This window comes from Microseira sp. BLCC-F43, from assembly GCF_041929235.1.
GTDB lineage: Bacteria > Cyanobacteriota > Cyanobacteriia > Cyanobacteriales > Aerosakkonemataceae > Microseira.
In genome coordinates this window covers 1-57671 of sequence record NZ_JBHFNP010000040.1, presented here as the reverse complement: position 1 = coordinate 57671, position 57671 = coordinate 1, and the positions used below count along the sequence as shown (strand labels likewise).

Below are 57671 nucleotides of genomic sequence, written 5' to 3'. Positions count from 1 at the left end.
CATTTAATACGCCCTGGGATAAAATGGACGCGATCTATAACGGCATTCGTCCGGAAAAAAAACCCCGCTGGCACGATTTTGATGCGTGGAAGTTCCGCCGCCGCTATGCCAAAGATGGGGAAAAAATTGTTTATTACGTCGGACGCATGACTTATGAAAAAGGCGTTTCCGTGCTGTTAAATGCCGCCCCGAAAGTAATATGGGAAATGGGAGGTTTGGTTAAATTCGTCCTGATAGGCGGCGGCAATACCGACCACTTGAAGCGTCAAGCTTGGAACTTGGGTATTTGGGATAAATGTTATTTCACTGGCTTTATGTCCGATGAAGATTTAAATAAATTCCAAGCTATTGCTAATTGTGCTGTTTTCCCCAGTTTATACGAACCGTTTGGTATTGTAGCTCTAGAAAGTTTTGCCGCGCGCGTACCCGTGGTTGTATCGGATACGGGGGGTTTACCAGAAGTAGTGAAACACACCAAGAACGGTATCACAACTCGTGTCAACGACCCCGATTCCCTCGCTTGGGGTATTCTGGAAGTGTTGAAAAATCCCGGTTACTGCCAGTGGTTGGTTGACAATGCTTATGATGATTTAGAACGGCGCTTTAGTTGGTCTAAAATAGCAAGGCAAACCGAGGCAGTTTATCAACAAGTGGCTCTAGAGCGATCGCGTGTTGATTGGTAATCCTACTCCTCAGTAGAGACGGGATGTCTCCCGTCTCTGGGATCGTAGAAGGTAAATTAGCCAGTTACCCATCCATTGAAGAGGACGCGGGGACACGGGGACATTCTGACGCGGGGAAACCCCATACCTAAAGTCAGGGGATTCCAACTTTGAAGAATTTTATCCGCTATTTCGGATAAATTCGGGAGGTTCAAAACCAGGTGCTTCGATCTTGGGAAGGGGTGCTTAGAGTGTCTCCCCAACTCCTTTGTCAGAGCATCTTCAAAGGTCAATCTGCGACACTGAAAGCGGGTATTCCTGGAACGCCCTAGCTGTTTATGCAACAGTTTCAGGACTTACGCAAGTGTCACAATAAAAATATCAATAGATGTTTGTAGTAGGCACTTTAGTGCCGATTGCAAGCGAGTGAGGTACAACCTTTTGGCTTTGAATGCAATAGCGGCAGCAAAAATGGCAGCCGCTATTGCATTCGAAGGTGTACCTCATCTACCTGCAATCCGCTATAGTGCCGATCTTGAAGCGCTGTTCGCGTAGCGTGGCGTCAGCTATAGCACTTACTACGAACAAACTGATGTGCCAGTTGCGTAAGTCCCGAGTTTATTTGGTATATAATACATTTGTACCTTTTAAAATTTTAGGGAGCAGATATGGTAAATACTTTGGCAGAAGGCGACAACGGTCTAGTGCGGCTGGATTACAGCGATTTGTTGACTAAAATTTTAAAATTCCTGCAAAATAACGATACCAAAAATCCCTTTAGTAGATCCAAAGATGGCAACCGATTGCTGATTGATATTGACGAAATAGCTTTTCAGGTAGCGTCTTCAACGATTCAGAATCCCTTGGGAATATCTGCTAGCAGCGCTAAGTCCGCCAGCGTGAATTTAAGTCGGGGGGTAAAACCTTTTTTTATTAATCAAGTTCAGCAGATTAGAGATTGTTTAAAAAAGCATTTAGCATCTCTACTTACACAAGAAGGTCAAGATATATCCCTTGAGGACTATGTTAACAGCTTAGCTACAGAATTAAAACAATTAACAGGTGAAAGTAAAACTTTGGGATTTACTTATCCTTTTGGAAACCCTAATGAAGGCTTGCAAAAGCAGCGATTAAGCGTGCAACAAAATGCTAATAACAATTGCTTGCTAAAGTTTCATAAGCTAACAATTACAGTAGAGAACACGAGTAAGTTTGACGAAGCACTAAAAGCGAGTCTGAGAAATTTTATCAATCTCAAGTTTTCTTCAAATCAGCAAGAAGACTTCAATGATATTCTTGATGATTTAGTAAAAGATCTCAAGTCTGATTTTTATATAATCAAGCACCTGATGGATACAGAAGCGCTGGGGAAACTCCAAAGAGAAGGCAGGGTTAAGTATTTAGAGTTTTTGTTAGAACAACTGGATAAGTCTAGAGATGCTATCTATCTTAAAGACTTGATCCGAAGACTCAAATTAATCGAAGAGTACATCAGCGATGTTGAAAAAGAGGACGGACATTATGAAGTCAATTATGCGGGAATATCAGTAAATTACAAAGAAATATTTTCCCGTGCTGATGCGTTTGATATGTTACCTATTATTCCTTTAATAGTGGGGTATTTAGGAGAAACGACTGATGAAGATTCGGGTAAGCTACAGTTCATATTTGGACTAAAGCTCAAGTTAGGCGGTAAGGTTCAATCCCAAGGCGGAGAAACTGTTTTTGACTATTACCTAAATCTACTTGATTCTAACAGTACCGAACATAAAGAGAGCATTTCTGATTCGTCGTTCAAAAAATTTTTGGATAAAAAGTATTAAAAATAACTTTGTTATATTACTTTGTCTTTGCTGGTAGCGATCCGGCAGGGGAGGGTTACACACCAGAATCAGATCTAGAATACGATCCTAGATTGGTTTTTGAACAAAAAGTATTGCCGATATTAAAAGGTTCTGATGAAAATAAAAAACAAAGCATTTTGAGAGGAATTAAAAAAGGATTAGAACAGTACAAGGTTAATGAGAAGGTAGAAAAGCTTAAGAAATTGCTGCTGAGTTTGCTTCAGAAAGATACTTCTTTACAACCCCGAAATTATCCCCTGCATATCAGTCTTAAGAGAGGGATTTTGGAGCAAGATGCTAGCACTATTTCTAAAAATAGTACCTTGTTTAAAAGCGAATTAAGAGAAAATCCTAAAGCGGCTTTAAAATATATATCAGTTGGCAATGCCAGCGTCGATACAACTTCACTTTGTAATCTTACAGCGAACATCCAGATTAGCGAGATTCACTATTTCTCTACTGAGGATAGTCAAAGCTTCAGTATGGAGTACGATCTCAGAAATATTTACACGATTCCTGTTCTTTTGGTTCCTCAAGAAGATGATTGTAGAAAGATTGCTGAAAACATCTGTCAAAACAATTTAAAACAGAAAAAGTTATTAGAATTTACCTATAACTATCAACGCCTGAGAGAACAAGTCTTTAACAAAGAAGACTCACCAAAGGCATTTGTTTATCGAGTGACTTTCTCTTTACTTGCTTATACGACGCTAAAAGTTTTACTTGATTCGGCAAAACGCCGGTTATTTATTCCCATCTTGCGACTGCATTTGAGTGACAAGCAAAACCCGGCACCAGAAGAAGAGTTTATGCGCTCTCTCTTTGCAGTATTATCCCATCTCTTGAACGAAAAACATCGAGCGAATTCTCAAGGGTTCTGCATTAGAACTATCAATCAGTATAAAGTTCGTAATGGTCTGAGTTCGCTGTACTCAATTTTACCTAAGAAATTTAAGTTCAATACACCTCCTACGCAACACCAGCTAGACAAGTTAGCAATTATTGTAGTGTCTAGTCGAGAAAGCGATCGCAGCAGATCGAGCGATTATAAAATTGCCAACTTGATGGGAGAAGTTGTCGGAGTACAGCGTCAGTCTGATGGCACGATTCGATTATATATGAGCGGCAGTTTCTCTGATAACTATGGTAGCCAGGAAATCCACAATCATCCTGATGTTCTGATTGATGAAGTCAATAAGCTTTATCAAGACGGATACAGACACTTTTTGTACATTGCCAAGTCTCCCTATGCCAATACTTTAAACATGACCAAAACAGAAGAATATGAAGAGTTATTCTTTATGTCAAAAGCTGTAATCCGCTCTTTAAAGGGAGAGCGCGAAGGCATCAAGATATACCCCATATTTTTTGACAAATACTATGCGTTAAACACCGGAAATATTAAAGCGAGTTCCTTGTACATACAAGATATATTAGAGTTAGAAACTTTGGTGAAGGACCCCAGCAAACAAGCAGTTGTATTTTTCAACCTCTTTAATGGAATTAAAGTCGGTAACGAGAAATACTATAACGGGGTTATTTCCTACGCTACCCTATTAAACATCTATGAAGGAATCTTAGATGACCAAGATATTCGTATGGGTTTGATGTATGAGAATCCCCTCAAAAACGATCTGCTACAGTTTCTGACTCTATTCCATTTTTCTCGGTATGAGGCGGCTCCGACAAAATCGCGTAATATTGGTTTTAAGCTCGATCCATACGAGAACCTTATTGGCGTTGATAGCGTTGGAGCATTGTCTGTATTTAAACACATGACAGGCAGAGTTAAGTTTAATTCGTTAGCCTTTTTAACAGAAGTGAGAAAAGCTTTAAACGTGCAGGCAGATAGTGAGGAAACATGAGGGGATACGATATAGGACAAGAATTGGGTCGTTTGTTTGAAGTAGGGTTCAATATTGGGATGCTTGCCTATATTGAACAAAATCAGTTATCTCATAAATTTGGGGAATTATATCGTCAATATTTACAGCAGCTAAGTTTCCCAAAAATGCTGAAGCAACTAGCAATTAAAGCGGAAGTTATTAGCGAACAAAATAGAGAGATTATTGGCAAGTGGGGGACTTTCTTCTTACAAAAAAGCTTTCTGGCTGGGTTAAATTTTTTCAGCGAGTATATTAAATCTACAGGGTGGAGCAAACATCAGCTAAAGCGCCTAGAAATTTTGTACTACCAGTGCTGTTTTTGCGGTGACAACAGTCTAGGAACTATTAATAAAAGTGAGGACGAAATATTTAAAGAAGTTTTATCGCAGTTTGGCGAGATTGAAGTTGATATTAGTAAATATTCCCAGAAAGGAGAATTTTTACGTGCAGATACTTTGATTCTGATCCGGTGTGGAAAGCAGTTGAGGGTTTTGTGTCTAGATTATTCAATATTTTCGATTAAATCAATCCAGGATTTGGTGGATGTAGATAGCGTAGAAGTAATCCGGAGAATTTTGCTTAGTGAAATTAGATATTTAAAGTCCAAAAGTGTTTTTTGTAATTTAGGGTTAGATAGTAAAACTTCCGAACTGAATCTATCGGAAAATCTGGCAAGGTACTTTACTGCTTTCAAGCGAGGGGATAAAGAAACTGCGAAGTTAATTCAGGCGGCGAGTTATGCTCATAGTTTTTCTGAATTCTTGCGCTTGCATAATTTTATGACAGCAGAAACCGAGGTGATTTTTAATGTCGTGGGGTATAGCGATCGCGGAATTAGTGCGATGTCCTTGAATCGGGATAATTTAGATATTTTAGCAACCTGCTCTCACATTTATAAGTGCGATTCAAGCGATTTAGAAATTAAAGATGCTCGCCAGCAAGTTTTAAAATTAATTCAGCGAAACGCCGCTAAAAGTTTTCAGGATGGTAGGAATTTTATCAATAAACTTTTAGATGTTCCCAAAGATGGGATAACTTCTATTGTCCATCAAGAGCGTGTAGAGAATTTTCTCAACTCAATCGATGCGATTCCGCCAGATTTAGCGACACAACTTCAAGTTACCCCAAACTTGGATTTGAGATCGGCCCACGCCGAACTGATTACCAAAGCATTAGATTCTGATGTTACCTATATATTTTTAACAGGCAATCCAGGGATAGGTAAAACGACTGCGATCGCTAATTTTATTAAAAATGAAAAATGTCTAGATGAAGGTTTTTTATTCTTTTATGTCAGTCCCCGAACGCAAGTCAATCTAGACATCATCGAAAAATTTAAACAAACACCAACAAACTTATATGACGACCGCATATTTACCATCACCACTTCCGCAGATTTAATCAAAAATAATGGTGGACAATGTACGGTCAACTACCTTTCAAATCAGCGTGACGATAATTTTGTAGAGCAAACTGTACATTTTGTCAATCAAAATACACAATTAGTTTCTCAGGGATTATCTAAAGGTCTTAAAAGACTAACAGAAGACCAAATTCAAGATGTAGGTCAGCAAAACCGAGGGGTTTTAGATAGCATCTGCGAAGCCATCTACACCACGATCAACCGTAACCTTTCTCATAATATAGTAGCGACAGTTTCGATTCAATCTTTGAAGAAAACCCAAAGCGGAAGAGACACTTTATATCATTTTGAAAAAATCTTTAAATCTGCCTATAATTCTACAGAAGGTATGGTAATTCCTTCTCAGATGAAACAAATATCAAGTCAAATAAAGCATTTATTCATAATGATTGATGAAATCACAGGAGACGATAGCGGAGTAGAGTTCCTCAATGGAATTAGTAGGATTTTAAAAAATTATGGTTTAATCGATAGTCAATATGGTTTTAACACCAAAATTATTGTGGCTGATGCGTCAATTGTTGACCCAGATGTAATTAAGCAGCATCTAGAGGAAACAAAGGCAGAACCCAACAAAATATTTTTTAGGAAAGCTGCTGCTAAGGCTTCACCTTTATCAGTACAGCCATTCCAGTTTAAAGACTTAAAGGCTACGGTTATTAATGCCAACTCTTATCCAGCCCAAAGTTTAGAAATTAGCTACAAAATTTTTATCGAGTCTATTAAGTTCAACGACCAGGTAAATCTTAAGAGAAAGTACGAGCAAGAGAATTGCGTTCAAAACCAGATTGTAGAAGACATAAATACCTTTTTAAACGAGCCAAATTCCGAGCAATTGATTGTCTATATTCAAGATAAACAGAGATTGGCTGACCTAATTGAAAAGATTAGAGAAGATCGAGGATAATTTATACAGCATCAAGACTACTTGGAGATTCATGCTAGCCTCTCTGAGTACGAAAAGCAACGAGTTCACGAGGACAAAAATAATGTCAAAGTTATCTTTATGACTGCCTCAGCGAGTCGAGGTCTATCATTTCCTAAAGCTAAACATATTCTGGTTGATATTCCCCGTTTTGAAATTGAAAAAAACCTGATGGAAGTGATTCAGGTCATTTACAGAGGTCGTGGCGATAAAACTTTAGATAGTGAAGACAAGAAGCTAATTTTTTACCTGTCCGAACAAGCTGTTTATTATCCCCAAAACCTTCAGTCATCCTCCCAGGATTATCGCGAAGATCAGCATTTATGTTTACAAGAAAGCGTGCTGAGTCTTTTGAACGTTCTGCTAATTTTAAAGACTTCCATTATGACGCGAATTTTTGGTTCTGGGTGCATCGGTCAAAATGATTTCATCACGATACCAATCGGTGGAAAATCAGTATTTGCTGCGGGGCAAACTTTTAGTAGCAAGATGGCTACGCTGATTAAGCAACTCAAAAAAGAACACAAAAAGCGTCGTAACGATGAGTTGTTACAAGAGGTCTATACTACCTTAGAAGGTTTGCTAAGTTCAGCCGAAATAGTTTTGCGAGATTCGACTAATTCTAACGCTCAAGGACTTTCTTATCTGGAATTGCGCGAGTCATTTTATACTAACTTCTTGCAGGGAGTAAATAATAGTTTAGATAGTTTACTAAGTTTTGTTCCAATTCAAACAGGTTATATCAGCGGCAGTTTGTTAGTTGTTCCTCTGGCAGGCAGAGCGGTAGAAGAAAAGTATAAAATGCGACTGGGACAGGAAATTGTGACTTTTAGTGACGGTAAATTACTCAATCAAATGTGCGAAATTAAAAATAGTCCAACCTATCCAGATAGTCTACGTTCTGCTATTAAGGAGGCGATGGATTTAGTGAACCTGCTGGAGGAAGAACCCCATAAGACACAAAAATTTGCACAGAACAGCCAGTATTCTGACCAGTATTATGCTTTACCCTTATTTATGTTTGTTAGCGGTGAGGCGATGAGTCAATATTTTGCCAGCAATGATGAAGAACCGGAAGATCAAAGGTTTCGAGATATTTTAGCTACGTATCTTAATTCTCTGTATCCTGTCAGTAATATTCTGCCGATTGGTCACAAATATAAAGATTTCCCGTTTCTGGTTTTTAGAAGCTACAGTTTAAATGAGATTAGAAGCAAACTTTTTACAGATAAGTATTTTCTAACTTCTAATGAATTGAATGTCCTAAACTTGATTCTTTCTCAAGACTCCCAATAGCTAAATTAACGTCACCTTTTTTCCCGCAGGCGGGGTCAAAAACCGGGTTTCTGCGTCAATCTCGCTCGGATCGCCTTTGTTTTTTTTTCTCGGTATATTAGTAATAATTATCACCAGTAGAGAGGGGATGAATTACCTCTCTACTTAAGCGAAATTTTAATCAATGCCGTAGCAAATGGGCGAGACAGAAACAATGTGGGCAATATAACTCTGGATACCTGGGTGAATACCACGCCAGATTTTGCTAGCGCCATTGTTATTGAACCCCATGAACCTACCTACTGCTAAACCTACCAAATCCTTATCCCTCCAGTGGTTGCTCATCGTTCCCTTTGTGCTGCAAATATTCGGTGCTGTGGGATTGGTGGGTTACCTGTCTTTTAGAAACGGACAACATACCGTCAACGATTTGGCGAACCAGTTGATGCAGAAAACCACCGATGTTGTGGATGAACACTTAGACCACTATCTGAAGATTCCTCATCAGGTGAACCAGATTAATGCGGATGCGGTGCGGTTGGGTTTGCTTGATTTGCGCGAGCGCAAAAAGGCAGGACACTACTATTGGAAACAGATGCAGGTGTACGACTTCACCTACATAGGTCACACCTCTCATGATGGGTCGGGTGCGGGTGCTGCGCGCTACGACGACAAAACTGTCACCATTAATGAACAGGTTTCGCAACCGCTTAAAAATTCATACACTTACACCACGGATGCGGATGGAAATCGCCAGCAACTTCTCTACAACGTTGATTTTGATGCCCTCAATCAGGCGTACCATACCAATGTTGTCAAAGCAGGCAAACCCATTTGGTCGCGCATCTATACCTGGTATGACTCCAGCGGGTTCATCCCTCCCTACATTTCGGCTTCGGCGGGCTACCCCCTGTACGATAAAGATAAAAAGCTAATAGCAGTGCTATTGTGCGATTTTCACCTGCTGAAGTTGAGTGAATTTTTACGCAATTCCAATCCCAGTCACACGGGACAGATTTTTATCATAGAACGGAATGGCGCACTGATTGCCAACTCCGGGACGGAGAAACCCTACCGCATTCGCCACCACAAAATTGAACGCATCAACGCGATTGATAGTCCTAACCCTTTGATACAAAGTGCAGCTAAACAACTTCAGCAACAGTTTAAAAACTTCCAGAGTATTGGTGAAATTCGCAATCTGCAATTTGACCTTGAGGGAGAACGGCACTATGTCCAGGTTATGCCCTGGAAAGATGCTTACGGGTTAGATTGGTTAGTAATAGTTGCGGTTCCAGCACGGGAATTTACTGGCGAAATTGATGCCAACACCCGCGATACCATCCTGCTTTGTTTGGCATCTCTGCTGATCGCCACTCTCATAGGATATTTGACCGCAGCCTGGATTACGCGCCCTATTTTAAAGCTCAGCCAAGCTTCAGAAGCCATTGCCAACGGACAACTCTATCAACAAGTTGAAATCTCCTACTTCAAAGAGTTAGGTATTTTGGCAAACGCATTCAACCAAATGGCACAACAATTGCGCGAATCTTTCACTGCATTAGAGGAAACAAATGTAGAACTCGAAGACCGAGTTGAGGAACGCACGGCTGAACTTAAAAACACCCTAACAGAACTGCAACGCACCCAAGCACAAATGCTCCAAAGCGAGAAGATGTCGGCATTGGGGCAAATGGTGGCGGGTATTGCCCACGAAATTAATAACCCGGTCAATTTCATTCACGGCAACCTCTCCCACCTGCAAGAATATGCCGAAAATTTGCTGAAATTTTTGCAACTATACCAACAACACTACCCGAATCCAGTCGCGGAAATTCAAGCCGAAGCTGAAGAATTGGATCTGGAGTTTTTACAGGAAGATTTGGTGAAAATCTTGGGGTCGATGCAACTCGGCACCGAGCGCATTCGTCAAATTGTGCTGTCGTTGCGGAACTTTTCGCGCATGGATGAAGCAGAATTTAAGGATGTCGATCTTCACGAAGGAATTGAGAGTACTTTGCTGATTTTGCAACATCGCCTAAAAGCTAGACTGGAACGTCCTGAAATTGAAGTGATTCGAGACTATGGCAACTTGCCCAAAGTTGAATGTTACGCCGGACCCCTGAATCAGGTGTTTATGAATATTCTGGTAAATGCGATCGATGCTATCGAAGAAGTTAATGCCAAGCGAACTGATCGGGAAATCAAAGATAATCCCGGTCGGATTACCATTCGCACATCTGTGGTAGATTCGCAATGGGTAGAAGTTGCGATCGCAGACAATGGTCCCGGCATTCCCGAATCCGTTAAACAACGAATTTTCGATCCTTTCTTTACTACCAAACCTGTGGGTAAAGGTACGGGGATGGGGATGTCGATCAGCTATCAAATTATTACAGAAAAACACAATGGTAAATTGGAGTGTTTCTCCACACCGGGAAAGGGAACTGAGTTTGCAATTGTGATTCCCATCCAGCAACAACAGGACTTACACAAAGAAACCGGGTTTCTGTGAAAAATCCTTGGGAAAGGAAACGAGAGATAGCAGCAAGAAACAAACGTGATAGGTTTGTCGTGCGTAAGTCCTGAACAAGTTTGTAGCGATGCCCCGTTGGCGAGCTAAACTTTAGACTTGGAAAGCGATGCAACTCGTAGGGATTTGATGGTTGCGTAAGCATGTTGCGCCACTGTATCTATCTCTGCTTCTGTATTAAACCGCCCAATACCAAACCGAATCGAAGCATAAGCAAGCGCCTCCTTTTGTCCCAGCGCCATCAGAACGTGGGAGGGAGCGGTTTTAGTCGAGGTACAAGCAGCGCCGGAAGACACCGCCACAACGGGTTGCAACCCTAGTAACAACGCCGCACCGTCCACCCCCTCGACGCTGATATTCAGGTTACCCGGTAACCGCTCTTTAGGATGACCGTTGAGAAAAATGTCCCCAATTGGGGATAAATTTTCCCACAAACGCTGGCGCAAGTTGGTCAAACGTTCCATTTCGGAAGGCATTTCCTCTAAAGCGAGTTCTACCGCACGAGCAAACCCGACTATTTGAGGCGGGTACAGGGTACCAGATCGCATTCCCCGTTCGTGTCCTCCCCCGTGTAACTGGGGTGCGAGTTTAACTCTGGGGTTGCGGCGACGAACGTAAATAGCTCCAATACCTTTAGGACCGTATATTTTATGAGCGGTCATCGATAAAAGGTCGATATTCATCGCCTCCACATCGAGGGGAATTTTACCCAATGCTTGGGCAGCATCGGTGTGAAATAATACCTGATGTTCGCGACAAATTGCGCCAATTTCTGCCAAGGGTTGCAACACGCCAATTTCGTTATTAGCTGCCATGACTGACACTAAAATAGTATCGGGACGAATTGCTGTTTCGAGTTCGGTTAAATCGATCAGTCCGTCTGGTTGTACGGGGAGGAAGGTGATATCGAATCCGAGGGAGTGCAAATACTCACAAGGGTCGAGAACCGCGTTATGCTCGGTGACGACGGTAATAACGTGACGCCCTTTTTGGAAATAAGCTTCCGCCACTCCTTTTATGGCTAAATTATTTGCTTCCGTCGCCCCACTCGTAAAGATAATTTCTTCTGGTGTTGCGCCAATTGCTGCTGCTAAAATTGCCCTGGATTGTTTCACCGCTGCTTCTGCTTCCCAACCATAAACGTGGTTAATGCTAGCGGGATTGCCAAAGTGTTCTTTAAAGTAAGGTAGCATTGCCGCTAACACCCGTTCATCGACGGGGGTGGTTGCGTGGTTATCGAGGTAGATGGGACGGTGAGACATCTGGGGAATTTTAGATTTTAGATTTTAGATTTTAGATTTTATTTGGGGATGGGCAACTGGAAAATGGCATAAGTTTTTCAGGTTAATCTTAGATTATTTTAGCAAATTTTTATAAAATTATACAAAATTGCCTCGATAGCCATCTGGCTCTAAAATAAAAAGCGATCGCAACCACGAGTGGCAGATCTCGCTTAACGGTTGCGATCGCAACGGGTGGAAATAAGCACAATGGCAGCAGATCGCATCTGCTTTCTGAACAAAATTAAAGCGAATTCCAGGATTGCTTGCAGTCGCAAATAATACCGAAAATAGAGCGGGAGGCAGATAGCCCCGTATTTTTAAATCGGGGTGGAATGGCGACACGGGCAGATTTATCTGCCGTGCAGTCACCTTAGTTGTTACATAACTTATTATACCTAGCGCTTGTTTGTAAGGTATAGTAATCTCCATCGGAGGTAACAACAAGTGTTTTGCTTAACTTATGAGTTTCGACTAAACCCTTGCAAGCAACAGATAAGTGTTTTTGAAGACTGGTTAGAGATTAAGCGAAAAGTCTACAATTATGCTTTGGCCCAACGCAAGCACTGGTATAAGTCTCGTTCTTGTCAAGTAAACTCTTGTTCGTTACATTCTGAGTACATTATTCCGGCAGATACTCCCCGTCCTACTTTTGTTAGTCAATGCAAGTCTTTGACAATAGCAATCATAGCAGCACCCAGATTTAAAGCGGGTAGCAGCGCAAGTTTTACAGCAAACGTTAAAGAGAGAGACTTGAAAATGCTTTTACCTCAATGTGGGAAAACAATTTTGGTTTTCCTCGCTTTAAGAAAGTAGGTCAACTACGCTGCTTTGTATTCTCTCAGCCAGGGAGAAACCCACTCAGGAAGGGAGCAGTTAAATTGCCCGTAATTGGCTGGGTAAAATTTCGCTCCTCCCGCGACATTCCAGAAGATGCTGTTGTTAAACTTTCCTCGCGTTGTGAAAAGAGCATCGGGCTGGTATGTCATGATTACTTTGCAGTGGGATGTATCTGTGCCACAACCTACAAAGCTTTGGGTGTAGACGTAGGATTAATAAGTTTTATTGCTACTTCTAATGGCCTTTGTATCAGTCGCCCTAGATTCTTTGTAGACGTCCAACGCCAGCTTAGATTGCTGCAACAAAGAGTTAGTCGCAAAGTCAAAGGCTCGCATAATTGGCGCAAAGCTCAGAAGAAGGTAGCAAAACTGCACGAACACATTACTAACACTAGAAAAAACTTTCATTGGCAAGTCGCGCACCAACTTTGTAACCTTGCCTCAACAATATTTGTAGAAAACCTGAATTTAGTCGGCTTATCTAGAGGAATGTTGGGCAAACATTGTTTAGATGCTGGCTTTTGTCAATTTTTCCAGATACTAGAACAGTGTTGCTTTAAACGCGGTGTGTACTTCCAGAAAGTAGATAGCAGAAAGACAAGCCAGATTTGCCCTCACTGTGGAACAGAAACAGGCAAAAAAGATTTGTCAGAGCGCGTTCATGTATGTGAAAATTGCGGCTACATAACAGATAGAGACGTTGCCGCCGCTCAAGTAGTTCTTCAAAGAGGACTTGCAGCCGCCCTTGCAAACGGTCAAGATGCTTAATGAGGGTAAAGCGGTTGCGCTCCCTATGAGTTAAGAATTTGCGTATCTTTAGATAGCGGAGTGTCAAAAATGCCATCTTTGAGGGAGATGAGGGAGATGAGGGAGATGATGCAGACAAGCAAAATTAGAAGAAAAATTAATATGTTGTAGCGAGAGCGGCTGATAACGATATCCTCAGAAAGTAGTTTCAAGTTGTTATTCCTCTGAATCGATATGCAGCCTGAAAATCCCCCAACAGCCACAAATAAGGCTGAAACGGAATTGCCGACCGTAGAGGTCAAAGTCCAAGCAGCAGAAACGGCGACGCCATCGGTGTCGTCAGAGGAACCCCCGAAGGAACAATGGCGACAGGCGGTAGACCAAGTCTTGAAATTTGTAGATACACCGCCAGATTACGTCAGCAACTTTTTTACGACATACCAGCGACCCCTGATTACCGTTGGTTTAATTCTGGCAGGCTTTGTCAGCGTTAAAATCTTATTTGGTTTGCTCGATGCGATTAATGACATTCCATTAGTAGCACCAACCTTTGAGCTAATTGGGATAGCATACACGGTTTGGTTTATTTACCGCTACTTGCTGGGTGCTAGCAACCGCAAAGAATTACTCGACCAACTTCAATCCCTGAAAAACTACATTGTTGGGAGTTAATGGGTAATGGGTAATCGGTAATCGGTAATGGGTAATCGGTAATAGTAAGGGAAAGGGTTTCTCTCCCTTCTTACTCTCCCAATTACCTATTACCAATTACCTATTACCAATTACCTATTACCAAATTATTGCGATCGCCAAATTCTAATCGTCTCATCTCTAGACCCGCTACCGGCACTGACAATAATTTTCCCATCGCGGCTAAAAGCAAGGCTACGCACTTGATCTGAATGTCCGGAAAGGGTTTGCAGCAATTGTCCCGTATTCATATCCCAGCGTTTAATATTACTACTTTCATCGCCGCTGGCAATTGTTTTACCATCGGGGTTAATCGCTACGGTAAAAACCGGACTTTCATCTTGCAGCGTGCGAATAACTTCTCCATTATCCAGATTCCAAATTTTAATTGTCTTGTCGTGGGAACCGCTGACCAACATTTTACCATCGGGACTAAACGCCACCGACCAAACGGCATAAAAACTATGTCCCTTCAAACTGCGAACCAATCTACCAGTACTCAAATTCCAAAGTTTTACCGATAAATCTTGATTGCCACTTGCCAAACTTTCCCCATCCGGACTAATAGCAACCGATAAAATCATACCGGAACGAGGCGAAAGGGTACGCTGCAATCCTCCAGTACTTAAATTCCAAATTTTAATCCTGCCGTCTCCACTTCCACTCACTAATGTTCGACCATCCGGACTAATGGCAACTGAATAAATTGCACCAGAATGTCCGGATAAAGTCCGTCGCAATCTACCCGTTTCTAAATTCCAAATTTTGATAGTTTTATCGCTACTGCCGCTCACTAAATTTTTACCATCCGGACTAATGGCAACCGCTAAAACCGGGTTGGTATGTCCTGTTAAAGTCCGCCGCAGTTCACCTGTTTCCAAATCCCAAATTTTAATACTTTTGTCGCTACTGCCGCTGACTAAAATTTTACCATCCGGACTAATGGCAACCGTCCCAACTCCGCCTGCATGTTCTGTGAGGGTTTTAGTTAGAGTAAAATTGCTTGCGTCAGTATTTTGGGATGGGGCAGTCCCTGGCGGCGTGGATGAGGCTGCTTGCGCCACCGTGCGTCCATAAATTTGGGTTCCGGTTAATACCAACAAAAGCAGCCCCATACTGACGAGGATTTGATTTTTAGGCAAGAAGCGGATGAGGGTTGAAAATTTTGGCATCAGCGGCATTTGATCGCTCCATTTTGACTTAGTATAAGTATTTTGTGCCAAAGGTCAACTACCCTGGTAAGGATTGCGCTAACCGACGAATAGTTTACATTACCGTAAGGGGCAGTGCGAGCGCAAGTTTTGCTCGAAGCAAATCCGCGCAACACTTCCCCCTTTTTAAACGAACCGCCAAGACGCCAAGAACGCCAAGAATAAGAGATAGAATAAAGAGGGTTTGCCAGAGCGGATTGAGGATAAGGCTATGATTTATTTAAGAGCTATTTGTCAAAAAAACGTTAAATATACTAGCAATTTATTTCCTTTCAATCTGAGGTTAATAAAAAGTTTAAAATCAATTGATTTGCATCAACCTGTAACTTTCTTTGTGGGGGAAAATGGGTCGGGAAAGTCAACGTTGTTGGAAGCGATAGCAGCAGGTGTAGGAGCAATAACCGTGGGTGGAGAAGACATCCAAACAGACAAAAGTTTAGACGCCGCTAGACGCTTATCCAACCAGTTAAAATTTGTTTGGAATAAAAGAACGACGCGGGGATTTTTCCTGAGAGCAGAAGACTTCTTCAACTTTGCCCGAAGGCTCAATAATATAACAAAAGAACTAGAAGAACAAGCTTCAGAATACGAAGGAAAATTTAGTGGATATGGCCTTCAATTAGCCAAGGCAGCAGTTTTGGGACAAAAAGCCGCTTTAGTGAGTAAATACGGGGATAATTTAGATGCTAATTCCCACGGCGAAAGTTTTTTAAAGCTGTTTCAATCGCGCTTTGTTCCTGGTGGATTATATCTGTTGGACGAACCTGAAGCACCCCTCTCGCCGCTGCGACAATTGGCATTTTTATCAATGCTAAAAGATATGGTAAGCCAAGATAGTCAATTTATTATTGCGACTCACTCTCCCATTCTCATGGCCTTCCCCCAAGCATCTATTTTGAGTTTCGATAGCTATCGGGTTAAAGAAGTAGCCTACGATCAACTCGAACACGTTACTTTAACAAAAGCTTTTTTGAATAACCCAGAATCATACTTGCGGCACTTGTAAAGAAACCAGAAACCCGGTTTCTTTGCGTAGGGTTTCTAGGACATCTGCAAACAAAACGGCTCGAATATTCGCTACCCTATAAAGAGGGGTATTCACAGGTTAAACAATGACCGAAGACATGCAACGGGAATTTGCCAGTCGCGAACAGATGGTAGCCTATCTGCGCGAACAATTTCCAGCAGCAGCGACGCGGGATGACCATATTAGCGAGACTCTAGGTGGACGTAAAGCTGCTCTTAAAGTACTTGAAAAAGTAGATGCGGCACGCTATGGAAAATCTCGTAATTTCCTTACTGGTGCTGTAACGCGCTTATCTCCTTACCTGCGTTATGGCGTGCTGAGTTTAGCAGAAGTTCGCGATGCCATACTCAAGAAAGTTGATCGTAAAGATGAAGCGAATAAATTAGTCAACGAACTAGCTTGGCGCGACTACTGGCAACGATTGTATGCTGAATTAGGGAATGATATTTGGAAAGACCGGGAAGAGTATAAAACGGGTTACGATGCTAAAGCTTATCCCGACACTTTACCGGAAGATATCGCCAAGGGCAATACGGGTTTAGTTTGCATTGATAGTTTTAGCCGCGAGTTGCGGGAAACTGGTTACCTGCATAACCACGCGCGTATGTGGATGGCTGCTTATATCGTGCATTGGCGGCGCATCCGTTGGCAAGCGGGTGCAAAGTGGTTTTTGTCACATTTGTTAGATGGCGATCCTGCTAGTAATAATTTATCTTGGCAGTGGGTTGCTAGTACTTTTAGCCATAAGGCGTATTTTTTTAATCGCGAGAATTTGGAAAAATATACAGAGGGGGTTTATTGTCAAAAATGTCCTTTCTACGGACATTGCGATTTTGAGGGAAGTTATGAGGAAATAGAAAGACGTTTATTTCCTAAAACCGAACTGTTTGAAAATCGCAGCGGTAGCCAAAGTTGGCAACAGGGGAAAAGGCGGCGGTAGTCTGTTTAAAATAACCGAGGCGTAGCCTCTAAAAGTTCGTTCCCAGGTTCAATCTGGGAACGAGAAACCCGAAAAATTACCAATTACCAATTAGCAATTAGCAATGAGCAATAATCCGATTGTTTGGGTTCACGGTGATTGTTTGAGTCCTGATGGTCCTGCACTGCAAAAATATCCCAATGCACCGGCAATTTGGGTTTGGGATGATGCTTTGTTAGAAGAGTGGCAAATTAGTCTCAAACGCATTACTTTTATTTACGAATGTTTGTTAGAGTTGCCTGTAGTTATTCGGCGGGGTAATGTGGCGACTGAGGTGGTAAATTTTGCCAAGTCACATAATGCAGATTTGGTTGTGACGGCAGAAAGTCCGAGTCCTCGGTTTGTTGCTATTTGCGATGAAATTGAGCAATCTATCCCCGTGGAAGCATTCGCTGTTGAGCCATTTTTGGACTACGATGGTTATATTGACCTGAAGCGCTTTTCGCGTTATTGGAAAGTTGCCGAAAGGTATGTTTTTGAGTAAAGCGATTGCCAGCTTTAACCTAATTCCTCAGAATCAGAAAGCTCGCTTTGTGATTCAATTTGTTCAAACTTTACTTTGTTGTACAAATCGATTGGGGAAATTTGAAAGGGAACTGAGGTTAAGGCGATGACTTCATCTTCTTCATCATATTCGCAAAGTTCCCATCGCTTGTTCCCGGTCTTAGAATACTGTTCTACTCGAATGCGGGTTTGATCGATTAATAGATACTCTCGAAAAGTTTCTATTGTTCGGTAAGCTTCAAATTTGTCTTCCCGGTCGTATCCTTTGGTGGATTTCGACAAAACTTCTACTATCGCATGTGGATTTAAAATTATATCTGTACGGTTATTGAAATACTCTGGTTCCCCAGGGACAATCATCACATCTGGGTAGGTGTAAATCCGCCGCTTGGGTATCCACAAACGAACATCCCCCATGAAGACTTCGTCATCTTGCTGTCTGAAGGCAAAATTTAGGGAAGCACTAAGATTGAGTGCAATTCGATTGTGATTTGTCGTTCCGCCTGCCATAGGTATGATTTGTCCGTCAATGTATTCGCTTTTGTAGTCGGCAGCTGCTTCTAGTTCCAGGTATTGCTCTGGGGTGTAATATTGCCGTTGTGTTACTTGCATAGTTTTGTCAAGATGCGAACGCGAGTGCTAAGGGTGTGCATATCGCTTCTACCATTCTAAGCAGCTTCCAGGGAGAGGCAGAGGAAAACGCAAGACTAAGCGCAATTAAATCTGGTACGGTTTTTAACACAGTCTTTTTGTAGCGCGGTAGGTTGCTGCCATGCGCGATCGCACAAAACTTCACCAGAGATGAGTATGGAAACACTCAAAGGACGAGATTTATTAAGTCTGGCAGACCTAAACGCCAGCGAGGTCGGCGAACTTTTGGAATTGGCAGCGCAAATGAAAGCAGGAACAGTCAATCGGCGCTGCAATAAAATTCTGGGTCTGTTGTTCTCGAAAGCTTCCACCCGGACGCGGGTTAGCTTTACCGTCGCCATGTATCAGTTAGGCGGACAGGTAATCGACTTAAATCCCAACGTCACCCAAGTCAGTCGCGGCGAACCTTTAATCGATACGGCGCGGGTGTTGGATCGGTACCTCGATATTGTGGCAATTCGTACCTTCGATCCCAAAGATTTGGAAACTTTTGCCGATTATGCCAAAATTCCGGTAATTAATGCCTTGAGCGATCGCGAACATCCCTGTCAAATTTTGGCAGATTTACTCACCGTGCAGGAATGCTTTGGTTCCCTATCCGATGTCACCTTAACTTATCTCGGCGATGGCAATAACGTCGCCAATTCGCTGTTGTTGGGCTGCGCGCTGATGGGGATCAATGTCAGAATTGCTACACCGTCTGGGTACGAACCAGATGGGTCAATTGTGGAACAGGCAGTTGCGATCGCTAATGGTGGTTCTGAAGTGACAATAACCACCGATCCGATTGCCGCTGCTAAAGGCGCTCAAGTCCTTTACACCGACGTTTGGGCAAGCATGGGACAAGAAAACTTAGCCGATCAAAGGATGCCCGTTTTTCAACCTTATCAATTAAACGATGAATTGTTGAGTTTAGCTGACAAAACGGCGATTGTGTTGCATTGCTTACCCGCACACCGAGGGGAAGAAATTACCGATGCTGTCATCGAAGGAAACCAATCGCGAGTTTGGGATCAAGCCGAAAATCGAATGCACGCACAAAAAGCTTTGCTTGCTAGCTTGCTTGGCGCAGATTAGATCCTGTGCTTTTGACCCATGACCATTAGACCTCAAGAGAAAAGAAACTCACAAGCAGGCAGGATGCCTACTCCACAAGAGATGTGGTCGCAGTCTAATCGGTGCGATCAAAACCGGTTGAAGCGCGAGAACAGAAACCGGGTTTCTATGAAAAACGGTTTCTTTGCCTAATTCCTGGCGATCGAGGCCAGAAACCGGGTTTCTATGCCAAGAGAGCTACCCAGAAACCCGGTTTCTTTGCCTATCAACGACTTGCGATCGCAGCATAACCAATTAGCAATTAGCAATTAGCAATTAGCAATTAGCCACTAGACAAATATAGGGTTTTAATAGTACGAATGTTCTAGAAGAGTTTTGAGTTTTAACTCTCGCCTTCACGGGGAGGCAGGTTTACAGATATAGTTCGTTTGTATCGCCCAGATTCAGACTTAAACCCGCCTCCAAAAACTCGCGTACCATTTCTAACGAACATTTATGGAATCCCTAACAGAAGCTCAACAAGAACTTTACGACTGGCTAGTAGACTACATTCGCCAACATCAACATGCACCTTCGATCCGGCAAATGATGCGGGCGATGAACTTAAGGTCACCCGCCCCGGTTCAGAGTCGTCTAGAACATTTGCGTTCTAAAGGATACATTGATTGGACAGATGGGCAAGCCCGTACAATTCGGATTTTAAAACAAAGCACAGGAGGAATTCCGGTTTTAGGAGCGATCGCAGCAGGTGGTTTGGTCGAACCCCATACCGACACGGTAGAACGACTCGATTTTTCCAGTTTATTCTTCCCGCCGCGATCGTTTGCGCTGCGGGTTATGGGTGACAGCATGATCGAAGATCGCATCGCCGATGGAGATATGGCAATCATGCAACCCGTATCAGAACCCAGTCAAATCAAAAACGGCGCGATTGTGGCGGCTAGGGTAGAAGGACACGGTACAACGCTGAAGCGGTTTTACCGACGGGGAGAGAAAGTTATCCTCAAACCCGCCAATCCCAAATATCCGCCGATTGAAGCACCCGCCGACCAAGTTCAGGTGCAAGGCGTATTAGTTGGCGTCTGGCGTCGGCTAGAAGCGCCGATCAAAGCAGCTACCACTTCATCGCCGCGATAAGTACACCTCCGGATAAAGGCTCTCTCCTGTGGGAAGATCGCTCCATGTTACCGAGTTATCTCTAGAGGGAGGATCGTTTGAAAGCAGTTCAATCTTGGTTAAAAGTATTTGAGAGTCGCAAAATGGCGGCTCTTTTATTGTTGGGTTTTTCATCGGGGTTGCCCTTTTTGTTGACTAGAAGCAACCTGCAAGCGTGGATGACGAAAGAAAGCGTCGATATTACGGCGATTGGGCTGATTAATTTAGTAGCCTTACCTTACTCGTTAAAGTTTGTTTGGTCGCCGTTGCTGGATCGGTTTGTGCCCCCATTTTTGGGGCGTCGTCGCGGCTGGCTGATTCTAACCCAAATTGTGTTAGCGATCGCGATCGCGGCAATGGCAATCCAAAAACCTGCCCAAGCGTTGCAACTTGTAGTTATCAACGCCGTAGTTATAGCCTTTTTTGGTGCTACCCAAGATATTGCTGCCGATGCTTATCGCACCGATGTATTAGAAAAATTAGAAATGGGAGCCGGTGCTGCCGTTTTCGTTTTAGGATACCGCATAGCCGTCTTAGTTACGGGTTCGGTAGCCTTCATCCTAGCGGATCAAATGCCTTGGCCCATCGTTTACCTATTAATGGCGGGGCTGATGGTAATCGGGATCGTGGCTACTATTTTTGCACCGGAACCAGTTTTAGACCACAATCGCCCCGCCTCGTTAGCAGAGGCAGTAATATTGCCATTTGGAGAATTTTTTCAGCGCAATGGTTTACTGTTGGGCGTCTTAACTTTATTGTTCGCCATCCTCTACAACCTGGCTGATGCCTTACTTAGTAGTTTATCTACGCCGTTTTTGCTCAACACAGGCTTTTCCCAAACCGATATTGGCGCGATTCGGGGCGGGATGGGTTTAATTGCGACAATTGTCGGAACTTTAGCGGGCGGATCGATGGTCAGCAAGCTGGGCATTAATCGTTCGCTTTGGATCTTTGCCGCACTGCAAGCTTTGAGTAATTTCAGCTACTTTGCGATCGCCGTCGCGGGTAAAAATTATCCGTTATTGGTATTGGGCATCAACGTGGAAAACTTCTGCGGCGGCATCGCATCAGCGGGTTTTGTGGCTTATTTAATGAGTCTTTGCAACCAGCGCTATTCTGCTACTCAATATGCCTTGCTCACCAGCTTCATGGCTTTCAGCCGCGATATTTTGGTATCGCCTTCTGGCTTTTTACAAAAAGCCACCGGGTGGCCCGTATTTTTCCTGATTACGATTGCCGCCGCTGTACCAGCGTTTATTTTGCTACCAGTGGTTGCGCCTTGGAAAGCCGAAACAGCACCCATGCCTAGACCAGGATTGGATGATGAAATCGATCGGTAGTTTTTTGAACCTTTCACTCTTGGTAGGTGTCTAAACCAACAACACGATCGACGATGCCTGCATCGTTGCGATCGCAATCTACCACTTCAAGCAAAACTAACTTGATGAAGAAACTACACCTGGTTATACCTGGAGCTTTAGCTTTAGCACTTGCAGCTTCCCCCGTGCTACCTGTCTTCACCGAAGCAGCTTCTGCCTTCCCTGCTGAGGTAGCCGAGAGGCGAGGTGAAAGATGGGGCAGACGCCTCAACCTCACCGAACAGCAACAAAGCCAAATGCGGCAAATTCGAGAATCAACCAAAGCCAAGATCGATCGGATTCTCACCTCAGAACAGCAAGCAGAACTTCAGCGTGCAAGACAAGAGCGCCGGAGGCCAAATTTGACCCTGACTGACGAGCAAAAGGCTCAAATGAGAGCCATTCGGCAAGAAGCCCGACGACAAATGGATGCTGTCCTGACGGCAGAACAGAAGCAGCAGCTGGAACAGATGCGGCAACAAAGACCCCAGCGTCGCCAGCAACCCTCCCAGTAGGGCGGTAGGGGCACGGCATGAGTAAGTCTTTTCGCTTTGGGCAAAGTTTTTTGAATGTTCCCTACCATGTTTGGTCTTGTGGTACGTAAGCCCTGGTTTTTTCAATCTTCCCTACAACGTGGCGTCGCAGCCAATTGAAAACCGCTGTAAAAACCATTTCTCTTCTACTATTAGCTAATTCGGTGGGAAGCCCCACACCATACCGCAAGGTTGGTGTGGGATGAAAGCCACGGCGTTGTTAATGAACTGTACTCTTGACCAATGTGAAGCTAAGCTTCACATTGGTCAAGATCGCGAATTTAATCTCCTATTAAGCGAACATCCCCGGACATAGTGGTACAATTAACCCAAGAGTTGAGGATACCACTATTGTCAAATATGTCACCCCAAGGGAGGCGACCGAAATCCTTGGAGTCAACGAACGAACGCTCCGGCGCTGGCACGAGCAAGGAAAAATCGAAGCTATCTGGACAGAAGGGAAGCAGAGGCGGTACAACGTCGAAGGCTACACAGCTAGAGCTAGATCTGGACTGGACACCAGAGCAGACATTCTCTATGCCAGAGTCAGTTCTCGCGCCCAAAAACCAGACCTTGACCGACAAGTTGAATATCTCACCTCTAAATACCCAGACGGAGAAGTCATCTCAGAAATCGGAGGAGGTCTTAACTTTAAACGGAAAAAGATGCTTGCCGTACTGGAGCGAATCATGTCAGGAGATATCAAGCGTCTTGTGGTCGCTCACAAAGACCGACTGGCAAGGTTCGGATTTGACTTGTTTCGATGGTTCTGCGAACAAAACGGGTGCGAACTCGTGGTTCTCAACGAAACAAGTCTCTCTCCGCAAGAAGAAATGGTTGAGGACATCCTCGCAATTCTTCACTGCTTCAGTTCAAGGCTTTATGGACTCCGCAAGTACAAGACTCAGATGCAAGAAGATCCGGATTTACCCAAGCGTTGAACTTAACAAACTATGGCGCAAATGGTTAGCAGCCTGCCGATACTGTTTCAATCAAGCAATTGCTTATCAACGGCAAAATAAACGAATTGGTAAGCTAAAGCTAAGGAACATTATTATGCAATCAGACTTACCAGAATGGGTTAAGGAAACGCCTTGTCATATTAGGCAAAATGCTGTATTTGATGCCGATCGGGCTTATAAAGCCAGTGCTGATGCTAAATTTAGAAGCTGTCGATCTACCCAACAAACCATTAAGTTTAACGATTGTAATTTCAGGTCAGGTTGCTGGTATCCGAAGCTAACAAAAAAACTTAAGTTTGTCGCAGCTGAGCAAATTACTGAAGCTTGCTCAAATGCTACACAGCTCACATTTTCCAAGGGAAGATGGTTTGCTATCATTCCTGAAGAGATACCAGTTGAGCAAAAAGACTCCGATGGAATTATTGCCTTAGATCCAGGGGTAAGAACTTTTTTGACAGGCTTTGATGGACACAGGTTTATTGAGTTTGGCTCTGGTGATATCGGGAGAATTACTCGACTTTGCCAGCATCTCGACAACTTAATGAGTCGAATGATGAAAGCCGGTCGGAAACAACGCCGAAGGATGCGCCAAGCCGCTCATCGGATGCGGAACAAAATTCGTAACCTGATTGATGAGGCTCACAAGCAAATCGTTCACTACTTAACCGATAATTATCGCGTCATATTTCTTCCGACTTTCGAGACTTCCCAAATGGTTGCCAAAGTCAGAAGAAAGATTCGAGCCAAAACAGTTAGGTCAATGCTGACTTGGGCGCATTACCGATTTGAGTTATTCCTCAACCAAAAAGCAGAGATGACCAACAGGATTGTGATTTATGGTTCAGAGGCTTATACCTCAAAAACCTGCACAAAGTGTGGTCATATTCATCACTCCTTGGGAGGCTCCAAGGTCTTCAAATGCCCTGAATGCGGTCATGTTTTGCCGCGAGATATGAATGGTGCTTTGGGCTTTATGCTCAGAGCTTTGCGGGATACCGCCTTCACCATCAATTCGGATGGTGTTGCTATCGCTGCATTATCCGGGGATTTCCCGTATTGTGTCGCGTAAATGTATCAGTACAGTGAAGAAACACCAATCTCTGACCAACGCAGCCAGAAAATCTGGTATGATTTTGATGGGGTTGATGACCTCCCAGCCTCTCTACCAGACAGGTCACATTAGCGTAACGACGCTTACCACAGAAAGATTGTCGCTGGGAAAGCCGAGTCGTCACTGGAAGCTATGAGCAAGCCATACGACAAGGACGAATAGCAATCACACTCCTTGGGGCGCAGGGAGTCTGCCCGGATACAGTGCAGGCTGTATGCCAGTAAGGGACACGGAAACGCGATCCAAAGCTGCGGACGCTGTGTAAGACCAATATTCTGCTCGCGGAGTGGAGGCAACGGCGGATGAAACGGGAAGCCCACTCTGTATGCGAAGCGTCAGTGTGTGGTACGTCACAAATGGTGACAAAAATTATTTCCCTCCAACTGCTAGAACAATGGCTTTCTTGCGTCAGTATGTTTTTCCGTTTTTAATTGTGGCAATGTTTTTGGTTGCGCTCGTAGCAGTCAGCGCCCGCATCTTTTTACCAGCCGATCTGGCAGCCCCCGCACCCCAAGTTGAAGCACCAGCGGCTGAACCAGTAGCAACCCAGCCATCGGTTACCTCACCCAATTAGCAATTAGCAATTACCTATAGGGTATGTCAATTTTGCTACCAACGGGCTACCAGCTTCGCAGCGGATCGAGTTTAGAGCGGGCGATGCTGGTAAAGTTTATGCAAAAAACTTACCAAGAGTTTGACCCAGAAAGGGATTTTTCCCATCTAGCTCAAACAGTCGAGCAATATTTGTCCAAAGATACGCCGCTTTGGTGGGTAGAATTTTTAGACGAGGAAGATAAGGAAGATAAGGAAGCAGTATTGCTCACCCGCTCACCTGCTCACCAGCTCACCCGCTCAAGAGCTCAAGAGCTCACCTGTTCAAGAGCGATCGCTTCCCTCTGGATCGGTAACGCCGTCGATCAGCTAAAAGGATCCCGCCACACCCACATTTTTTTGCTCTACGTCGCGCCAGAACACCGCCGCAAAGGCATCGGCACGGCTTTGATGCATCATGCTGAAGATTGGGCTAGGGCGAGAGGCGATCGCCAAATTAGCCTGCAAGTGTTTCTATCCAACCAAGGCGCCGTAAATCTTTATCAGCAGCTAGGCTACCAAACTGAGTCGCTTTTGATGGTTAAATCGATAAATTGATAAGATTTCCCCTCAAAAGTCAGGTGGCATCAGGTCCCAGGTGATGGTAATTTTACTTTATATGTATGACGAAGATGACCTGAGCGTAATCGATCCGGATGCCGATCTAGACAGTCCTTTAGATCCGCTAGATGCGCTCGATGCCGAACCGGAAGAGACAAAGCCCAATCCAGATGCGATGCTGGCGTTACTGGAGTCTGGCGCCACGCCACAAAAAACGATCGCAGCGCGAGCGTTTTGCGAAATTCAGGACGAACGGGCTATTCCCCATCTGATTCGCTTGTTGACGGATGCTTGTCCGTTGGTGCGGGTAAGTGCTGCTTATGCTTTGGGACGAAATCCCAGCCCGGATGCAGTTGAGCCGCTGATCGCCCAGTTAAACCGCGACTGGAACGGCTACGTGCGAAAGGGAGTAGTCTGGGCATTGGGAAATTGCCGCGATCGCCGCGCCTTAGCCCCCCTGCTCGATGCCCTCAAAACCGATATTTCCGCCGTGCGACTGTGGGCAGCTAGTGGGTTAGCCCAAATGGCAGAATTAGGCTACGATGCCGTTGTAGCAGCCGTTCCCCCGGTGATTGAAGCTTTAATCCAAGACCCAGTAGCAGCAGTTCGCAGTAACTGCGCTTGGTCGTTGGGGCAACTGTGCCGCGAACTTCCCTCTAACGTAGTCTATGCCGGTGCGATCGACGCCCTAATTCAAGTTTTGGAAGAAGACGAAGACATGGGAGTGCGAGAAGACGCCAAAGCCTCCCTGTTGCGAGTTGGCGATCCTCGCGGGTTGCAACTGATTGAAGCGATGCAACAAGAAGAGTTAATCTGATGGGTCGGCTTGAAGAGGACGCTAAGGAGGCTAAGGAGGCTCTGACGCTAAGGAGGCTAAGGAGGCTCTGACGCTAAGGAGGCTAAGGAGGCTCTGACGCTAAGGAGGCTCTGACGCTAAGGAGGCTCTGACGCTAAGGAGGCTCTGACGCTAAGGAGGCTCTGACGCGGAGAAATCCCTTGTCTAAAGTCAAGGGATTCAAACAAGAAAATTTTTTTATTATCCACGAATAAATTTGCTTGCTCTGCGCCGGATGCTTCGATCTGGAGAAAGCCCGTCCTGCCTTTCTCCGCGTCTTTGCGTCTCCCTTTCTTTGCGTCTCCCTTTCTTTGCGTCTTATTCGTCAGACTGGTGAGTTTGGGGGGTGACGGATACCTTCTCAATATATTGGCTTTCCATCAAAAAGGCTCCTTTAGCGAAGCGAACTCCCCAATACCCCCCAGGTCGCCTGTCCAGGATAATACCTTCTTCCCCAATGCGAATCACATCGGGGGGACGCAGCATCGGCATCGGTTCGGCTGTTTTAACGTAGGCTGGTAGTGCTACGACTCGGACTTTATCGCCAACGGTAAATTGTTTGGTCATTGCTAATTGCTAATTGCTAATTGCTAATTGCTAATTGCTAATTGCTAATTGCTAATTGCTAATTGCTAATAGGTAATGGGTGAAAAGCTTCCCTATTACCTATTACCCATTACCTATTACCTAATCTAAATTTACTTAGGGTGCTTGCCAAATTTTGTGATGGTAATCTTCTAAATTGGCATAGGGGTCAACTGGTGGGTGGTCGTGGTGATGGTGATGGTGGTCGTGGTGATGGTGATGGTGGTCGTGACTGTGACTGTGACCGTTACTATTGCTAACAGCTGCTAAGCGGAATTTGCACATTTCGCAGTTCATTTGTACCTGTCCCAGTTGGGTTTCGATTTCCCTTTCCCGCATGACGGAAAATAGTTGGGGATGCAGTCCCATTTCTGGTAAGCAGGTCATGGCAATATCGGGATATTGTTCCTGTTGTTGGGCGGTGATATCGAAGATTTTTTTCACCAGAAGACCTGTAAACAGAAAGTAGGGCAGGACGATAATACGCTTAGGTTGGTAAAGTCGGGCGCGACGGAAACCTTCTTCTAAACGGGGGTGGGTAATGCCGATAAAACAAGTTTCGACGGTGAGGTAACCGCTGCCTTCCCATAAAATACGGGCGAGTTTGTATACGTCGCCGTTGGCATCGGGGTCGCTGGAACCTCTGCCGACAAATAGCACAACTGTGTCTTTTCTGTCAATATGGGGATGGTCTAGGGCGGCGAGGCGATCGCGCCACAAATCTAAAATACCGGGTGTAATCCCAAAATGCCGCCCGTAGTGAAACGTTAACTGGGGATATTTCGCCTTTGCCCGGTCTAATTCGTTGGTAATGTCAAACTTATTGTGTCTGGCGGCAAATAACAACACTGGCAGCACGGAGAAGTCAGTATAGCCTTGTTCTACGCAGCGATCGATCCCTTCTTGAATCGTAGGGCCGGTGAGTTCCAAGAAACAAGGCACTACTGGGCGCGAATAGTCCAATGCTTGATAAGCAGCGGCAAAATCTAAAAAGCACTGCCGTCCATCATTGTCCCTGGTACCGTGACCGATGATCAATAGCGGACGTTGTAGGGGTAGGGGAGGTAGTAACTGGGAGGGTACGGTAAGATTGGTTGGATCTACAGTTTGCATCTAGGTTAAAGCTCCTTTCCCGTGCAAGGCAGGAAATTAGAGGTTACGGGTAACATTTAGGTATTCTGGCTCGCGATCGCTCGCTTACAGTTGCCGCACAGCCTCGGACTTACACCGACGTTTCCCTATTGTGTTACCTTTGGGTTTGCCTTGTTATCTTAGCGGATAAATTGAATTCCAGAATCCGGGGGAGGGGGTAAGATTTTAGATTTTAGATTTTGGATTTTAGATTGATAGGACTGACGCAAGGGCGTTGCCATCACCTTTGTTTCGACCTAGATCCATAGTTTCCTTTTCAACAATTTTTCATAGAAACCCCGATGGGTGCGTGTAAGTCCTGATTGATTAATCAAGGTAGGAGCGATCGCTTGCACTAAGCGATCGCTTGCTCACGCTTAAACTTGGTATAACTCTTGTACCTGGGTTAACGGCATTTCCCAGAGTAATTCTGGTTGCCAAGTTCCCACATCAAGCTGAGAATTTCGCCCCCGCTGATAGGCAGGCCATAAAGCATCCCAACTTATATTTAGCGAGCGATTTTGTTTTTGGATAATTCTTAAAAGTCCAACTCCGATCAGTAGGTGACCGAGTCTAAACTTGGAACCGAGTAAAAATGCTTGAACTGCCAGTTCGCCGATCGGATCGGTGCCGTAACCCGTGAGGACGTGAACGGCATCGTGCAATTGTTTGCGACGCGGCCCCGTTGTGAAAGGTTGTAAGTTATTCTGGTCGAGAAAGTCGGCTAAACTGCGTCCAAAAGTGCCGATAGTCAGCTGGCGCAACTGCTCAATTTCTACAATTTGTGGCACGTTTCTTCCCAGCAATTCCGACGTGCGATCAAGTAAATCTAAAAATACTGGAACGAAGCGAGTAGGGTTGGGTGCAGTAACAGAAGAGTTCATAATTTTCTCAGTTCTTAGAATTATAGGCTTGTTTGTAGTAAGGACTGAAGTCCTTAACTCTCCAGCAATGAGGACTTTAGTCCTCATTGCTAACCGATGAGATTGATTAATTTGTTATGGGTCATTTGCTACTTTCACTGACCCATCACCAATTTGATTACTGAGTTTGTTGCTGCATTAGAGAACGGACATTTTGCCGAATTTGCTGCCGCTGTTCGGGGGTGATAATATTGGCTATCTGGGTGCGAACTGACTCAAAGGTTGTTCGCAGTTGGGTTTTCTGTTCGGGGGAAATATCGATGGATGCGAACGCATTCCGCATCCCCTCACCTCGTGCTAACGCCGCTTGCAACTGATTTTGCTGTTCTGATGTTAAAATGCTCTCCATCTGAGCGCGAGTTTGGCTGCGGATTTGAGCGAGTTGAGTTTCTTGTTTCTGGGTTAGTTCGATCCCCGATAGCATTGGCGGTAGCATTTCAGATGGCGTCAGGGGTGAGGCATGGACAGCAGAAGCAGTGAAAGGAATGACGAATACAACGGTTGCAGCTACCATTGAAATCAATTGGCGTTTCATTTGGCTTTTCTCCTTGACTTTGCTTTGATGTCTCAATCGTAAAAAATCAGACGTTTAACTCCATGAGAAAAAAGTCACAAATCTAACCATGACAAAAGTAAGATATCCTACCATGACTTTTGTCATGGGTCAGGTATCCGCCACAGGATGGGAAAAATATATGTTATCCGCAGATGTAAAAGAATTAGATTTACAAAGCCTCTTGGCTGATAATGCAAATATTCCAGGTTTTACCTACATTCCAGATTATATTAATGCATCGCAAGCAGAACAATTGCTGTTGACGATTGACCAACAAATCTGGTCTACCCAATTAAAACGAAAGGTGCAACATTACGGATATAAATATGATTACAAAAAGCGTTTATTAGATCCGTCGATGAACTTGGGGACTTTGCCAAATTGGGCGCAGGATATCGCCCAAAAATTCTATCTCGAAGGTTTAACGGAAAAAATCCCAGACCAAGCGATCGTAAACGAATACCAACCCGGACAAGGGATTGCCAATCACATCGACTGCGTACCTTGCTTTGGCAATACAATTATTTCACTTAGCTTGGGAGGTACTTGTGTAATGGAATTTACTCATGCTAAAACAAAGGAAAAGATTCCAGTATTATTAATGCCTAGAAGTATAATTATCCGGCAAGGCGCCGCCCGCTATGAGTGGCAACACGGCATTGTCCCCCGTAAAACCGATAAGTATCAAGGTAGGGAATTTGTCAGAGATAGAAGAGTTTCTCTAACATTTAGAAAAGTGCGTTTGTCCGAACAATCCGACTAAAATATAAAATCTAAAATTGCTATGAGTCGATATATTGAAATTAAAACGCATCCAATTCTGTTTTTGCTATATCTTGAGTGGATATTGCTGTTTATCGTGGCGCTAACGGAACTGCTGCCAGATCCAGTTGACAAATTGCCTCGGTTGTCGCTGCTAAATCTATTTTGTGTGGGTTCTTTGTTTATATTGGGGTTAAAATTACCCCAGGTAGGGCGAATCGATAAATTAGTCTATACTCTTGTCGAAATCAGCATAATTTTAGCAGCATCAATAGTGGGGGGAATTCGCCTGTTTCCAGTTTTATATTTAATTTTAACTCTCCGCAGTTGCTTGATTTTTGGGAAAGGGAAATGCTTGGCCATTATGGTGTTAGCGTTTGTGTTATTTCTGGTGACGCTAATTTATCGGTTTCAGACTTTCACTTTCCCGCTTCGCCCCGCAGTCCCAGAAAGATTAGAATTTATTTTATTGGGTTTTGCTATGTTTTTTGGACTGGTTTTGGTATTTTTATTTTTATTGGTCAATGCGGTATTATCCGAACGTCAAAGTCGGGAAGAACTTGCCCTTGCTAATGCTGAACTTCGCAAATATGCTTTAAAAATTGAAGATATGGCAACGCTACAAGAACGTAACCGCATCGCCCGCGATATTCACGATTCTTTAGGGCATTCTCTCACGGCTTTAAACTTGCAAATCGAAACCGCTTTAAAATTGTGGCGATCCCATCCTACTAAAGCCGAGTATTTTTTGGGAGAAGCAAAAAGATTGGGTTCAACGGCATTAAGAGAAGTGCGGGAGTCTGTCTCGAAGTTGCGATCCGATCCGTTGGAGGGGAGGGATTTACAGGAAGCGATCGCGCATTTGATTCAATCTTTTCATTCTACGACGGGTGTATTGCCAAATTGCAGTATTTATCTGCTTAATTCGATTCCCGCTGAATTAAAGGTTTCCATCTATCGCATTTTACAAGAAGCTTTAACTAACATCTGCAAACATGCCCAAGCGACTCATGTAGAGATTCAAATAATGACAACTTCAACCGACATATATCTGATAATTGATGACAATGGCAAAGGCTTTAATTTAAAACAAAATACTACGGGTTTTGGACTGCAAGGAATGCGCGAACGCACCCAGTCACTGGGCGGTCAATTGGAAATTCAAACTTCCCTGCGTCAGGGATGTAGAATTACAGCAAGTTTTCCTTTGCTAATTGGTAATTGCTAATTGGTAATTGGTAATTGCTAATAGGTAATTGGTAATGGCTAATTGCTAATTGGTAATTGGTAATTAATCCATTAGCCATTACCTATTAGCCATTAGCCATTAGCCATTAGCCATTAGCCATTAGCCATTAGCCATTACCTATTATGATTCGTTTATTGCTGGTGGATGACCAACATTTAATCAGGCAGGGATTAAAAGCTTTGCTTGAGTTAGAACCGGATTTAGAAATAGTCGGAGAAGCGGAGAATGGGTCAAGGGCAATTCAAATGGTAGAAACCGTAAAACCAGATGTGGTTTTAATGGATGTGCGGATGCCAATAATGGATGGCGTAGCAGCAACGCGGGAAATTTGTCAGCGCTTTCCTAGTACAAAAGTTTTGGTTTTGACAAGGTTTGATGATGATGAATATATATCTGAATCGTTGCGCTTTGGGGCGGTAGGATATTTGCTCAAAGATACCCCTTCTGAAGAGTTAGCGGCGGCGATTCGGATGGTGCAAAAAGGCTATACTCAACTAGCACCGGGATTAATAGAAAAAATGATAGCGAAAGTTCCCGCACCCGCACCGACAAAAACTATTAACTTACCTCCTGGATGGAACGAACTAACGCCGAGGGAAAAGGAAGTTTTGCGTTTAATTGCTGCGGGTGCGAGTAATCGAGAAATTGCGCGTTCGCTTTATATTACAGAAGGCACGGTAAAGAACCACGTCACGAATATTTTAAATCGTTTAGGGTTGCCTTCTCGCACGCAAGCTGCGATTTTTGCCAATACATTTTTGCCGTTACTGGAATAATTGCAAACACTCGTCTTTCAAAACTCCTTTCGTTACTTTTATTTTTCTAAATCCCCGCTTAATAACTTCTTCGCAATCAATATCGATTTGCGATTGATTTGCTGCAATTAAATCGCCAATCGACGCCCCAAAAACAATTTCAGAAATTCCCGCCCAAACACAAGCAGTCGCGCACATCGGACAAGGTTCGCCCGTGGTATATAGCGTATAACCTTCCAGGGAAGTACTTTGAAGTTTAGCGGTTAAAAGCCGAATCGCATTAATTTCTGCATGGGCGGAAGGGTCTTTATCTCTTTGAACCGTGTTATGTGCTGCGATCGTAACTTCGTTATCTTTCACAATAACTGCACCGTAAGGTGCGTCTCCTTGCTTTGCTTCTTGAAGCGCCAGCTTCATAAAATCTTCAGGATTCATCTGATTTTTTGTATTAATCGCAACAAGTTCTTTTTTATACTAATTGTCGATTGTTTGGCAACAAATATTTACCCAGCTAATGTGTAGAGCGTGAAAAATTTTATCATTTATCTTAACAACGCCTGATGGAGTAAGGGTGATTTTCTAGTCTATAGTAGAGCCAAAGTCTTTTTGCGGTCAAACCATTGCTTAACTCTGTATAACTATAGCATTAAAAAGTATCCTAATATACAAAGGATGGTTTTCAATGGATAGGTGGAAATTAAACATCCAGACTTTATCAGGGACTCCGATGAAGAATAACCCCATTGCATATATCTACGGGGGGAAGTTTTTTGTCTGTGATGGGTTTGTCATGGTTTTACGCCGTTAGCGTGAATGTCTGCTTTCCCTAAAAGCTATCGGTGGCGGCAGAAGACTCAGCTTAAAAGGGTTATCCTTTGTTTAGCCGATGATTCGGAAGGACTTAGCTGTGCAGGCAATTAACGAGAGCCACTATTTACTCAACCACGTCCCCAACAACCCCGCGTTGGGCATCTATCGCGTTTTTGAACCGCAGTGCAGGGAACTTTTGCAGTGGCTTTCGCGGGAAGATGTGCCGAAGCAGCAGAAAGAAGCGTTAATCGCAGCTTTAATCGATTTTGACGACGGATGCGGCGATTTTTATCGAATACGCGCTTATTTTCTCGCAGCATCTGGGATGGGAAAATTCAGGGATTCGCGTCTGGCGGATGCAATAGTCAGGCAGATCGTCAGGGGGGAATTTGGTTGTTTCGATGAGGAAGAGCGGGATTGGGCGAGATTTTCAAGTATAATTGCCCAAAAAGCGCGGGAGATTCTTAAAGAAACGGATATAGAACGAGCGATCGCAGCTATTGCTGAGTTGATCGAGAGTACGTCAGATGAAGCCACCCGCCTGCAAGCGGCATACGATTTGGGGCAAATTGGTACGGGAAATCAAACGGCAATTGCGGCTTTAATCCGAATAATACAAACTTCCCAAGCTCAAGCTACCCGGATGCAAGCGATTTCTAGCTTGGGGCAAATTGGTGCGGGCAGTTCCAGAGCGATCGCAGCAATGGTAGAGTTAATCAGAAGCTCGCATAACGAATACACCCGTTGGCAAGCGGCTTACAGCTTAGGAAAAATAGACCCAGGAAATAAATTTGCGATCGCGACTTTAGTCGAATTGATTCAAACCTCTGTTCAGGAATCCACCCGTCAGCTAGCGGCTGGAGATTTAGAAAAAATAGATCCAGGAAATCCTATAGGCATCGCTACCTTAGTGCAGGTAATTCAAACGAGTAAAAATGAAGAAACCCGCTGGCGAGTAACTTTTGAATTAAGAAAGCCAGAAGAAGCACTAGCAGCAGCGATCGCCAGTCTGGTTGAGGTGATTCAAACTTCGCAGAATGACTTCGCCGTCTGCCAAGTGGCTTCGAGTTTGGCGCAAATTGGCAGCGGCAATCAAAGCGCGATCGTAGCTTTAGAAGAGAAAATTCAGAAATCAGAAAGCGAATACACCCGCTGGCAAACCGCTTATAGTTTAGGGAAAATAGACCCAGGAAATACCGTCGCAATCGCTGCTTTAGTCGAGTTAATCGAAAGCACTAAAAATGAATACGTGCTTTGGCAAGCAGCTTCTAGTTTGGGAAAAATCAACTCAGGGAATGAATTTGCAATCGCGTCTTTGGTGAAGTTGATTGAAACATCTAGCAATCAATCGATCCGTCAGCTATCGGTTTATAGCTTGGGCCAAATCTGCACCAACAACGAAACGGCGATCGCCGCTTTAGTGGGGTTAGTTGAGATTTGCGATAATGAATCAATTTGTAGAAAAGCAGCAGCTAGCTTGGGTAAAATTGCCAGCGGTAACTCGAGTGCGATCGCAGCTTTAGTGCAGCTAATTCAAACAGTGGATAACGAACAAACCCGTTGGCGAAGCGCTTATAGTTTGGGGCGCATCGATCCGGGTAATGACGTTGCGATCTCCACTTTGGTGCAGCTAACCAAAACCGCCCTTAACAAACATACCCAACAGCTAGCCGCTTGTTGTTTAGGGCGAATCGGCAACGGCAACGAAACAGCCATTACGGCGTTAGTCGAGTTGATTCAAACCTGTGAAGATAAATCGATTCGCTGGCTAGCCGCTGGGAGTTTGTGGCAAATTGCAGTGGGAAATCAAGCTGCGATCGCTGCTTTAATCGATTTAATTCAGCACTCTGAAGATGAATCAATTCCTCAGCTTGCTGCTTATAACTTGCGGAAAATTTTACAAGGTGATTCGTTTCCAAAAGTCGTTACAGCCTTAAAAAAATACTTGGATAACCTTGACAAAAACGACATTAAACGCTATATATCTTGCTACGAAGTTCTGTGGTATTGCGCCGAAAACATGACTTACCCAGCCTTTTATCAAGCTTGGCATTCACAATAAAAGGGAAAAAGGTACAGGGTAAAAAGAACAAACAATTACCCATTACCTATTACCCATACCCTCGTTCCCAAGCTCTGCCTGGGAACGCCATTACCTATTACCATTTTACGCAGCCCCGCTATTTTTCCGGAACAAAATTAGGACGGTTTTCACAATCAGCTTGATATCATACATCAGGCTCCAATTCTTTTGGTATTCCAAATCCAAGCGAATCACATCCTCAAATTTGCGAATCGACGAGCGTCCGTTCACCTGCCATTCTCCGGTCATCCCCGGTTTAACATCCAAACGCTGCCATTCGGGAACGTCGTAACGCTCGACTTCATCCGGCGTTGGGGGTCTGGTTCCCACCAAACTCATTTCTCCTGTAAGCACATTCCAAAACTGAGGCAACTCATCCAAACTCGTCCGCCTGAGAAAGCGACCGACCTTTGTAATGCGAGGATCGTTGTCATTTTTGAACAGTTTGTTACCATCCAATTTATTTTCAATTTGTGACTTGAGTGCTTCGGCATTAACGCACATCGAGCGGAATTTCCAGATGCGAAACTTTTTGCCCAACCAGCCGCAGCGGGTTTGAGCGAAGAAAATCGGTCCCGGACTATCCAGTTTAATTGCTACGGCAATCGGAATAAACGCAATTCCCGTAATTGCCAAACCTACCAACGCCCCTACAACATCGATCGCCCGTTTGAGCCAAGAACGGACAGAAGGATGGGTAGCGGGTGGTTGAACCTCGCCCGCTTTAGTTGGTGCTGGTGTTTGGCTGGGGGTGCGCTGCTCGATTTTGAACACTTGGTCGAGTCCCGTAAGCGACAACACCGCCATCACTTGAGGACGCACATCCCACAGAATCAATTCAATTCCCTGCTGCTGTGCGATTTTTAAATTGGTGACCAAGGCTCCCAAACCACTGCTGTCCATAAAAGTGGTCTGGCTAAAATCGAGAATAACCTTGCTAGGAACCGAATTTCCTTGCAAAAACGCTTGAAAAGATTGCTTAAAGGCTACCGCCTCCAGCACGGTTAAGCGAGGGGGTACTGGAATTTGAGGAATCTCGTCCAAGACCTTAACCATAAACTCTACTGATACAAGGGCGCTAACTACACAGACTGAATGCTAAGTTGCAATTCTATGCTAAACCGCAATGTGGGACAGGTGAGCAGGTGGGCAGATGGGAAGGTGGGATCCAGGGGCTATGGTGATGGGGGAGATGAAGCAGATGAGGCAGACTCTGGAAGTGGAAGTAATTTCTTGGCGGACTTACGCCAAGAAACCCGGTTTCTTGGCGTAAGTCCCGATCATCTTCATCACCTGCTTCACCTTCCCCATCTCCCCATCTTCCCTGCACACCAGCACAAGAGCTCGCTCTCCCCGAACAAATCCCAAAAATTTAAGCCAGAATTGGAACTGTTAACCCATTTAGTGGGAGAAAGCGATGATTTGGCAGCGTTTACGTAGAACCATAGCTCCTCTCTTGTTAACAGTTTTACTGCTGGTAACCTCCTGTAGTTCCCAGCCTGCTTCTCGATTTGACCAGGCGCAGCGGGAAAGCACGCAACGAGGAGCCGCACCGGCCGTTGTCAAAGAAGCTACACAAGGTAGCGAATTTAACAAATTTTTTCCCAAAGATGGCGATGGTTTTGATCGCGTCTTCGTCCAGGAGAAAAAAGGTTTTGCCGAAGCAAAGCTGAACAAAGGCGGCAAGAACGTAGCCATGCTGTCGATCTCCGATACAGCAAGCACTCCAGAGGCGAGGAAGAAATTTGAGAACAGTACTCAACAGATTGGCGGTTATCCAGTCGTTGACCAAGGCGCTAACATCACCGCGGCGCTGGTGGGGAACCGCTACCAGGTGAAAGTCCAATCTCGCGATCCGTCCTTTACCAAGAGCGATCGCGAAGCTTGGCTGGCAAAATTCAATCTTGGGGGTTTGGCGGCAATCAAGTAAGAAAAAGCATTGGATTAGATCGCAATCTTCACAAAAGGTAAAGAATCGTGAGCAAATCGATTTTTCAATTAGTGGACGAGTTGCCCACCGGCGGCTTAACCGTGATGTCGCTGAAATCGTTAGATTTCATCATTCCCGGCGAGTGGCAAAACATCGTTGGGTTTGAGAATACCATCCGGGCGGTGACGGGAGAAACCGACCAAGACTTGATCCAGCAAATAGGCGATCGCGCGGTATATCTATTCAACGACAAATCCCAAGGTTACCAGCGCGCGTTGTGGCTGTATCAAACCGTCGATAGCGCCTCTTCTGCGTTGGGTGCGGCAGCTTTAGCCAACAAAGTCGGCGAAAAAGTCTCATTTCTCGGTTTCTTAAGCAACCTGACTCCCAAAGCCGAAAAAGCGCAAACCATCGACCTCGCGGTGAAATTAGTCGTCGAAGTGGTCGCTTTCTGCCAAATTAACGGCATTCCCGGCGACAGCATCGGCGACTTTTTAGCCGCATTGGGCGACTATTCCGGCGAGTCCTTGATGCGGATGGCGGCGCTGGTATGCTTTGATGGTTTGATTCCCCTCGGTCCGGACTTTATCCAAATGGTGCTATCCAATTTCGGTAGCATGAGTCCCCAAGAGTTAGAACAAAATCAGAGCTTCAACAGCGTCAAAGATCTGATTCCTGGGGGGGATCCCACAGGTCAGATGGGTTTCATTACCCAAAGCTTCGATTCCGTCTCTGGGTGGATGAGCGATTTCGTCAACTCTCACGGTTTGACACCCCAAAATGTTGTCCACAACCTGTCCAACTTTATCGAGATTGCAGATGACAAATTAGACTATCTCGGCGCTTTCTTAGACGTTTCGACCAATTATTACGAGCATACCGGGATTCAAACCCTGGCTCGCCGCTTGATCGAACGCGCCGTCGCCGAAATTTAGCTCTTGAGCAGGTGAGCAGGGGAGCTGTAGGGGCGGGTTTTACCAATTAAACCGTGGAAACACGTAATATATGGTAAAAACCGCGTACAACTAGGGGCGGGTTTTACCAATTAAACCGTGGAAACACGTAATATATGGGAAAAACCGCGTACAAATAGGGTCGGGCTTTACCAATCAATCCGTGGAAACACGTAATATATGGTAAACCCGCCCCTACTAAAAACAGATAATTGAACTAAACCCCCTCTTCTTTGTTGGCCTCAAAACCGGGTTTCTGTCAAAGTAGTATCTCGTTAAAGTGCGCCCCTACTCGGTTTTTGGATTTCGATTAAATCTATCTAACAAGAGAATCCGAAAAGCGGTCAAACGAGTCGGTAGTTAATATCAAGCGAGAAGCACTTCCCTTGGAAATATATGAGCAAAACTAAACCCATCGATAATTTGGTTGATAACCTGCCAACGAGTAACATGACGGTTTATATGTTACGCGCTTTGGACTCAGTTGTTCCTGGCGAATGGCAGAACTTGGTGGGATTTAAAGATACCATTCGTGCTGTTACCGGAGAAACCGACAAAAAAACAGTTAAAAAAATACACGATCGCGCCCTAGAATTATACGAAGATCCTGCCCAAGGATACCAGCGCGCGATGTGGATCTACCAAACCGTCGATAGTGCCGATAGCGCCATCGGCGCCGCCGCAATGGCAAATAAAATAGGAGAAAAAATCGGCTTTCTCTCTTTCTTAAATAAACTAACTCCCAAAGCGGATACGCTACAAAGCATAGATTTATGCCTAAAATTGGTCGCCGAATTGCTAGCATTATCCGCAATAAATCGCATTTCGATTACCAATATCAGCTCGCTAGCAAGCAGTTTAACTCAATATCACAACGAGTCTTTGATGCGAATAGCTGCCTTGATTTGCGTTGATGGCATTATCCCCCTAGGCCCCGATTTTATCAAGAAAGTACAATCTACTTTGGGCAGCGTCAATCCCGCAGTATTACAGCAAAATTCCACGTACCAAAACCTCAGCAACATGATTCCCGGAGGCAGTGTCAACGATAAGATAGGTTTCATCAATCAAAGCTTCGGCGCGATGCAAGGTTGGATGGGTAATTTCGTCAATTCCCATCACATCACCCAACAAGGATTGCTGATCAACCTGCAAAAATATATGGATATCGCCGATAGTAAATTAGACTACGTCGCCGCATTTATCGACATGACGACTAACTATTACGAACATACAGGAACTCAAACCGTTGCGCGTCGGGTAATTGAACGCGCAGCAAGAGAGATTTAGACCTTTGCCCCAACCCCTCTCCTAAAACGAGAGGGGCGCAGCAAGGCGCGGTAATTTTTTTGACTAAGCTGAAGAGTTTTGCAGGTTTTGTTGGTAAGCGTGTTTATGTTGCAATTAAAACCATGTATAAAAATAAATAAAAATAATTTAACCAGTTGTTGTGAAACAGGCGCAATCGTTAAGTTTTCATTTGTTCGTAAAGTATGAAAGAAGATTGCATCAGCCTGCTTTGGTAAACCAAAAACCTCAAAGACAAGGTAAAAATAGATATACGCTAAAAATGAAATCACCTATGTCAAATAATTCTTCCAAAGCGAGATTAATAGAAGTGTTCTCCGCCATTCAAGGCGAAGGACTCAATGTTGGAATGCGGCAGATTTTTATCCGCTTTGCGATTTGCGATTTGCGCTGCCATTTTTGCGACAGTTCCCACACATGGGGTGCGCCGCCGACTTGCACGATCGAGAAAACACCGGGAAGGCGGGATTTTGAACTACACGCCAACCCCGTATCCCTAGAAAAACTACTGGAATGGGTAGAGCGACAAAATAAACCGGGGTTGCACGATAGCATTAGCCTGACAGGTGGGGAACCGTTGCTTTCCGCTCCTTTCTTGGTGCAATTTTTGCCCCAGGTGCGTACTTTAACGAAGTTGCCCATTTACCTGGAAACAGGAGGGCATCGTCCGCAACAGCTAGCAATGGTTCTGCCTTATATCGATTCGGTGGGGATGGATATCAAGCTGCCTAGCGTCAGCGGTGAAAATCATTGGCAAGCACACGCAGAATTTCTCCAACGCTGTTACAAAGCAAGAGTTGAAGTTTTTGTCAAGCTGATTGTTTCCAACAGAACCAATCCAGGAGAGTTAAAACAAGCAGCTGAATTGGTGGCAGCTTGTGACCCGACGATTCCGGTATTTTTGCAACCCGTGACGGCAATCGATCTATCGAACAAGCTGGGGTGTGCGCCGGTGTACCCGCCAGATCCAGACCAGCTTTTGGCATGGCAGGGATTGATGAAGCAAAGTCTCAAGCAGGTACGAGCGATCGCGCAAACTCATAAAATGATCGGTCAGCTTTGATGAAGAAATTATGAAGCGAGCGCAGGATTTTATGAAAGTTTCGTGTAAAAAAGCATACTAGGTTTTAATTTAACCTGGTATTAGTAGCAATGGAAGATACTGGGAAAAGCTGAATTCCTTGGTATCGAACTTGCTTCAACTAAAACATTGTGTTTCAGGGTTGGGTTACCTGGTTGCATCTGCCTTATTATTCGCCGGAAACACCAACTCTGCATCCGCAGTTTCCCTGGTTAATACGCTGACAATACCTGGTGCAAGTAAGGATTTATTTCCCACCAGTGGCAATAGTGCCAACGTCAACCGTTTAGGGCTGTTTTCCGCTCTGTACTACGACCGCCACCAAAACGTGTATTACAGCCTCGCCGACCGAGGGCCAGGTAGTGGCGTGATTCCCTACCAAACTAGGGTGCAAAAGTTTACTTTGGATGTAAATCCAACAACGGGCGCGATTGGCAATTTCAATCTGTTAGAGACGATTCTGTTGACGAAAGACGGTAGCAGTTTTAACGGGTTGAACCCCAGACTACTTAACGGCAATGCAGGAACGCTTGGTTTAAGTTTAGATCCGGAAGGGTTTGCGATCGCAGCCAACGGCAATTTTTACGTCTCGGATGAATACGGCCCCTCTGTGTATGAATTTAGTCCCAATGGGTCATTTATCAGGGCTTTCCAGACGCCAAATAATTTACTGCCAAGAGAAAGCAGCGGCAACCTTAATTATGTCGATGGTCGCGGCACGATTACCAGCGGTCGCCAAGATAACCGAGGGTTTGAAGGATTAACCCTCAGTTCAGATGGTACGAAACTATTTACCCTGCTGCAAGACCCCCTCGTAAATGAAGGCGCAAGTAACGATGGACGGCGCAGCCGCAACTTGAGACTGGTAGAATTTGATACGGCAACTGGTCAAAGTACGGCGCAATATATTTACCAGGTAGAAGACCTTGCAGATATCAACAATCGCATTCCTGGAACTGCAAACGATTTTAGCGCCACGCAACAAGGGCGGAATATAGGAATCAGCGCGATTACCGCACTGAATAACAACGAATTTTTAGTACTTGAAAGAGACAACCGAGGTTTAGGCGAAGAGGCCCAAACAAGTGCATTACCCGTTGGCAGCAAGCGCGTTTATAAAATAAATCTCGCCGGTGCAACCAATGTCAGCGGTATTAGTTTAGCCGGGACAAATTCATTACCATCGGGCGTAACGGCGGTTAACAAATCCCTGTTCCTCGACATTGCCGATATTTTGAAAACAACAGGACAAATCATTCCAGAAAAGATGGAAGGTTTGGCGATCGGGCCTCAACTTGCAGATGGTTCCTATGCAATTTTAATCGGAACGGATAACGATTTTAGCGTCACTTCAGGTCAGGGAGATCAACAGTTAGATGTTTGCACGAATGGCACAACCCGTACGCTAGTCCCGATTGATAGCGGTTGTCCGGCGGGGCAACCTTTGATTCCAACTTATCTCTATTCGTTCAAAGCTAGCAGTGCCGAATTAGGTAATTTTGTGCCACCGCAAAAAGTACCCGAACCCACAGCAATTGCTGGGTTAGCGTTATTAGGATTGAGCGGTTTTTGGCTAAAGCGGCCCAAGAGGTAACATTATAGCGGATTGCAGTCGTATGAGGTACACATTCGACTGCGGTGTGCCAGCACTTAAGGGTGCTTGCACACCAAGCCAAAAGACTGTACCTCACACGAAAATCAAACGGGAGACTGGTAGCCCCGTCAATTTATTGCGTGGCCCCTAGCTGACGCGGGCGAATTTATTCGCTGCCACCATTATTAAATTTTTTATCTAATACCTTACATCAAACATGGTTTTATAGTAGGTTGTTTTTTTATAGTGCATGCAGTCAAAAATTAACGCCAAAAAAACAAACTACTATAGCTGAAATTGCCCAGGAGTTGGCGAAAATAATGTCGATTTATACCCTCTTCGACTACCCTGAGCGGGATGATAACTTGGCGAGCGTACTTTTCTACCAATCTTGAAAAACATACATCCTCATATAAAACTTTCGTTGAAAACTTAAATTTATCTGCACTATAGATGATGTCTAGATGCTCTTGATGAATTCTCAACTCATCTATTTTTATTACTTCAATTTTCATCACTGCACTTTTTCAACATATCGCCTCTCTAACCCCTTATTGAGAAGCAGCGATCGCGACTACCAATATTAAATCAGTCAAGGCGATCGCTGCTTCAAGCATCCTAATTTTGGCCGAAAAAATGTGACTCTATTTCATTTTTCACGCGGCATCTTCATAGCCCTGAGAATCGATTCACGAATTATTTGTTCCATCTCATCGATAAACGAACCTTCAGCAGTTTCTGTTTTCCAGGGATCTTGGACTACGGTACGAATGACAGTAATCGGTTGAGTTGGGTCTGGAGTCACCCCTAAACGCTCCTGGTACTTTTGGATGAACTCAGCGCCATAAGCTTCTGCCGTGAAATCTGTGGTACTGACAATCATGGGATAATCGTTAATATCATCATCCTCATCAATACTCAGGATCTCATAATACCGCTTATTGAGACGGTTAGCCGCCTCTAAGCTGGTATTGAGCGTACCGTCAGGATTCTTGTAGTTCAAAGCGTAGATCAAGATGTTTAAATCCGGTCCAATTTCTTTGAGTGCCTCCATTGCCTCTGGATCTTGAGCAATCTCTTCATTCGTTTTACGATCAATTCTTTCCCGAATGAAGTCAATGGAAATAGAATCTGGAAGTAAAGTCAGAGGAACAATAATAAACGGATCTTTCTCTGTGACCATACACAACAGTCGAGCATAGAGTTTATCACCACTGAAGAGAGCCTGACCCAAAATTCTGCCATAGCCATCTTGGGTGGGTGGAATGACTTTATGGCTCAAATATACCGCTGCTGGGGCTGCACCTGGTTTAGATCCCTCAATCCCATAGATACCAATCGTCGGTTCTGTTTCTCCATGAAAAACGTAGGGAGCAACAAAGGTAACTAAATTCCGCATCGCTGAGTTGCGATAGCACAACGCTCCCGCCGGATAGGGTATATAACCTGATTTATGAGGATCGACAGTGATCGAGTCAGCATGGGGAAGTGCTTTAAATTGCGTCTCTACATAAGCACTCAAGGGAGAAATCGGGGGTGCTGTACGTCCAAGGGTCGGTCTATTACAGTCTGCGTCGGTGCGTATTAGGCTAACGAAATATCCCCCCCAAGCAGCATCAGCATGAACGGTAAAGTCTAATCCTTTTTCACTGAATTCGTCTCGTAATTTCAGAATTTCCTCGAGCGGATCAACTGCACTTTCTTCGGTGGTACCCATAACTGCAACCACCGTATATACAGAGATTTTCTCGTCTAGGCAATATTGTAAATCTTGTCTGAGACTATAGCCTTTTAGTCCATCTTGACGAGGTTGACGTGGATTCAAATCAAGTCTCATCCTGGCATGTTCGTCTACTTCCACATCAATCATGTGGGAGGCTCCAATTCCTAAAACGGCGGCTGCTTTTGGGAATGAGTAATGTTTGCTTCCTGGTACGAAAAAGACGGGAGAGGCAATTCCTTGCAGATAACGATTGGAAAATTCCTGTATGCCTAAATCTTGCACCGAATACTTGGATAAGGCAGTAGATAAGATGCTAGAGGCTTGATTTTCGTCAACGCCTTTTTCCACTAATTTCTTGGTGATTTGCGTAGATAAGTCTAGGATGCCATCAACCTTGAGGTTTAAGAGTTGCCAAGTATCGAGGTTGATTAATAGTTGGTCCTCACGACCAGTAGTGGGTGAGTAGGCATTAATCTTGATATCTTGTGCTACCTGTTTCAAGGTATCATCGTTTAACAAGGCTTGTTGGATAGCAATGGGATAAAATTTCAGATTTCTGGCTGACCAAATAGCCTCTATGTTCGCAACAGTTCCCCCACAAGTGATATGTCCCCAGGCGGGTATTATATTTGGTTCTGATGCTGACTCAACGGGGTATCCTAGCATTCGGCAAAGATCGTTGCCTACCTCGATTTCCAGCTTTGTAGTAACAGTCGAGGCTTCAAAAGCCACATTATTAGAGTTGTACAGCATCCCTGCAAAGTAGCCTATCACCGAAGGAATGGTTGTATCCCAACCCATGTGTCCTTGATAGCGCATACTGAAAAAGGGAACCGACTTCTTCAGCTCTTCTAATAAATCGGTATAACTGTCTTCAATTAACTTGATCGCTCCTATGTAGTCGTCTGATTGCTTGATTTCGTCAGTTATATGGCAAGGATCTTCAGGAAAATAACTATTTCTCCATTCTGCCTGAGAGTCTATTGCCTGTACTATCAATCTTTTCAGCAGGTAAGCATTTTCTGCTCTTGGACCTAAAAACCAAGCTTCTACCGATCTTGAGCCAGTTGTCTTTAGGTTTATGTTGTCTGCTTTTTTCAAATACTTTTGTATCCTGCCTGTTGCTTTTTCAAAAGCTTTGCTGAAAATCTCTCTTGGACTTCTCATAGTTTCCTTCTCCTTTTAAGCTCCAACAGATTCAGTCTGACTTAACTTTTTCTGCACTTATTCTTGCATATTGCCGTCAATCTTGTCAATATTATTTCCTGTGTATATTTATTTCGGGATAGCCTTTTTAATTTTTAATTTTGCATCTGCCATTGGTATTAAATCAAGTTGCTAGTTAATAGGTTGTGACAGGGGTAATGGGTAATGGGTAATTGGTAATTGGATTAACCAGCTTTTGCTGTCAACCACAGTCATAAACCCGGTTTCTTTGGCGTCAGAAACCGGGTTTCTTTGGCTCGATGTAACTAGCAACTTACGTTATTACTACCCCCATGTACCTGGGCGATCTTTAAATGCCCCGACAATATCAGCAGTAATCCATCCGCGCCTGCTATGGACAGCGATAGAGAGCAGGGATGGTTTGATTGGCGTTACTGATTAGCGGGATGATTTTGTGAAACCCAGACCGATCGTGTTTGACTGTCATCGACAAATTCATCATGCCTTGATCCGTAACCCACCCCCTAGAAACCTTTGGTCAGTCTACTCTGCGATTCTAGTTCTCTTCGCCGATTGCAATAAAGTTAAAAGCCGACTTTTCTTTTGTCACTGTCAGTTCTGGAGAACCCGTAGCTGATTGTTGTTTAAGTCCCAAATCCCAGATATAAACTTGGCATTTTTGGGTGTCTATATCTTTAACAACAATTTGGTTATCAGCGCCCCAATCCTTCAAAGTCGCTACTACAGCAGGAGGAGTCGCGAAAGGTTGGGCAAACATAATTGTATAGATCCCTGGCTCTGGCGATTCTACTGTAAATCCTTCTCCCCCCTGTTTGGTGCTATCTTCTCCCACTGTTCCATAGATAATTTTTTGTGCCATATGTTAATTTCCTCACTTCTCTAGAGCGTGAATGATGACTTTCTTTGGAGTTGGATACTGTGGAAATTCAACTTTGTGGTTCAGCCAATCTGAATCCTAGCCGAGTCATATCAAGCTTTGAGACAGTCGATATCAGCCTTGGATTTAGCCGCTGAACCAGAGAGCGCCAACGCAGTTTCTACAACGCCGGGAATATGGTCAAATGAGATAGGGTTCTTTGATAGATCCTCGCGTATGTAACACCTTTTCGAGAATGAGCATAAACTATTCATCAGCCGCAACTAGGTATAACATCCCCTAGCCTATTTAAGCTGAAATTTTTAAAATTCTTAATAGTTTTTGCAGAACAATCATTCCACGAGAGCGATCGTATGCACAATCTTTACTCAGATCTTGCGCCATTCTCAACCTGCCTGGAAACCCTTGTTTCTTGATAAAAAATCTAGGCTTTCAAGTTTAGCTATTTGCCAGAAACTTTGGTGTTAGCCATGGTGCAAAATGTGAGTTTATCGACACAGGCATACATCCGTTCTCTAGAACAATTCCAGAACTCGGATCTTGCACCATTAACAAGTGGGATGGGCAAGATGCCCATCCCACAAGCAAAATTCATCTCTTGTGGGGTGGAAGGATGGGCAAGATGCCCATCCCACAAGCAAAATTCATCTCTTGTGGGGTGGAAGGATGGGCAAGATGCCCATCCCACAAGCAAAATTCATCTCTTGTGGGGTGGGCGTCCCGCCCGCCCACCCCATTGGTGCAAGATGTGAGAGAAGCGAGTGTATCCCTGAGGATTTGTATCTGCAATCGTCACTTCCTGAGAACTAGAGTTATAGTCTCTAAAAGCGAGAAGTGTTCTCCTTCTAGATTGGGGTTATTGTGAGCAATTTTGGTATTGAAGTTGAAAATGTGGATGTCACTTGTATCTGAAACCGCTTTTTCCACAGATTCCACAAACTTCTCCATCGTCATTGATGGATTCCACTAATATCATGTCCGGTTGCATCGGTTGCGAAGAGCTAGCTCTTGTGCAGGTGGGAAGGAAAAAAACAGTTTTTGCACAATCGACTATATACAACCGATGCTAGCGGACTTGATATAACTTGCAATCTGCTGTAATTGTTCAAGGATATGATTGGCTAAGAAACCTCAGACTTTGTTATCTTGCCAAATATCTTGGTGAAAATTGTACTAGGCTCGCACCTTAGAGAACAAATTAAAAGCCGTTTCAAATGCTAAATTCTTGGCTGCTTTTTCAGAAAGAGCATCTAAAAATACATCATATTTCTGAATGGTTGCAGGTAAGAACTCAAACTTATTCACAATGTCTGTCCCAATGCAGATGCGATGGGAATACTTCTCACACAGTTGTAGCCAATCTGGATCTGGTACACCTTTGGGACAAATATAATCATCGAAGACAATCCAGGCAATATCAACCCACAGATTATCGTAATGCTCCAGAACACGTTGAACAATCTGATAGTATACCGGAGAATAAACGCGACGAGAAATGCCACAGTGACACCAAACAAACCTCACCTTGGGATGTTTTTGTAACATCTCTTCCAACTCGTACAACCACATTGGATAAGTATTCGTGCCCACCGAGGTGATATTTTGGTGAATGCAAACTGGCATGTCAAGATCCGCGCATAGCTCAAACACGCTGTCCATCGCCGGATGGTTGCTGCGGGGCGGTTCACCGTAGGTGAGGTTGGTTAAGTCGTCATGGCGGAAGAGGATTTCCCCCACTCCACTCCACATATTCGGGAAATACTTAACCATCCGCTCAATGTGCTTATAGGCAAACTTGTCGCAGGGATTGAATCCGCCAATGAAGAGGAAGAAGCGTTGTTGCTCTTGGGGAGATAAGCTTTCGTACTCGCGAGCAATAAACGGATCGACCGCACTGTAATAGTAACACTTGGAGTTGTCTCCCAAATAATATCCTGGCGAAGTCCTCTCCCAACTTGCCCAGAGCTTCGTGACGGGTAAACCAAATACACAGGCGTGGGAAATATTCGCCTTATCCATGTACTTTAAACACTTCCGCAGCCCACCTGTATCTTGCAGAAAATCCACCACATGTAAATGGGCATCAATACATGGGTATTTCGATCCTTTCAGCGGTGCTAAAACTCCCACAATTTTTGCTCCTAATAAATGTTTCTTAACCTGGACTAAACGAGGATGATATTGGTGTTTACCAGAAACACAAGGGGAAAAGCCCCCCCTTTAAAGGGGAAAGGAAAAATTTATTTCCCAGAGTTACAATCCTCTTCTCTTTATTCAGAGATAACTTTCAACTTTCAACTTTCAACTTTCAACTGTTAAAAACCATATTTCTCTCCCACCTAACTTCTGACAATTAGCTATAATTTTAGCCAAAATCTCTGCTAATTCGCCAGGATTTTTTGATATATTTCCCGCAGGTATGCGATGTCATCTACCCCCAAACCTCGCCGACAGACTCGCTCTAACTCAGCTACAGATGGAATGACTATCTGCAACTTATTAAACTCAACCAATTTGTCAATTAAAAGTCGATCGCTTTGTTGTTCCAAGCCAATAAATGCTGCGATCAGATCGTCTGGATCTTGAATGCAATCGATCGCCGCCTGCCATCCCATTCTCTCGAGTAACTCTTGTTCTTCTTTTTGGGATAGAACCTTCATTAAAGCACCCAGAGATCGACCAGAATTGACAAATCTCACCACAAAATCCCAGCCAATCAGATTGATAAACAGGATATCCATCTTGCCATAGAGCCAAGTTAGTGCCTCTACCAAATCATTGATATTACAAATACACTTGCGAATTGCTTCTTGCCCCAAGCATTGCAGGAAGTATTCCTGATCTGATTCATTCGCCAGTAGGGATAATGCCTTGAACAAGGTACTTCCCTTGGTTACCACTTGGCTTAATTTTGTGCCAAAACACTTGAGATAGGGTGCTTTACTGGCACCTCGCGTATCTAACACCTTTTCCAGAATCAGCAGAAACTGTTCATCAGTTTTAACTAGATCTAATATTCCCTCGTCAATTTGGGACAAAATCTCCTTATCGGCCTCTATAGGAGTCAGTTCTAGGGCAACAAACAATTCTTCTGCTGTTTCTAATTCAACAGTATCATCCTCATAGGAAATCTGGCAAGGCATTGTCAACTCCTTGATATCTTAAATTACCCAAAAACCAGGGTGTTGTTAAAAATTGGAACCGAACCAGTTGCGATAATATTTTACAGCTTCTGTGCCTCCTACGCAATACAGCGGCTTGTCACCGAATCAAGTATTCCATTAATTTCCTGGGCTTCCCCATCCGTCTACACGGTGGGTAATTTCTGGTCTTGAACAATCCGAAAACCAGCGTGCTGATAAAAATTGGGACGAAACCAATTGCGGTAATATTTTAAAGCTTCTGTCCCAACTGAAGAGTTTTAGTTGTTATTCTTTCGCAAAACAATCATTCCACGAGAGCGATCGCAGGCAGAATCTTTATCGACACAGGCTTTATACATCCGATCTATAGCGCACTTCCAGAAGCGAGTGTATCGCTTAGGATTTGTATCTGCAATCGTCACTTCCTGAGAACTAGAGTTATAGTCTGCTAAAAGCGAGAAGTGTCCTCCTTCTAGATTGGGGTTATTGTGAGCAATTTTGGTATTGAAGTTTAAAATGTGGATGTCACTTGTATCTGAAACCGCTTTTTCCACAGATTCCACAAACTTCTCCATCGTCATTGATGGATTGTCAAAATATTCCACACTGACAGTGAGTGGTAAGTTGGCATTCTGGACATATTTCACACAGGTATCGTATGTCTCAGCCAATGTCATGCCATCATCTAAAACCGAAGCAATGGGTAGCTTCGTTACATAGAAAATCTCATCAACCGTTGTCGAAAACCCTAAGGCAGTCATCCCATAGGCTAGCGCTGTGACGTTACAACAACGAATCGGTTGTTAAAATTTTGTCATCTGAATATTGTCAAAATCTTTCATGATTTATCTCCTACTTTCAATTCAAGCGTTCTGTTTAACCTTCTTTAGAAGGATGTCAACCAGTATTCCATTAATTTCCTGGGCTTCCCCATCCGTCTACACGGTGGGTAATTTCTGGTCTTGAACAATCCGAAAACCAGCGTGCTGATAAAAGTTGGGACGGAACCAGTTGCGGTAATATTTTAAAGCTTCCGTGCCATTAGTTATCCAACATCCCCCTAACATTATATGATGTTTGGTATCAAAAAAGATTGCCGAGTTGTCTTCATAAAGAAAATGAGGTTGATATCCTGACAGTGGGTTTAAATTATCGCTCAACCATTCCCAAACATTCCCCCGCAAATCCTACAATCCAGATTCACTTTTTGCATTTTCTAACATTCCCACCGGAGTGGGAGAACCGAATTTTAAATTGAGATTGTAATTGTCTACATCTTCTACCAAACCATTACCGTAAGTTGCTACATTATACTCGGCTTCACTCATTAACCGAGTTTCCTTACCTTGAGCGCGACAGTAAGCCATTGCTTCATAATGATTGACTTCTACAGGCCAATCTAAAGGTAAATCCATTTCATCAAACATGGCGCGATATTTGTAGCTACCATTTGACCGTATCCAAAACTTGGGATGTTTGATATTGTGTTGATTTTTCCAACCCCAAGATTCTGCATCCCAATAATCTGGATTGTCGTAGCCACCAGTCTTGACAAAATCGAGAAACTCGCCATTGGTAATCATATATTTACTGGCGAGAAACGGTGCAACTTCAACATTGCGCGAGCCATAATCAATATCCCAACCATAAGTTGGATCGTTATAGGCTTTGCCAATTTTTGCAACCCCACCAGCAACTTCCACCATTTCATTCTGAGGAGTGTAACTATTAAAAGAGGCATATTTCCAGTTTGAGGGACGTTTCACTCTCTCAATTGGTAATTGGCGAAATAACATGGAAGAAGTTTCCACATGAATGCGCTGGTGTTCAATTCCCATCATTAACGCCCATAGGGGATGATGGGGATGAATGGGTAGAGTAATTGGGGTTGTTTTAATCAATGAATAAATTACGGAATATGCTTGTTCTCGATACTCCCAAACCTCTGCTACTTGTGGCCAATTCAAATGAGCGATCGCCTGATTCAATTCTTCAGACTTTTCCGGATCTACCCCAATTTCAAACAGAATTTCATATTCTGGATTGAGGCGTTTTTCTAATAATCCAACCCGAATTAATTTATTGATGTAGAAAACCGCCGAATGTCCCAGATAAAAAATCAAAGGATTTCTCAAGGCGTCGGGATTGATATAGAATGTGTCTGACCCGACTAAACTTTTCATTAGCATGTCTTCGAGTCGCCAAGCATCCTCAAAGTAATCGAGGATTGTTTGGCGATCGCAATTATCAAGTTGTGGCGGATAAGCTTGGATAGTTTTCATGGTCTAACTGAAACAGAATTGGTGTTCTAGACTGAATCCAAAAATATTTTCTCTTCAATTATTCGCTGCTTTTTGACTCTGTTTGTATTTTTCCGGATCGGTTCGCAGATCCACATACAGGAAATCGATGCTCTCTTGCTCTAAAAGTTCTAAGATGGCTATATTTAAGTTTTTCTCTGCATCAAAATAGAGATTTTCATCATTAACAACCGCAACGATGTTAATGACCCGTGCATTATTTTCAATCTTGCTAAACCTCACGATTATCTCTTTGGATAAGCCCTGAATAGATGACGGCATTTCTCTAATAGCATCGCATATTCTGGCGGTTTGCTTGGCTGAAATATTATCAATCTTGAGAGTTAAACTAATGCCCCACTTTAATTCCTCACCTGGATTTTGTGACCAATTTTCTACGATTCCAGTAATCATTTTAGAGTTGGGCATTTTCACAATAGAACCCCACTGATAGACATGCAGGGTTGTGGTTCTAAATCCAATCTTGACTATCTGCACAAAACCTTGCAATCCTGAGACTGAAACCCAGTCCCCTTCTCTATAGAGATGATCCGAGTAGATAATAATTGTACAAAACCAGTCATAGACAATATCCTTCAACAGCAAACCAAAAGTAATACCAGCACCACCTAATAGACCAACCAGTGCTGCTGCTGATTGTCCTAAAAAGATTTCACATACCTTAATAGTGATGACGACAACGGCTGCCGATTGAAAAATCTTCGGCAACAAAGGTCTGAGCAATTCATCCAGCTCAGTCTCAGTATTTAGCAGCAGTTTAGCAATTATCTGACCCAAGATGGAAGAGGTTCGATAAACAACATATGCAACTATGAAAACGACTATCAAATTGAGCGTCCTGCCTATTGTTTCGCTCAATTGAGAACCTAATTCCTGTGCCAGAATTTCCTTGACCAGCCACAGTCCACCAATCAGAATCAACCAACTTAAGGACGGCTTGAGAATCGCAATTAACTCATCGTCGAGGTTGGTCTTGGTTTTCCTAGTAAAGCGCTCAATCGTTTTAACGATCGCTGTAACAACAAATCGTCTCAACGTCTGTGTCAGGGTCAGGACGATGATCGCAGCAGCAATTTTACCAATGGGTATGCCGGAGTAATCCAGATTTTGCAGCGTGTTCCAAATTGCTTCCATAGCTTAGAGCGGGGGTAGTTGATGTTTTGCCATTAACAAATAAACTATTGGTTTTAGGGTGGGCACTGCTTTCATAGTTCGTTCACAACCTTATTTTATGTTTTTGGCAGCGCCCACCCTAGGCTTATTGAGAGGTGATTGCAACTTAAGCTTGGCAAAGAATTAAGCCAAACCACTTCTGTGGATCTGTCCAAATTTTTACTGTCTTTAACCCTTGCGCCTCCAGTTGTTTTTGCATAATTCCTAAATCAAACTTCCTAGAAACTTCGGTGAGAATGCTTTCCCCTACTTCAAAGAACACTTGTAAATCTAGCAGTTCTAGGGATACCCAATGACTCTTTTGGCAATGCAGATACATTTCAATTTGACCATTTACTGCTTGATAAATCGCTTCATGCTTGAATAATTTGATGTCAAAATCTCCTTGAAACCGCCAATTCAAATGGGAGAGCATATTCAAATTAAAATCAGCCGTTACTCCCTGACTGTCGTTATAAGCTGGTAACAAAATTTCCTTGGGTTTTTGTAAATCTACGCCCAGCAAAAAGTAATCCCCTGATTTTAAAGCCCGAGCAATTTTGCTCAAAAAACCGTCAGATTCTTGACTTGTAAAATTTCCGAAGGAACTGCCCATAAAACAAATCATCCGCGATGACCAATCGGTGAATTTCAGGTGTTCCAAAGCTGCTTCGTAAGTTCCTTGTAATCCGGCAATCGAGAAATCAGGATATGTTTGTTGTAACTGTCTCACAGTGGTTGCGAGCATTCCCCCACTGACATCAATCGGTACGTATCTACAGTCACCTGCATTTTTTTGGTAAGCGTCTAACAAAATGCGAGTCTTGGTGGAACTGCCACTGCCTAATTCTACCAGTTCACAACCGCCTGTTATCTGAGCAATTTCATCGGCATATTGACTCAAAATCCATGCTTCTGTTCGCGTCGGGTAATATTCTGGTAGATCGCAGATTTGTTCAAATAATTCCGAGCCGCGAGCGTCATAAAAATACTTGGGGGGTAAACTCTTTGAAGTTTGAGTTAATCCTTGAATGACATCTTCCCCATCCTTCTTTATAGCTTGATAGCGCTGATTAACGATTGTTAAAGATTTGCTGAGCATTTTTTGAGTCTTTTTCCTTTTCCGCTATCGGAAAACCCGGGTATATTTGATCCCCCAAGATGGGTGCCAAACCTGTTCCAAATTAAAATATCACGTTTCCAACACATTCCCACGCTCAAGGCGATGGATTAATAATTCTTTAACATCTCTATTGATACTATTCTTATAATTCCTGACATTTCTGATTTATTTCTTATTTTTTAGTTATTTATTGATGTACAAATTTATTTAAAGATAAAAATAAGAAAATAATAAGGAAATGAGAGGGTTTTAGGCAAAAAATAAGCAAATAATAAGAATGTCATAAGAATTAAGTAATAATAAGGATGTTATTCTCTCCTGACCGCAATCTGCCATGAAAGTTCTGGTTGTAGAAAAAAACTCCACAACAACGACCACAATCGCCAAAGCCCTGAGTGGCAAGGATTACACCGTGGAGGTGGCAGCAGACGGTGAAACAGGCTTAAACTTAGCCACTTCGTTGCACTACGACCTGATCCTGCTCGACTTATCCGATGCCAAACTGGATGGAATTGCCCTCTGCCGGCAATTGCGTGCCCAAGACAAGCAAACTCCCATCCTCTTGCTAGCTTCCCTTGAGGCAAAGCAGAATCTGATCGCGGCATTAGAGGCGGGAGCGGATGACTATATCATGCAGCCTTTAGACCCGCCACGATTAATAGAGCGAATGCAGGTTTTATTGGGCCGCAGAAAAGCTGAAATCGCCCCTTCAGTGCTAACTTGGGGAGATTTGCGTCTTTCCACCACCGCCACACAAGTCACCTACCGAGAACGTCCCCTTTCCCTGTCGCCCAAAGAATACCAGTTACTAGAGCTGTTTCTGCTGCACCCGCAAAAGCTTTTCCGGCGCAGTACGATTATCGAACACCTGTGGTCAATCGGTGAGTCCCCCAGTCTGGCAGCGGTCACCAACTTAATTAAAGACTTGCGGCAGAAGCTGAAACTAGCGGGAATGGAATTTGATCCGATCGAAACTATTTATGGCACTGGCTATCGACTTAAGACTCCCCCCCAGAATGGCTCAATTGCGGGGAAGCGAGAGATACCTGACAAAGAGCGGCTGAGTATAAAATCTTTAGAATTCCCCCATCGACCAGAAGCGCCCAATTCCCCCTTTTATATCGAACGCCCTCCGATTGAAGAATTGGCTTACAGCGAAATCAGCTTTCCAGGCAGCGTCATCTGCATCAAATCGCCCCCAAAAATGGGGAAAAGTTCTCTGCTCAATCAACTCCTTTCCTATGGTAAAGCCCAAGGCTACACCACGGCAAGGATCGATTTTATGCAGGCAGATGAAAGCATTTTTGAGAGGATCGATAAATTTCTGCGCTGGTTTTGTGCCAATGTCAGCCTACAACTGAAACTCCCGGCTCGATTAGATGATTATTGGGATGTTGAAATCGGCAGTAAAGTTAGCTGTACCATGTATTTTGAGGCATACATACTAGAGGAAATCAGCACGCCTTTGGTGTTAGCCTTAAATGAATTGGATCGGCTGTTTGACTATGCTAAAATCGCTCAAGAATTTTTGCCACTACTGCGCTCTTGGCACGAACATGCCCAGACAAATGAAGCTTTTGAAAAACTCCGCATTGTCATGGTTAAATACCCGGAAATTTATCTGGATTTACCCAGAAATCAATCTCCGTTTAATATCGGATTAGTACTCGAATTGCCCGAGTTTAATCTAGAACAGATCCAAACCTTAGCTGACCGCTATGAACTCAATTGGCAATCGAATCAAAATGCGGAAAAATTAATGGCTATGGTAGGGGGACATCCCTATTTAGTGCGGCTGGCCTTATACTATCTCAGTCGGGGAGAAATTACTCTGAATCAACTCTTACAATCTGCCCCGACTCAAATGCAAGTTTATCGGGAATATTTGCGAAATATTTGGATGATTTTGCATCGCACTCCCCTGGTGATGGGCGCGATCAAGCGATTGTTAAATGAACCAGAAGATGCCAAATTAGACTCGGCAATTTCTTATAAATTAGAGAGTCTAGGGTTAATCAAGGTGGAAAATAATCAAGCCAAGCTCCGATGTGAATTGTATCGGATTTATCTGGAAGAGCAACTACTGATAACAGCCAAAAGTTTTTAGGTTGTTTAGGGGTTGTGTCAGAAGACGAGAAGAAGGTAAATTTCAGAGTTTTTCTCTCAGAGTCAGAGCGTAGTAGATTCAAGATTGCCTGTGCAAAGAAGCGAACCACGAGCTGTCAGCAGACCTTTGAATTGATTCGCTAATTGCTGATATCAAGTCCGGTAGCATCGGTAAGGCAAACTTTAAGGCGGGTTTAACGAGAACGGGACTTACGCAAGAAGAGAAAAGAAACAAAGGTGAGACCGTCTATCTCTTCCAACCCAACGATTTTTCAGCTCGCCCTTAGTTTCTTTGCCTCAGTCCTGAAAATTTTATTGACGGTATAGGAAGATCTGAATATAATTTATTCCAACACAAGTTAGGTAAAAATTATCGTGGTGGGACAGCGTACTTTTTGGTTGTGTGGAGTAGCCGTTATCGGTCTTTCTCCCTTTTTAATTGTCGCTACTGGAGCCAAAGCAATAGCAGCCACTCTGGTTCCCTGTGGTGATGTATTACCTTCTGTAGGTGCAAATCCAGAGCAATTCCCTACAGTTGGGATTCGTAATAATGTTATATCATCATTCCTGAACGATCAATGCGTACCCAGAACGCTTCAGGAGTTAAGCAATGCTGGGGAATCTTTGACGTTTTATCGCTATTTTACGGCTCCAGTTCCGGGAGTACCAAGCATCAATAAAGGTTCGTATCTGACAACTGATAAATACGACATTAATTTGGATGCTGTCAGGTTTTTGGCGCTGGATAAACAATTCGGTAATAATGCAGATTCGAGACAATTCGTAGATCTTTCTGAGTTACCCCTAGACACAGTTATTTATCAAGGTGTTGCGGGTCCCCAACCTGCTCCTCCTGCTGCTCCCAATGCATGTTACCCCGGTGGCGGTCAACAAACCTACGTGTTATTTAAAGATTCACGCGACCCAAGAGTTAAGTATACGTTTGACCAATTTACCACTAAAGTAGCATCTGATTGTATCTATAGCGTTCCCGAACCTTCTCCACTGTTTGGCATCGGTGCCTTGGCAACAATCGGCTTGGCGGCTACCTTCAGTCGCACTTTTGTGCAGTCCAAAACCAAACAGCAAGTTAGGCTTTAAATCAAGCCAAATCACTTCTGGCGAATGTTCATTTACCCCCAAGTATCGCCTCAAAAAACTGTTGGGTGCAGGAGCATTTGGGGCTATGTTTCTGGCGGATGAGGTGATTGGCGATCGCATCCGCCAAAAAGTTGCGCTCGCAATATCATATCAGCCTCGCTCCTCTAATTCTTGCTTGATAGGCGGCTCAAAGACAATTGCGAATACTGCCTTTGGCACAAACCGCCGCAACACTCTGAGATGGTCATCGGCATCTTGGCGGTTGCAGAAACGCGCCAGAATGTGCGTTTTCAAATTCGGTAAAATTTGCACCAGTATCCAAGGACGATGTATGTTCGCATCGCCGACAAGGTTTACCATAGGGATATTCTGCTTATTTTTGGGGAGCCAGAAGTCAGCAGGAAGCCTCGGAAACTTGATGCTGGCTTTCTGACATTTTTTAGCTAGACAGCCGGGAATCCCCACACCATACCTGATAAGGTTGGTGTGGGATGAGAGGCGTGTGAACGGACGATTCCACCCGTGAGAGAATTAATGGCGTAGCCGTTAAAAGCGATGGGGTGGATGAGGACGTGAACA

At 43.9% G+C, this 57671-nt stretch carries 59 protein-coding genes and 1 riboswitch (1 of these 60 running past the window's edge); of the genes, 35 read left to right on the top strand and 24 right to left on the bottom strand.

Annotated elements, in window-relative coordinates; translation table 11 throughout:
• From ACE1CM_RS06770 to ACE1CM_RS06745, 6 genes are all read left to right on the top strand, one after another.
• On the top strand, positions 1 to 683 hold the 3' portion of the coding sequence (locus tag ACE1CM_RS06770) for a glycosyltransferase family 4 protein (RefSeq protein ID WP_374876638.1). Its footprint begins 505 nt before the window's first position; the window shows 683 of its 1188 coding nt (coding positions 506-1188); the start codon falls outside the window, past its left edge; it ends in the stop codon at positions 681 to 683.
• Positions 684 to 1390: 707 nt separating this feature from the next.
• Positions 1391 to 2485, top strand: a complete 1095-nt coding sequence (locus tag ACE1CM_RS06765) for a hypothetical protein (RefSeq protein ID WP_374876637.1) — start codon at positions 1391 to 1393, stop codon at positions 2483 to 2485.
• Positions 2486 to 2493: 8 nt separating this feature from the next.
• Positions 2494 to 4371, top strand: a complete 1878-nt coding sequence (locus tag ACE1CM_RS06760) for a hypothetical protein (protein ID WP_374876636.1) — start codon at positions 2494 to 2496, stop codon at positions 4369 to 4371.
• On the top strand, positions 4368 to 6722 hold the full coding sequence (locus ACE1CM_RS06755) for a hypothetical protein (protein ID WP_374876635.1): 2355 nt from the start codon (positions 4368 to 4370) through the stop codon (positions 6720 to 6722). Before ACE1CM_RS06760 ends, ACE1CM_RS06755 begins: the two co-directional genes overlap by 4 nt.
• Positions 6723 to 6821: 99 nt before the next feature.
• Complete coding sequence (locus ACE1CM_RS06750) at positions 6822 to 8036, top strand: hypothetical protein (protein ID WP_374876634.1); 1215 nt, start codon at positions 6822 to 6824, stop codon at positions 8034 to 8036.
• A 268-nt stretch (positions 8037 to 8304) separates the two neighbouring features.
• Positions 8305 to 10530 (top strand): ATP-binding protein, encoded by a 2226-nt coding sequence (locus ACE1CM_RS06745; RefSeq protein WP_374876633.1) that lies wholly within the window; start codon positions 8305 to 8307, stop codon positions 10528 to 10530.
• Positions 10531 to 10634: 104 nt separating this feature from the next.
• Here ACE1CM_RS06745 and ACE1CM_RS06740 read toward each other — a convergent pair whose 3' ends face one another.
• Together ACE1CM_RS06740 and ACE1CM_RS06735 are read right to left on the bottom strand one after the other, a co-directional pair.
• A complete protein-coding gene (locus ACE1CM_RS06740; RefSeq protein ID WP_374876632.1) occupies positions 10635 to 11810 on the bottom strand; it encodes a cysteine desulfurase family protein in 1176 nt (391 codons plus the stop codon).
• A 117-nt stretch (positions 11811 to 11927) separates the two neighbouring features.
• Positions 11928 to 12260 (bottom strand): hypothetical protein, encoded by a 333-nt coding sequence (locus tag ACE1CM_RS06735; RefSeq protein ID WP_374876631.1) that lies wholly within the window; start codon positions 12258 to 12260, stop codon positions 11928 to 11930.
• A gap of 15 nt (positions 12261 to 12275) precedes the next feature.
• Here ACE1CM_RS06735 and ACE1CM_RS06730 point away from each other — a divergent pair, with 15 nt between their 5' ends.
• Positions 12276 to 12644, top strand: coding sequence for a helix-turn-helix domain-containing protein (locus ACE1CM_RS06730; protein WP_374876630.1), 369 nt, complete (start codon positions 12276 to 12278; stop codon positions 12642 to 12644).
• Positions 12602 to 13435, top strand: a complete 834-nt coding sequence (locus ACE1CM_RS06725; RefSeq protein ID WP_374876629.1) for an RNA-guided endonuclease InsQ/TnpB family protein — start codon at positions 12602 to 12604, stop codon at positions 13433 to 13435. Before ACE1CM_RS06730 ends, ACE1CM_RS06725 begins: the two co-directional genes overlap by 43 nt.
• Before the next feature lie 23 nt (positions 13436 to 13458).
• Here the strand turns inward: ACE1CM_RS06725 and ACE1CM_RS06720 are convergent, their stop codons facing one another.
• Complete coding sequence (locus tag ACE1CM_RS06720) at positions 13459 to 13626, bottom strand: hypothetical protein (RefSeq protein ID WP_374876628.1); 168 nt, start codon at positions 13624 to 13626, stop codon at positions 13459 to 13461.
• A gap of 22 nt (positions 13627 to 13648) precedes the next feature.
• On the opposite strand from ACE1CM_RS06720, the gene ACE1CM_RS06715 reads away from it, so the two are divergent.
• Positions 13649 to 14086, top strand: a complete 438-nt coding sequence (locus ACE1CM_RS06715) for a CAAD domain-containing protein (RefSeq protein WP_374876627.1) — start codon at positions 13649 to 13651, stop codon at positions 14084 to 14086.
• Between the two features lie 125 nt (positions 14087 to 14211).
• Here ACE1CM_RS06715 and ACE1CM_RS06710 read toward each other — a convergent pair whose 3' ends face one another.
• Positions 14212 to 15327, bottom strand: coding sequence for a WD40 repeat domain-containing protein (locus ACE1CM_RS06710; RefSeq protein WP_374876626.1), 1116 nt, complete (start codon positions 15325 to 15327; stop codon positions 14212 to 14214).
• A gap of 199 nt (positions 15328 to 15526) precedes the next feature.
• Between ACE1CM_RS06710 and ACE1CM_RS06705 the strand changes: the two genes are divergently transcribed.
• From ACE1CM_RS06705 to ACE1CM_RS06695, 3 genes are all read left to right on the top strand, one after another.
• A complete protein-coding gene (locus tag ACE1CM_RS06705) occupies positions 15527 to 16321 on the top strand; it encodes an AAA family ATPase (RefSeq protein ID WP_374876625.1) in 795 nt (264 codons plus the stop codon).
• A gap of 106 nt (positions 16322 to 16427) precedes the next feature.
• The gene (locus ACE1CM_RS06700; RefSeq protein WP_374876624.1) at positions 16428 to 17282 is read left to right on the top strand and encodes an FAD-binding domain-containing protein; all 855 of its coding nucleotides are present in this window, start codon (positions 16428 to 16430) and stop codon (positions 17280 to 17282) included.
• Positions 17283 to 17385: 103 nt separating this feature from the next.
• Positions 17386 to 17805 carry a hypothetical protein gene (locus ACE1CM_RS06695; RefSeq protein WP_374876623.1) on the top strand — a complete coding sequence of 140 codons (420 nt, stop codon included), beginning with the start codon at positions 17386 to 17388 and terminating at the stop codon, positions 17803 to 17805.
• A 14-nt stretch (positions 17806 to 17819) separates the two neighbouring features.
• Here ACE1CM_RS06695 and ACE1CM_RS06690 read toward each other — a convergent pair whose 3' ends face one another.
• Positions 17820 to 18437 carry a Uma2 family endonuclease gene (locus tag ACE1CM_RS06690; protein ID WP_374876622.1) on the bottom strand — a complete coding sequence of 206 codons (618 nt, stop codon included), beginning with the start codon at positions 18435 to 18437 and terminating at the stop codon, positions 17820 to 17822.
• Positions 18438 to 18632: 195 nt separating this feature from the next.
• Between ACE1CM_RS06690 and argF the strand changes: the two genes are divergently transcribed.
• The 10 genes from argF (at position 18633) to ACE1CM_RS06640 (ending at position 26620) form a co-directional block, all read left to right on the top strand.
• Positions 18633 to 19553: an ornithine carbamoyltransferase gene (argF, locus tag ACE1CM_RS06685; RefSeq protein ID WP_374876621.1), complete on the top strand. Its 921-nt coding sequence runs from the start codon at positions 18633 to 18635 to the stop codon at positions 19551 to 19553.
• Between the two features lie 101 nt (positions 19554 to 19654).
• Entirely contained in the window at positions 19655 to 19822 is a 168-nt protein-coding gene (locus ACE1CM_RS06680) for a hypothetical protein (protein WP_374876620.1), read from the top strand.
• A gap of 205 nt (positions 19823 to 20027) precedes the next feature.
• Positions 20028 to 20669 carry a transcriptional repressor LexA gene (gene lexA, locus ACE1CM_RS06675; RefSeq protein ID WP_374876619.1) on the top strand — a complete coding sequence of 214 codons (642 nt, stop codon included), beginning with the start codon at positions 20028 to 20030 and terminating at the stop codon, positions 20667 to 20669.
• Positions 20670 to 20746: 77 nt separating this feature from the next.
• Positions 20747 to 22027: an AmpG family muropeptide MFS transporter gene (locus tag ACE1CM_RS06670; RefSeq protein ID WP_374876618.1), complete on the top strand. Its 1281-nt coding sequence runs from the start codon at positions 20747 to 20749 to the stop codon at positions 22025 to 22027.
• Between the two features lie 26 nt (positions 22028 to 22053).
• Entirely contained in the window at positions 22054 to 22560 is a 507-nt protein-coding gene (locus ACE1CM_RS06665) for a Spy/CpxP family protein refolding chaperone (RefSeq protein ID WP_374876617.1), read from the top strand.
• Between the two features lie 368 nt (positions 22561 to 22928).
• A complete protein-coding gene (locus tag ACE1CM_RS06660) occupies positions 22929 to 23519 on the top strand; it encodes an IS607 family transposase (RefSeq protein WP_374876735.1) in 591 nt (196 codons plus the stop codon).
• Entirely contained in the window at positions 23461 to 24609 is a 1149-nt protein-coding gene (locus ACE1CM_RS06655) for an RNA-guided endonuclease InsQ/TnpB family protein (RefSeq protein ID WP_374876616.1), read from the top strand. Before ACE1CM_RS06660 ends, ACE1CM_RS06655 begins: the two co-directional genes overlap by 59 nt.
• Before the next feature lie 367 nt (positions 24610 to 24976).
• A complete protein-coding gene (locus ACE1CM_RS06650; RefSeq protein ID WP_374876615.1) occupies positions 24977 to 25225 on the top strand; it encodes a hypothetical protein in 249 nt (82 codons plus the stop codon).
• 23 nt (positions 25226 to 25248) lie between these two features.
• Positions 25249 to 25800 carry a GNAT family N-acetyltransferase gene (locus ACE1CM_RS06645; RefSeq protein WP_374876614.1) on the top strand — a complete coding sequence of 184 codons (552 nt, stop codon included), beginning with the start codon at positions 25249 to 25251 and terminating at the stop codon, positions 25798 to 25800.
• Between the two features lie 61 nt (positions 25801 to 25861).
• Positions 25862 to 26620, top strand: a complete 759-nt coding sequence (locus tag ACE1CM_RS06640; RefSeq protein ID WP_374876734.1) for a HEAT repeat domain-containing protein — start codon at positions 25862 to 25864, stop codon at positions 26618 to 26620.
• A gap of 336 nt (positions 26621 to 26956) precedes the next feature.
• Here ACE1CM_RS06640 and sipA read toward each other — a convergent pair whose 3' ends face one another.
• The 4 genes from sipA to ACE1CM_RS06620 form a co-directional block, all read right to left on the bottom strand.
• A complete protein-coding gene (gene sipA, locus ACE1CM_RS06635; protein ID WP_374876613.1) occupies positions 26957 to 27205 on the bottom strand; it encodes a regulatory protein SipA in 249 nt (82 codons plus the stop codon).
• A gap of 135 nt (positions 27206 to 27340) precedes the next feature.
• The gene (locus tag ACE1CM_RS06630; RefSeq protein ID WP_374876612.1) at positions 27341 to 28336 is read right to left on the bottom strand and encodes a sirohydrochlorin chelatase; all 996 of its coding nucleotides are present in this window, start codon (positions 28334 to 28336) and stop codon (positions 27341 to 27343) included.
• A gap of 58 nt (positions 28337 to 28394) precedes the next feature.
• A riboswitch (cobalamin riboswitch) is annotated at positions 28395 to 28466 on the bottom strand.
• Between the two features lie 265 nt (positions 28467 to 28731).
• The gene (locus ACE1CM_RS06625) at positions 28732 to 29238 is read right to left on the bottom strand and encodes a Coq4 family protein (protein ID WP_374876611.1); all 507 of its coding nucleotides are present in this window, start codon (positions 29236 to 29238) and stop codon (positions 28732 to 28734) included.
• Positions 29239 to 29395: 157 nt separating this feature from the next.
• Complete coding sequence (locus tag ACE1CM_RS06620) at positions 29396 to 29812, bottom strand: Spy/CpxP family protein refolding chaperone (protein ID WP_374876610.1); 417 nt, start codon at positions 29810 to 29812, stop codon at positions 29396 to 29398.
• Positions 29813 to 29900: 88 nt separating this feature from the next.
• Between ACE1CM_RS06620 and ACE1CM_RS06615 the strand changes: the two genes are divergently transcribed.
• The 3 genes from ACE1CM_RS06615 (at position 29901) to ACE1CM_RS06605 (ending at position 32620) form a co-directional block, all read left to right on the top strand.
• Positions 29901 to 30596: an alpha-ketoglutarate-dependent dioxygenase AlkB gene (locus tag ACE1CM_RS06615; RefSeq protein WP_374876609.1), complete on the top strand. Its 696-nt coding sequence runs from the start codon at positions 29901 to 29903 to the stop codon at positions 30594 to 30596.
• A gap of 21 nt (positions 30597 to 30617) precedes the next feature.
• On the top strand, positions 30618 to 31823 hold the full coding sequence (locus ACE1CM_RS06610; RefSeq protein ID WP_374876608.1) for a sensor histidine kinase: 1206 nt from the start codon (positions 30618 to 30620) through the stop codon (positions 31821 to 31823).
• Between the two features lie 143 nt (positions 31824 to 31966).
• Complete coding sequence (locus ACE1CM_RS06605) at positions 31967 to 32620, top strand: response regulator (protein ID WP_374876607.1); 654 nt, start codon at positions 31967 to 31969, stop codon at positions 32618 to 32620.
• Here ACE1CM_RS06605 and ACE1CM_RS06600 read toward each other — a convergent pair.
• Positions 32609 to 33034 carry a nucleoside deaminase gene (locus ACE1CM_RS06600; RefSeq protein ID WP_374876606.1) on the bottom strand — a complete coding sequence of 142 codons (426 nt, stop codon included), beginning with the start codon at positions 33032 to 33034 and terminating at the stop codon, positions 32609 to 32611. The genes ACE1CM_RS06605 and ACE1CM_RS06600 overlap by 12 nt on opposite strands.
• Positions 33035 to 33506: 472 nt before the next feature.
• Here ACE1CM_RS06600 and ACE1CM_RS06595 point away from each other — a divergent pair, with 472 nt between their 5' ends.
• Positions 33507 to 35471: a HEAT repeat domain-containing protein gene (locus ACE1CM_RS06595; protein WP_374876605.1), complete on the top strand. Its 1965-nt coding sequence runs from the start codon at positions 33507 to 33509 to the stop codon at positions 35469 to 35471.
• A 105-nt stretch (positions 35472 to 35576) separates the two neighbouring features.
• On the opposite strand, the gene ACE1CM_RS06590 is transcribed toward ACE1CM_RS06595, so the two are convergent.
• Positions 35577 to 36548, bottom strand: coding sequence for an anti-sigma factor antagonist (locus ACE1CM_RS06590; RefSeq protein ID WP_374876604.1), 972 nt, complete (start codon positions 36546 to 36548; stop codon positions 35577 to 35579).
• Positions 36549 to 36605: 57 nt separating this feature from the next.
• Between ACE1CM_RS06590 and ACE1CM_RS06585 the strand changes: the two genes are divergently transcribed.
• The 4 genes from ACE1CM_RS06585 to ACE1CM_RS06570 all read left to right on the top strand — a co-directional run bounded on the left by ACE1CM_RS06585 (position 36606) and on the right by ACE1CM_RS06570 (position 39665).
• Positions 36606 to 36932: a hypothetical protein gene (locus ACE1CM_RS06585; protein WP_374876603.1), complete on the top strand. Its 327-nt coding sequence runs from the start codon at positions 36606 to 36608 to the stop codon at positions 36930 to 36932.
• Positions 36910 to 37422, top strand: a complete 513-nt coding sequence (locus tag ACE1CM_RS06580) for a hypothetical protein (RefSeq protein WP_374876602.1) — start codon at positions 36910 to 36912, stop codon at positions 37420 to 37422. The genes ACE1CM_RS06585 and ACE1CM_RS06580 overlap by 23 nt, the downstream gene beginning before the upstream one ends.
• A 47-nt stretch (positions 37423 to 37469) precedes the next feature.
• Positions 37470 to 38357 carry a hypothetical protein gene (locus ACE1CM_RS06575; protein WP_374876601.1) on the top strand — a complete coding sequence of 296 codons (888 nt, stop codon included), beginning with the start codon at positions 37470 to 37472 and terminating at the stop codon, positions 38355 to 38357.
• 414 nt (positions 38358 to 38771) lie between these two features.
• Positions 38772 to 39665 carry a hypothetical protein gene (locus ACE1CM_RS06570; RefSeq protein WP_374876600.1) on the top strand — a complete coding sequence of 298 codons (894 nt, stop codon included), beginning with the start codon at positions 38772 to 38774 and terminating at the stop codon, positions 39663 to 39665.
• Here ACE1CM_RS06570 and ACE1CM_RS06565 read toward each other — a convergent pair.
• Positions 39662 to 39955: a hypothetical protein gene (locus ACE1CM_RS06565; RefSeq protein WP_374876599.1), complete on the bottom strand. Its 294-nt coding sequence runs from the start codon at positions 39953 to 39955 to the stop codon at positions 39662 to 39664. The two genes, ACE1CM_RS06570 and ACE1CM_RS06565, sit on opposite strands and share 4 nt — an antisense overlap.
• A 2-nt stretch (positions 39956 to 39957) precedes the next feature.
• On the opposite strand from ACE1CM_RS06565, the gene ACE1CM_RS06560 reads away from it, so the two are divergent.
• Together ACE1CM_RS06560 and ACE1CM_RS06555 are read left to right on the top strand one after the other, a co-directional pair.
• Positions 39958 to 40746, top strand: coding sequence for a 7-carboxy-7-deazaguanine synthase QueE (locus tag ACE1CM_RS06560; protein ID WP_374876598.1), 789 nt, complete (start codon positions 39958 to 39960; stop codon positions 40744 to 40746).
• 130 nt (positions 40747 to 40876) lie between these two features.
• Positions 40877 to 42358, top strand: a complete 1482-nt coding sequence (locus ACE1CM_RS06555; RefSeq protein WP_374876597.1) for an esterase-like activity of phytase family protein — start codon at positions 40877 to 40879, stop codon at positions 42356 to 42358.
• A gap of 263 nt (positions 42359 to 42621) precedes the next feature.
• Here the strand turns inward: ACE1CM_RS06555 and ACE1CM_RS06550 are convergent, their stop codons facing one another.
• From ACE1CM_RS06550 to ACE1CM_RS06540, 3 genes are all read right to left on the bottom strand, one after another.
• A complete protein-coding gene (locus ACE1CM_RS06550; protein WP_374876596.1) occupies positions 42622 to 42873 on the bottom strand; it encodes a hypothetical protein in 252 nt (83 codons plus the stop codon).
• 134 nt (positions 42874 to 43007) lie between these two features.
• Positions 43008 to 45248, bottom strand: coding sequence for a pyridoxal phosphate-dependent decarboxylase family protein (locus ACE1CM_RS06545; protein ID WP_374876595.1), 2241 nt, complete (start codon positions 45246 to 45248; stop codon positions 43008 to 43010).
• 556 nt (positions 45249 to 45804) lie between these two features.
• The gene (locus ACE1CM_RS06540; RefSeq protein ID WP_374876594.1) at positions 45805 to 46128 is read right to left on the bottom strand and encodes a hypothetical protein; all 324 of its coding nucleotides are present in this window, start codon (positions 46126 to 46128) and stop codon (positions 45805 to 45807) included.
• Positions 46129 to 46592: 464 nt separating this feature from the next.
• Here ACE1CM_RS06540 and ACE1CM_RS06535 point away from each other — a divergent pair, with 464 nt between their 5' ends.
• Positions 46593 to 46898 carry a hypothetical protein gene (locus tag ACE1CM_RS06535; RefSeq protein ID WP_374876593.1) on the top strand — a complete coding sequence of 102 codons (306 nt, stop codon included), beginning with the start codon at positions 46593 to 46595 and terminating at the stop codon, positions 46896 to 46898.
• A 40-nt stretch (positions 46899 to 46938) separates the two neighbouring features.
• Here ACE1CM_RS06535 and ACE1CM_RS06530 read toward each other — a convergent pair whose 3' ends face one another.
• The 8 genes from ACE1CM_RS06530 to egtD form a co-directional block, all read right to left on the bottom strand.
• Positions 46939 to 47100, bottom strand: coding sequence for a hypothetical protein (locus ACE1CM_RS06530; protein ID WP_374876592.1), 162 nt, complete (start codon positions 47098 to 47100; stop codon positions 46939 to 46941).
• A 219-nt stretch (positions 47101 to 47319) separates the two neighbouring features.
• Entirely contained in the window at positions 47320 to 48276 is a 957-nt protein-coding gene (locus ACE1CM_RS06525) for an amidohydrolase family protein (protein WP_374876591.1), read from the bottom strand.
• Between the two features lie 251 nt (positions 48277 to 48527).
• On the bottom strand, positions 48528 to 49289 hold the full coding sequence (locus ACE1CM_RS06520) for a hypothetical protein (protein ID WP_374876590.1): 762 nt from the start codon (positions 49287 to 49289) through the stop codon (positions 48528 to 48530).
• A gap of 278 nt (positions 49290 to 49567) precedes the next feature.
• Positions 49568 to 50050 (bottom strand): phytochelatin synthase family protein, encoded by a 483-nt coding sequence (locus tag ACE1CM_RS06515; protein ID WP_374876589.1) that lies wholly within the window; start codon positions 50048 to 50050, stop codon positions 49568 to 49570.
• Positions 50051 to 50227: 177 nt separating this feature from the next.
• A complete protein-coding gene (locus tag ACE1CM_RS06510) occupies positions 50228 to 50473 on the bottom strand; it encodes an SUMF1/EgtB/PvdO family nonheme iron enzyme (RefSeq protein WP_374876588.1) in 246 nt (81 codons plus the stop codon).
• A 3-nt stretch (positions 50474 to 50476) separates the two neighbouring features.
• Positions 50477 to 51571 (bottom strand): 5-histidylcysteine sulfoxide synthase, encoded by a 1095-nt coding sequence (gene ovoA / locus ACE1CM_RS06505; protein WP_374876587.1) that lies wholly within the window; start codon positions 51569 to 51571, stop codon positions 50477 to 50479.
• Positions 51572 to 51625: 54 nt separating this feature from the next.
• Entirely contained in the window at positions 51626 to 52744 is a 1119-nt protein-coding gene (locus ACE1CM_RS06500) for a mechanosensitive ion channel family protein (protein ID WP_374876586.1), read from the bottom strand.
• Between the two features lie 145 nt (positions 52745 to 52889).
• Positions 52890 to 53864 (bottom strand): L-histidine N(alpha)-methyltransferase, encoded by a 975-nt coding sequence (gene egtD / locus ACE1CM_RS06495; RefSeq protein ID WP_374876585.1) that lies wholly within the window; start codon positions 53862 to 53864, stop codon positions 52890 to 52892.
• Positions 53865 to 54219: 355 nt separating this feature from the next.
• Here egtD and ACE1CM_RS06490 point away from each other — a divergent pair, with 355 nt between their 5' ends.
• Both ACE1CM_RS06490 and ACE1CM_RS06485 read left to right on the top strand, forming a co-directional pair.
• Entirely contained in the window at positions 54220 to 55992 is a 1773-nt protein-coding gene (locus ACE1CM_RS06490) for an AAA-like domain-containing protein (protein WP_374876584.1), read from the top strand.
• A gap of 377 nt (positions 55993 to 56369) precedes the next feature.
• Complete coding sequence (locus tag ACE1CM_RS06485; protein ID WP_374876583.1) at positions 56370 to 57092, top strand: hypothetical protein; 723 nt, start codon at positions 56370 to 56372, stop codon at positions 57090 to 57092.
• Positions 57093 to 57242: 150 nt separating this feature from the next.
• On the opposite strand, the gene ACE1CM_RS06480 is transcribed toward ACE1CM_RS06485, so the two are convergent.
• Complete coding sequence (locus ACE1CM_RS06480) at positions 57243 to 57452, bottom strand: hypothetical protein (RefSeq protein ID WP_374876582.1); 210 nt, start codon at positions 57450 to 57452, stop codon at positions 57243 to 57245.
• Positions 57453 to 57671: the final 219 nt, after the last annotated feature.

Bases quoted from the DNA above. Each gene is read 5' to 3' on its own strand.
- ACE1CM_RS06500 (WP_374876586.1), bottom strand. From the start codon at position 52,744: ATGGAAGCAATTTGGAACACGCTGCAAAATCTGGATTACTCCGGCATA.
- ACE1CM_RS06515 (WP_374876589.1), bottom strand. From the start codon at position 50,050: ATGACTGCCTTAGGGTTTTCGACAACGGTTGATGAGATTTTCTATGTA.
- ACE1CM_RS06490 (WP_374876584.1), top strand. From the start codon at position 54,220: ATGAAAGTTCTGGTTGTAGAAAAAAACTCCACAACAACGACCACAATC.
- ACE1CM_RS06545 (WP_374876595.1), bottom strand. From the start codon at position 45,248: ATGAGAAGTCCAAGAGAGATTTTCAGCAAAGCTTTTGAAAAAGCAACA.
- ACE1CM_RS06695 (WP_374876623.1), top strand. From the start codon at position 17,386: ATGAGCAATAATCCGATTGTTTGGGTTCACGGTGATTGTTTGAGTCCT.
- ACE1CM_RS06705 (WP_374876625.1), top strand. From the start codon at position 15,527: ATGATTTATTTAAGAGCTATTTGTCAAAAAAACGTTAAATATACTAGC.
- ACE1CM_RS06715 (WP_374876627.1), top strand. From the start codon at position 13,649: ATGCAGCCTGAAAATCCCCCAACAGCCACAAATAAGGCTGAAACGGAA.
- ACE1CM_RS06540 (WP_374876594.1), bottom strand. From the start codon at position 46,128: ATGGCACAAAAAATTATCTATGGAACAGTGGGAGAAGATAGCACCAAA.
- ACE1CM_RS06735 (WP_374876631.1), bottom strand. From the start codon at position 12,260: ATGGAGATTACTATACCTTACAAACAAGCGCTAGGTATAATAAGTTAT.
- ACE1CM_RS06750 (WP_374876634.1), top strand. From the start codon at position 6,822: ATGACTGCCTCAGCGAGTCGAGGTCTATCATTTCCTAAAGCTAAACAT.
- ACE1CM_RS06755 (WP_374876635.1), top strand. From the start codon at position 4,368: ATGAGGGGATACGATATAGGACAAGAATTGGGTCGTTTGTTTGAAGTA.
- argF (WP_374876621.1), top strand. From the start codon at position 18,633: ATGGAAACACTCAAAGGACGAGATTTATTAAGTCTGGCAGACCTAAAC.
- ovoA (WP_374876587.1), bottom strand. From the start codon at position 51,571: ATGAAAACTATCCAAGCTTATCCGCCACAACTTGATAATTGCGATCGC.
- ACE1CM_RS06625 (WP_374876611.1), bottom strand. From the start codon at position 29,238: ATGAACTCTTCTGTTACTGCACCCAACCCTACTCGCTTCGTTCCAGTA.
- ACE1CM_RS06480 (WP_374876582.1), bottom strand. From the start codon at position 57,452: ATGGTAAACCTTGTCGGCGATGCGAACATACATCGTCCTTGGATACTG.
- ACE1CM_RS06745 (WP_374876633.1), top strand. From the start codon at position 8,305: ATGAACCTACCTACTGCTAAACCTACCAAATCCTTATCCCTCCAGTGG.
- ACE1CM_RS06550 (WP_374876596.1), bottom strand. From the start codon at position 42,873: ATGAAAATTGAAGTAATAAAAATAGATGAGTTGAGAATTCATCAAGAG.
- ACE1CM_RS06520 (WP_374876590.1), bottom strand. From the start codon at position 49,289: ATGCCTTGCCAGATTTCCTATGAGGATGATACTGTTGAATTAGAAACA.
- ACE1CM_RS06590 (WP_374876604.1), bottom strand. From the start codon at position 36,548: ATGGTTAAGGTCTTGGACGAGATTCCTCAAATTCCAGTACCCCCTCGC.
- ACE1CM_RS06690 (WP_374876622.1), bottom strand. From the start codon at position 18,437: ATGCAAGTAACACAACGGCAATATTACACCCCAGAGCAATACCTGGAA.
- ACE1CM_RS06560 (WP_374876598.1), top strand. From the start codon at position 39,958: ATGTCAAATAATTCTTCCAAAGCGAGATTAATAGAAGTGTTCTCCGCC.
- ACE1CM_RS06600 (WP_374876606.1), bottom strand. From the start codon at position 33,034: ATGAATCCTGAAGATTTTATGAAGCTGGCGCTTCAAGAAGCAAAGCAA.
- ACE1CM_RS06640 (WP_374876734.1), top strand. From the start codon at position 25,862: ATGTATGACGAAGATGACCTGAGCGTAATCGATCCGGATGCCGATCTA.
- ACE1CM_RS06530 (WP_374876592.1), bottom strand. From the start codon at position 47,100: ATGACGATGGAGAAGTTTGTGGAATCTGTGGAAAAAGCGGTTTCAGAT.
- ACE1CM_RS06570 (WP_374876600.1), top strand. From the start codon at position 38,772: ATGAGCAAAACTAAACCCATCGATAATTTGGTTGATAACCTGCCAACG.
- ACE1CM_RS06740 (WP_374876632.1), bottom strand. From the start codon at position 11,810: ATGTCTCACCGTCCCATCTACCTCGATAACCACGCAACCACCCCCGTC.
- ACE1CM_RS06605 (WP_374876607.1), top strand. From the start codon at position 31,967: ATGATTCGTTTATTGCTGGTGGATGACCAACATTTAATCAGGCAGGGA.
- ACE1CM_RS06630 (WP_374876612.1), bottom strand. From the start codon at position 28,336: ATGCAAACTGTAGATCCAACCAATCTTACCGTACCCTCCCAGTTACTA.
- ACE1CM_RS06645 (WP_374876614.1), top strand. From the start codon at position 25,249: ATGTCAATTTTGCTACCAACGGGCTACCAGCTTCGCAGCGGATCGAGT.
- ACE1CM_RS06650 (WP_374876615.1), top strand. From the start codon at position 24,977: ATGCGAAGCGTCAGTGTGTGGTACGTCACAAATGGTGACAAAAATTAT.
- lexA (WP_374876619.1), top strand. From the start codon at position 20,028: ATGGAATCCCTAACAGAAGCTCAACAAGAACTTTACGACTGGCTAGTA.
- egtD (WP_374876585.1), bottom strand. From the start codon at position 53,864: ATGCTCAGCAAATCTTTAACAATCGTTAATCAGCGCTATCAAGCTATA.
- ACE1CM_RS06610 (WP_374876608.1), top strand. From the start codon at position 30,618: ATGAGTCGATATATTGAAATTAAAACGCATCCAATTCTGTTTTTGCTA.
- ACE1CM_RS06725 (WP_374876629.1), top strand. From the start codon at position 12,602: ATGTGGGAAAACAATTTTGGTTTTCCTCGCTTTAAGAAAGTAGGTCAA.
- ACE1CM_RS06655 (WP_374876616.1), top strand. From the start codon at position 23,461: ATGGACTCCGCAAGTACAAGACTCAGATGCAAGAAGATCCGGATTTAC.
- ACE1CM_RS06615 (WP_374876609.1), top strand. From the start codon at position 29,901: ATGACAAAAGTAAGATATCCTACCATGACTTTTGTCATGGGTCAGGTA.
- ACE1CM_RS06585 (WP_374876603.1), top strand. From the start codon at position 36,606: ATGCTAAACCGCAATGTGGGACAGGTGAGCAGGTGGGCAGATGGGAAG.
- ACE1CM_RS06700 (WP_374876624.1), top strand. From the start codon at position 16,428: ATGACCGAAGACATGCAACGGGAATTTGCCAGTCGCGAACAGATGGTA.
- ACE1CM_RS06620 (WP_374876610.1), bottom strand. From the start codon at position 29,812: ATGAAACGCCAATTGATTTCAATGGTAGCTGCAACCGTTGTATTCGTC.
- sipA (WP_374876613.1), bottom strand. From the start codon at position 27,205: ATGACCAAACAATTTACCGTTGGCGATAAAGTCCGAGTCGTAGCACTA.
- ACE1CM_RS06580 (WP_374876602.1), top strand. From the start codon at position 36,910: ATGATTTGGCAGCGTTTACGTAGAACCATAGCTCCTCTCTTGTTAACA.